This window comes from Saliphagus infecundisoli (assembly GCF_020177375.1).
GTDB lineage: Archaea > Halobacteriota > Halobacteria > Halobacteriales > Natrialbaceae > Saliphagus > Saliphagus infecundisoli.
On record NZ_JAIWHV010000002.1, the window covers coordinates 441,276 to 493,671 of the forward strand.

Annotated in this window: 54 protein-coding genes and 2 pseudogenes (1 of these 56 running past the window's edge); 29 read left to right on the forward strand and 27 right to left on the reverse strand. The window is 68.6% G+C overall.

The window, feature by feature from the left end:
• From LCF40_RS06975 to LCF40_RS06985, 3 genes are all read left to right on the forward strand, one after another.
• Window positions 1-566, forward strand: partial view of an electron transfer flavoprotein subunit beta/FixA family protein gene (locus LCF40_RS06975; RefSeq protein WP_224827886.1) — the 3' portion only. It extends 232 nt beyond the left edge of the window; only the last 566 of its 798 coding nucleotides appear in the window; the start codon falls outside the window, past its left edge; its stop codon occupies window positions 564-566.
• Window positions 563-1,525 (forward strand): electron transfer flavoprotein subunit alpha/FixB family protein, encoded by a 963-nt coding sequence (locus LCF40_RS06980; RefSeq protein WP_224827887.1) that lies wholly within the window; start codon window positions 563-565, stop codon window positions 1,523-1,525. The genes LCF40_RS06975 and LCF40_RS06980 overlap by 4 nt, the downstream gene beginning before the upstream one ends.
• Before the next feature lie 74 nt (window positions 1,526-1,599).
• Complete coding sequence (locus tag LCF40_RS06985; protein WP_114576947.1) at window positions 1,600-2,724, forward strand: site-2 protease family protein; 1,125 nt, start codon at window positions 1,600-1,602, stop codon at window positions 2,722-2,724.
• Here LCF40_RS06985 and thiL read toward each other — a convergent pair.
• A complete protein-coding gene (thiL, locus tag LCF40_RS06990) occupies window positions 2,721-3,596 on the reverse strand; it encodes a thiamine-phosphate kinase (RefSeq protein WP_224827888.1) in 876 nt (291 codons plus the stop codon). The genes LCF40_RS06985 and thiL overlap by 4 nt on opposite strands.
• A 95-nt stretch (window positions 3,597-3,691) precedes the next feature.
• Between thiL and LCF40_RS06995 the strand changes: the two genes are divergently transcribed.
• Genes LCF40_RS06995 through LCF40_RS07005 form a run of 3 tightly spaced genes read left to right on the forward strand, consistent with a single transcriptional unit; the run spans window position 3,692 to window position 5,143 of the window.
• A complete protein-coding gene (locus LCF40_RS06995) occupies window positions 3,692-4,147 on the forward strand; it encodes a 30S ribosomal protein S19e (RefSeq protein ID WP_114576949.1) in 456 nt (151 codons plus the stop codon).
• Window positions 4,148-4,200: 53 nt separating this feature from the next.
• Window positions 4,201-4,557, forward strand: a complete 357-nt coding sequence (locus LCF40_RS07000; RefSeq protein ID WP_114576950.1) for a DNA-binding protein — start codon at window positions 4,201-4,203, stop codon at window positions 4,555-4,557.
• A 1-nt stretch (window position 4,558) separates the two neighbouring features.
• A complete protein-coding gene (locus tag LCF40_RS07005) occupies window positions 4,559-5,143 on the forward strand; it encodes a DUF7411 family protein (protein WP_224827889.1) in 585 nt (194 codons plus the stop codon).
• Window positions 5,144-5,230: 87 nt separating this feature from the next.
• Here the strand turns inward: LCF40_RS07005 and LCF40_RS07010 are convergent.
• Window positions 5,231-5,509 (reverse strand): annotated as a pseudogene (locus LCF40_RS07010) (PadR family transcriptional regulator); the annotation flags it as partial.
• Between the two features lie 209 nt (window positions 5,510-5,718).
• Here LCF40_RS07010 and hisS point away from each other — a divergent pair.
• From hisS to LCF40_RS07025, 3 genes are all read left to right on the forward strand, one after another.
• On the forward strand, window positions 5,719-7,017 hold the full coding sequence (gene hisS, locus LCF40_RS07015; protein WP_224827890.1) for a histidine--tRNA ligase: 1,299 nt from the start codon (window positions 5,719-5,721) through the stop codon (window positions 7,015-7,017).
• Window positions 7,018-7,056: 39 nt separating this feature from the next.
• Entirely contained in the window at window positions 7,057-7,701 is a 645-nt protein-coding gene (locus LCF40_RS07020; protein WP_224827891.1) for a helix-turn-helix domain-containing protein, read from the forward strand.
• A 107-nt stretch (window positions 7,702-7,808) separates the two neighbouring features.
• Window positions 7,809-8,123 carry a HalOD1 output domain-containing protein gene (locus LCF40_RS07025; RefSeq protein ID WP_114576954.1) on the forward strand — a complete coding sequence of 105 codons (315 nt, stop codon included), beginning with the start codon at window positions 7,809-7,811 and terminating at the stop codon, window positions 8,121-8,123.
• Here LCF40_RS07025 and thpR read toward each other — a convergent pair.
• Window positions 8,120-8,677: an RNA 2',3'-cyclic phosphodiesterase gene (gene thpR / locus LCF40_RS07030; protein ID WP_224827892.1), complete on the reverse strand. Its 558-nt coding sequence runs from the start codon at window positions 8,675-8,677 to the stop codon at window positions 8,120-8,122. The two genes, LCF40_RS07025 and thpR, sit on opposite strands and share 4 nt — an antisense overlap.
• 84 nt (window positions 8,678-8,761) lie before the next feature.
• On the opposite strand from thpR, the gene LCF40_RS07035 reads away from it, so the two are divergent.
• The 3 genes from LCF40_RS07035 (at window position 8,762) to LCF40_RS07045 (ending at window position 10,744) form a co-directional block, all read left to right on the forward strand.
• Complete coding sequence (locus LCF40_RS07035; protein ID WP_114576956.1) at window positions 8,762-9,523, forward strand: tetratricopeptide repeat protein; 762 nt, start codon at window positions 8,762-8,764, stop codon at window positions 9,521-9,523.
• On the forward strand, window positions 9,523-9,813 hold the full coding sequence (locus LCF40_RS07040; protein WP_114576957.1) for a DUF424 domain-containing protein: 291 nt from the start codon (window positions 9,523-9,525) through the stop codon (window positions 9,811-9,813). The genes LCF40_RS07035 and LCF40_RS07040 overlap by 1 nt, the downstream gene beginning before the upstream one ends.
• A 289-nt stretch (window positions 9,814-10,102) precedes the next feature.
• Window positions 10,103-10,744: a helix-turn-helix domain-containing protein gene (locus LCF40_RS07045; protein WP_224827893.1), complete on the forward strand. Its 642-nt coding sequence runs from the start codon at window positions 10,103-10,105 to the stop codon at window positions 10,742-10,744.
• A 163-nt stretch (window positions 10,745-10,907) separates the two neighbouring features.
• Here the strand turns inward: LCF40_RS07045 and LCF40_RS07050 are convergent, their stop codons facing one another.
• Window positions 10,908-11,177: a hypothetical protein gene (locus LCF40_RS07050; protein WP_114576959.1), complete on the reverse strand. Its 270-nt coding sequence runs from the start codon at window positions 11,175-11,177 to the stop codon at window positions 10,908-10,910.
• A gap of 95 nt (window positions 11,178-11,272) precedes the next feature.
• Here LCF40_RS07050 and LCF40_RS07055 point away from each other — a divergent pair, with 95 nt between their 5' ends.
• Window positions 11,273-13,198, forward strand: a complete 1,926-nt coding sequence (locus LCF40_RS07055) for a bacterio-opsin activator domain-containing protein (RefSeq protein ID WP_224827894.1) — start codon at window positions 11,273-11,275, stop codon at window positions 13,196-13,198.
• A gap of 9 nt (window positions 13,199-13,207) precedes the next feature.
• On the opposite strand, the gene LCF40_RS07060 is transcribed toward LCF40_RS07055, so the two are convergent.
• The 4 genes from LCF40_RS07060 to LCF40_RS07075 all read right to left on the reverse strand — a co-directional run bounded on the left by LCF40_RS07060 (window position 13,208) and on the right by LCF40_RS07075 (window position 17,824).
• Window positions 13,208-13,792 (reverse strand): HdeD family acid-resistance protein, encoded by a 585-nt coding sequence (locus LCF40_RS07060; protein WP_318247891.1) that lies wholly within the window; start codon window positions 13,790-13,792, stop codon window positions 13,208-13,210.
• Window positions 13,793-13,887: 95 nt separating this feature from the next.
• A complete protein-coding gene (gene arcS, locus LCF40_RS07065; RefSeq protein WP_224827895.1) occupies window positions 13,888-15,645 on the reverse strand; it encodes an archaeosine synthase subunit alpha in 1,758 nt (585 codons plus the stop codon).
• Between the two features lie 43 nt (window positions 15,646-15,688).
• Entirely contained in the window at window positions 15,689-17,155 is a 1,467-nt protein-coding gene (gene tgtA / locus LCF40_RS07070; RefSeq protein ID WP_224827896.1) for a tRNA guanosine(15) transglycosylase TgtA, read from the reverse strand.
• A 123-nt stretch (window positions 17,156-17,278) separates the two neighbouring features.
• Complete coding sequence (locus tag LCF40_RS07075) at window positions 17,279-17,824, reverse strand: NUDIX hydrolase (protein ID WP_114576962.1); 546 nt, start codon at window positions 17,822-17,824, stop codon at window positions 17,279-17,281.
• 117 nt (window positions 17,825-17,941) lie between these two features.
• On the opposite strand from LCF40_RS07075, the gene LCF40_RS07080 reads away from it, so the two are divergent.
• Window positions 17,942-18,214 carry a PadR family transcriptional regulator gene (locus tag LCF40_RS07080; RefSeq protein WP_114576963.1) on the forward strand — a complete coding sequence of 91 codons (273 nt, stop codon included), beginning with the start codon at window positions 17,942-17,944 and terminating at the stop codon, window positions 18,212-18,214.
• 84 nt (window positions 18,215-18,298) lie between these two features.
• On the opposite strand, the gene LCF40_RS07085 is transcribed toward LCF40_RS07080, so the two are convergent.
• The 3 genes and pseudogenes from LCF40_RS07085 to LCF40_RS07095 all read right to left on the reverse strand — a co-directional run bounded on the left by LCF40_RS07085 (window position 18,299) and on the right by LCF40_RS07095 (window position 21,150).
• Window positions 18,299-18,496 carry a DUF7511 domain-containing protein gene (locus LCF40_RS07085; RefSeq protein ID WP_114576964.1) on the reverse strand — a complete coding sequence of 66 codons (198 nt, stop codon included), beginning with the start codon at window positions 18,494-18,496 and terminating at the stop codon, window positions 18,299-18,301.
• Between the two features lie 515 nt (window positions 18,497-19,011).
• Window positions 19,012-19,851 (reverse strand): annotated as a pseudogene (locus LCF40_RS07090) (DUF4397 domain-containing protein); the annotation flags it as partial.
• Window positions 19,852-19,980: 129 nt separating this feature from the next.
• Window positions 19,981-21,150, reverse strand: coding sequence for an MFS transporter (locus LCF40_RS07095; protein ID WP_114577065.1), 1,170 nt, complete (start codon window positions 21,148-21,150; stop codon window positions 19,981-19,983).
• A gap of 141 nt (window positions 21,151-21,291) precedes the next feature.
• Between LCF40_RS07095 and LCF40_RS07100 the strand changes: the two genes are divergently transcribed.
• The gene (locus tag LCF40_RS07100) at window positions 21,292-21,783 is read left to right on the forward strand and encodes a DoxX family protein (RefSeq protein ID WP_114576965.1); all 492 of its coding nucleotides are present in this window, start codon (window positions 21,292-21,294) and stop codon (window positions 21,781-21,783) included.
• Window positions 21,784-22,663: 880 nt separating this feature from the next.
• Here the strand turns inward: LCF40_RS07100 and LCF40_RS07105 are convergent.
• From LCF40_RS07105 to LCF40_RS07115, 3 genes are all read right to left on the reverse strand, one after another.
• On the reverse strand, window positions 22,664-23,092 hold the full coding sequence (locus LCF40_RS07105) for a hypothetical protein (protein ID WP_224827897.1): 429 nt from the start codon (window positions 23,090-23,092) through the stop codon (window positions 22,664-22,666).
• A 163-nt stretch (window positions 23,093-23,255) separates the two neighbouring features.
• Window positions 23,256-24,953, reverse strand: coding sequence for a Coenzyme F420 hydrogenase/dehydrogenase, beta subunit C-terminal domain (locus tag LCF40_RS07110; protein WP_224827898.1), 1,698 nt, complete (start codon window positions 24,951-24,953; stop codon window positions 23,256-23,258).
• Entirely contained in the window at window positions 24,943-26,643 is a 1,701-nt protein-coding gene (locus tag LCF40_RS07115; protein WP_224827899.1) for a nitrite/sulfite reductase, read from the reverse strand. The genes LCF40_RS07110 and LCF40_RS07115 overlap by 11 nt, the downstream gene beginning before the upstream one ends.
• Before the next feature lie 394 nt (window positions 26,644-27,037).
• On the opposite strand from LCF40_RS07115, the gene leuS reads away from it, so the two are divergent.
• Together leuS and LCF40_RS07125 are read left to right on the forward strand one after the other, a co-directional pair.
• A complete protein-coding gene (leuS, locus tag LCF40_RS07120; protein ID WP_224827900.1) occupies window positions 27,038-29,737 on the forward strand; it encodes a leucine--tRNA ligase in 2,700 nt (899 codons plus the stop codon).
• A gap of 85 nt (window positions 29,738-29,822) precedes the next feature.
• Window positions 29,823-30,806, forward strand: a complete 984-nt coding sequence (locus tag LCF40_RS07125) for a formyltetrahydrofolate deformylase (protein WP_114576970.1) — start codon at window positions 29,823-29,825, stop codon at window positions 30,804-30,806.
• A gap of 7 nt (window positions 30,807-30,813) precedes the next feature.
• On the opposite strand, the gene LCF40_RS07130 is transcribed toward LCF40_RS07125, so the two are convergent.
• Window positions 30,814-32,013 carry a site-2 protease family protein gene (locus LCF40_RS07130; RefSeq protein WP_114576971.1) on the reverse strand — a complete coding sequence of 400 codons (1,200 nt, stop codon included), beginning with the start codon at window positions 32,011-32,013 and terminating at the stop codon, window positions 30,814-30,816.
• Window positions 32,014-32,100: 87 nt separating this feature from the next.
• On the opposite strand from LCF40_RS07130, the gene LCF40_RS07135 reads away from it, so the two are divergent.
• The 4 genes from LCF40_RS07135 (at window position 32,101) to LCF40_RS07150 (ending at window position 34,938) form a co-directional block, all read left to right on the forward strand.
• Window positions 32,101-32,415 (forward strand): DUF7312 domain-containing protein, encoded by a 315-nt coding sequence (locus LCF40_RS07135; RefSeq protein WP_114576972.1) that lies wholly within the window; start codon window positions 32,101-32,103, stop codon window positions 32,413-32,415.
• Window positions 32,416-32,464: 49 nt separating this feature from the next.
• Window positions 32,465-33,031 carry an NfeD family protein gene (locus tag LCF40_RS07140; RefSeq protein ID WP_224827901.1) on the forward strand — a complete coding sequence of 189 codons (567 nt, stop codon included), beginning with the start codon at window positions 32,465-32,467 and terminating at the stop codon, window positions 33,029-33,031.
• Between the two features lie 60 nt (window positions 33,032-33,091).
• Entirely contained in the window at window positions 33,092-34,231 is a 1,140-nt protein-coding gene (locus LCF40_RS07145) for an SPFH domain-containing protein (RefSeq protein ID WP_114576974.1), read from the forward strand.
• An 80-nt stretch (window positions 34,232-34,311) separates the two neighbouring features.
• The gene (locus tag LCF40_RS07150; protein ID WP_114576975.1) at window positions 34,312-34,938 is read left to right on the forward strand and encodes a winged helix-turn-helix transcriptional regulator; all 627 of its coding nucleotides are present in this window, start codon (window positions 34,312-34,314) and stop codon (window positions 34,936-34,938) included.
• Here the strand turns inward: LCF40_RS07150 and LCF40_RS07155 are convergent.
• On the reverse strand, window positions 34,935-35,168 hold the full coding sequence (locus LCF40_RS07155; RefSeq protein WP_198667877.1) for a DUF7123 family protein: 234 nt from the start codon (window positions 35,166-35,168) through the stop codon (window positions 34,935-34,937). The two genes, LCF40_RS07150 and LCF40_RS07155, sit on opposite strands and share 4 nt — an antisense overlap.
• 241 nt (window positions 35,169-35,409) lie before the next feature.
• Between LCF40_RS07155 and LCF40_RS07160 the strand changes: the two genes are divergently transcribed.
• The gene (locus LCF40_RS07160; protein WP_224827902.1) at window positions 35,410-37,230 is read left to right on the forward strand and encodes a flippase-like domain-containing protein; all 1,821 of its coding nucleotides are present in this window, start codon (window positions 35,410-35,412) and stop codon (window positions 37,228-37,230) included.
• Here the strand turns inward: LCF40_RS07160 and LCF40_RS07165 are convergent.
• Window positions 37,215-37,760, reverse strand: a complete 546-nt coding sequence (locus LCF40_RS07165) for a DUF84 family protein (RefSeq protein ID WP_224827903.1) — start codon at window positions 37,758-37,760, stop codon at window positions 37,215-37,217. The genes LCF40_RS07160 and LCF40_RS07165 overlap by 16 nt on opposite strands.
• 164 nt (window positions 37,761-37,924) lie before the next feature.
• On the opposite strand from LCF40_RS07165, the gene LCF40_RS07170 reads away from it, so the two are divergent.
• Genes LCF40_RS07170 through LCF40_RS07180 form a run of 3 tightly spaced genes read left to right on the forward strand, consistent with a single transcriptional unit; the run spans window position 37,925 to window position 40,083 of the window.
• Window positions 37,925-38,902, forward strand: coding sequence for a transcription initiation factor IIB (locus LCF40_RS07170; RefSeq protein ID WP_114576978.1), 978 nt, complete (start codon window positions 37,925-37,927; stop codon window positions 38,900-38,902).
• Between the two features lie 41 nt (window positions 38,903-38,943).
• Window positions 38,944-39,636 (forward strand): type I 3-dehydroquinate dehydratase, encoded by a 693-nt coding sequence (locus LCF40_RS07175; protein WP_224827904.1) that lies wholly within the window; start codon window positions 38,944-38,946, stop codon window positions 39,634-39,636.
• Between the two features lie 24 nt (window positions 39,637-39,660).
• Entirely contained in the window at window positions 39,661-40,083 is a 423-nt protein-coding gene (locus LCF40_RS07180; RefSeq protein ID WP_114576980.1) for a DUF7575 domain-containing protein, read from the forward strand.
• Here LCF40_RS07180 and LCF40_RS07185 read toward each other — a convergent pair whose 3' ends face one another.
• From LCF40_RS07185 to trpC, 7 genes are all read right to left on the reverse strand, one after another.
• A complete protein-coding gene (locus LCF40_RS07185) occupies window positions 40,084-41,259 on the reverse strand; it encodes a 3-dehydroquinate synthase II (protein ID WP_224827905.1) in 1,176 nt (391 codons plus the stop codon).
• A 52-nt stretch (window positions 41,260-41,311) separates the two neighbouring features.
• Window positions 41,312-41,506: a DUF7511 domain-containing protein gene (locus LCF40_RS07190; protein WP_224827906.1), complete on the reverse strand. Its 195-nt coding sequence runs from the start codon at window positions 41,504-41,506 to the stop codon at window positions 41,312-41,314.
• Window positions 41,507-41,615: 109 nt separating this feature from the next.
• Window positions 41,616-42,173 (reverse strand): SprT family zinc-dependent metalloprotease, encoded by a 558-nt coding sequence (locus LCF40_RS07195; RefSeq protein WP_224827907.1) that lies wholly within the window; start codon window positions 42,171-42,173, stop codon window positions 41,616-41,618.
• 9 nt (window positions 42,174-42,182) lie between these two features.
• Window positions 42,183-42,974 (reverse strand): 2-amino-3,7-dideoxy-D-threo-hept-6-ulosonate synthase, encoded by a 792-nt coding sequence (locus LCF40_RS07200; protein ID WP_380682881.1) that lies wholly within the window; start codon window positions 42,972-42,974, stop codon window positions 42,183-42,185.
• A 38-nt stretch (window positions 42,975-43,012) separates the two neighbouring features.
• Entirely contained in the window at window positions 43,013-43,834 is an 822-nt protein-coding gene (gene trpA / locus LCF40_RS07205; protein WP_224827908.1) for a tryptophan synthase subunit alpha, read from the reverse strand.
• A complete protein-coding gene (gene trpB / locus LCF40_RS07210) occupies window positions 43,831-45,138 on the reverse strand; it encodes a tryptophan synthase subunit beta (RefSeq protein ID WP_114576986.1) in 1,308 nt (435 codons plus the stop codon). Before trpB ends, trpA begins: the two co-directional genes overlap by 4 nt.
• Window positions 45,135-45,920 (reverse strand): indole-3-glycerol phosphate synthase, encoded by a 786-nt coding sequence (gene trpC, locus LCF40_RS07215; RefSeq protein ID WP_114576987.1) that lies wholly within the window; start codon window positions 45,918-45,920, stop codon window positions 45,135-45,137. Before trpC ends, trpB begins: the two co-directional genes overlap by 4 nt.
• A gap of 83 nt (window positions 45,921-46,003) precedes the next feature.
• Here trpC and LCF40_RS07220 point away from each other — a divergent pair, with 83 nt between their 5' ends.
• A complete protein-coding gene (locus LCF40_RS07220) occupies window positions 46,004-46,459 on the forward strand; it encodes an MGMT family protein (protein WP_224827909.1) in 456 nt (151 codons plus the stop codon).
• Window positions 46,460-46,538: 79 nt separating this feature from the next.
• A complete protein-coding gene (locus LCF40_RS07225) occupies window positions 46,539-46,964 on the forward strand; it encodes an NUDIX hydrolase (protein ID WP_114576989.1) in 426 nt (141 codons plus the stop codon).
• Here the strand turns inward: LCF40_RS07225 and LCF40_RS07230 are convergent.
• The 3 genes from LCF40_RS07230 to lonB are packed head-to-tail and all read right to left on the reverse strand — an operon-like array spanning window position 46,952 to window position 50,437.
• The gene (locus LCF40_RS07230) at window positions 46,952-47,293 is read right to left on the reverse strand and encodes a hypothetical protein (protein ID WP_224827910.1); all 342 of its coding nucleotides are present in this window, start codon (window positions 47,291-47,293) and stop codon (window positions 46,952-46,954) included. The two genes, LCF40_RS07225 and LCF40_RS07230, sit on opposite strands and share 13 nt — an antisense overlap.
• Window positions 47,294-47,317: 24 nt before the next feature.
• Window positions 47,318-48,181: a CPBP family intramembrane glutamic endopeptidase gene (locus LCF40_RS07235; RefSeq protein WP_114576991.1), complete on the reverse strand. Its 864-nt coding sequence runs from the start codon at window positions 48,179-48,181 to the stop codon at window positions 47,318-47,320.
• Window positions 48,182-50,437 carry an ATP-dependent protease LonB gene (gene lonB, locus LCF40_RS07240; RefSeq protein ID WP_224827911.1) on the reverse strand — a complete coding sequence of 752 codons (2,256 nt, stop codon included), beginning with the start codon at window positions 50,435-50,437 and terminating at the stop codon, window positions 48,182-48,184.
• A gap of 164 nt (window positions 50,438-50,601) precedes the next feature.
• Between lonB and LCF40_RS07245 the strand changes: the two genes are divergently transcribed.
• Both LCF40_RS07245 and LCF40_RS07250 read left to right on the forward strand, forming a co-directional pair.
• The gene (locus LCF40_RS07245) at window positions 50,602-51,123 is read left to right on the forward strand and encodes a nicotinamide-nucleotide adenylyltransferase (RefSeq protein WP_114576993.1); all 522 of its coding nucleotides are present in this window, start codon (window positions 50,602-50,604) and stop codon (window positions 51,121-51,123) included.
• Between the two features lie 202 nt (window positions 51,124-51,325).
• Window positions 51,326-52,117: an SAM hydrolase/SAM-dependent halogenase family protein gene (locus tag LCF40_RS07250; protein ID WP_224827912.1), complete on the forward strand. Its 792-nt coding sequence runs from the start codon at window positions 51,326-51,328 to the stop codon at window positions 52,115-52,117.
• Window positions 52,118-52,396 lie beyond the last annotated feature (279 nt).

The window sequence follows — 52,396 nt, forward strand, 5'->3', positions numbered from 1 at the left end:
CCGACCGCGCGATACGGGTCTGGGACGACGACTGCGCGGCGGCCGACCTGCTCGACGTCGGCGCGAAGACCGCCCTCCTCGCGGGCGTCGTCGCCCGCGAGGAGCCCGACCTCGTCCTCACGGGGGTCCAGTCGGGCGACGCCGGCTTCATGGCCACCGGCGTCTCGCTGGCCGCCGACGTCGGCTGCCAGTGGGCCGCCGTCGTCAACGACCTCGAGCTCTCTCCCGAAGAGGGAACGGCCGACGTCCGCCGCGAACTGGAAGGCGGCGTTGAGGAACTCACGACGGTGGAGCTGCCGGCCGTGCTCACGATCCAGACCGGGATCAACGAGCCTCGATACGCGAGCCTTCGGGGGATCCGCTCGGCCCAGAGCAAGGAGCTAGAGCACGTGACCCCCGGCGAACTCGGGATCGAGCCGGCGACGATCGAGGGGGCGCTCCGGCTGATCGGGATGGCCGAGCCCGACGTCGAGTCCGAGGCGACGGTTCTCGAGGGGAGCGCCGAGGAGAGCGCCGCCGAACTCGCCGCCGTCCTCCGCGAGCGGGGCGTGGGGGTGGAGGGATGAGCGCCCCGAGCCCGGACGTCCTGGCGATCGCCGAACACCGCCGCGGGGACCTGCGGGACGTAAGCGACCAGCTGGTGACCGCCGGTAGCGAACTCGCGGGGGCGACCGGCGGCGACCTCCACGTCGCCGTCGTCAGCGGCGACGTCGAGGCGTTCGGCCGGAAGGCAAACCGCGAGGGCGTCGACGTCGTCCACACCGTCGCCGACGGCGAGGAGTTCAACCACGACGTCTACGTCCAGGCCGTCGAGGCCCTCGTCGAGGAAGTCGACCCGCGATACCTGCTCGCGCCCAACAGCGTCAACGGACTCGACTACGTCCCCGCGGTCGCCCGGCGGCTGGCCCTCCCGCTCGTCACGGACGTCGTCGATATCGAGGCCGAGCCGCTGGTGGCGACCCGCGAGATGTACGGCGGGAAAGTCGAAACCGAAATCGAGGTCGCGGACGACCGGGCCGTCCTGACGATCCGGGCCGGCGAGTGGCCCGCCACGACCGACACCGGCGACGCGAGCGTCGAACCGTTCGAACTCGAGATCGACGAGTCGCGGGTCGGCTCCTCGGTCAACGGCTTCGAGGAGGTCGGAGGTGGCGACGTCGACATCACCGAAGCCGACGTGCTGGTCAGCGTGGGTCGGGGGATCGACGACGAGGAGAACTTGGAGCTGATCCACGATCTGGCCGACGCACTCGGTGCGACTGTCTCGGCCTCCCGGCCGATCGTCGACGCCGGCTGGCTCGAGAAGGGGCGCCAGGTCGGCCAGTCCGGCAAGGTCGTGACCCCCGACGTCTACATCGCCGTCGGCATCTCGGGGGCCGTCCAGCACGTCGCCGGAATGAAAGGCTCCGAGACGATCGTCGCGATCAACACCGATCCGTCGGCGCCGATCATGGACATCGCCGACTACGCGATCCACGACGACCTGTTCGAGGTCGTCCCCGCGCTGATCGAGGAGTTCGAGTAGCCCCGGAGTTCCGAGGGTCCCGGTCGACGCCATCGGACAGTCGATTTATACGTGGCAAGCGCCAATCGCCCACGATGGCCGATGCGGACGTCCCCGACGCTGGCCTCCCTCCCGAGACGATCGACCCGCTGTTTGCGGTCTACGAGACCCGGGCCGAGGGCGACACCTTGGTCTACTACGGCGACCCCCAGGTTCCCCCTGAGCCGCTGATGCGTCGGCTCTGGCCCCAGTTCCGCGAGGCGGGCTACGAGGCGCGGTTGACGACCCGCCACGGCGAGTACGTCATCGTCGCCGAGCCGGCGAGTTCGGGGATCGAGGGGATCCCGTGGACGAACGTCGTCCTCTTCCTCGCGACGGTGGTCTCGACGCTGCTCGTGGGATCACAGTGGTACTACGTCGATCCGATCGCGAACCCCGCCGAAGCGGCGCTAACGGCCTGGCCGTTCACCGTCGCGATCATGGGCGTCCTGGGGGTCCACGAGATGGGTCACTACGTGATGAGCCGCTATCACGACGTGGACGCCTCCCTGCCCTACTTCCTCCCGGTGCCGACGCTGATCGGGACGATGGGCGCGGTGATCCGGATCAAGAGCCGGATGCCCGACCGGAAGGCGCTGTTCGACATCGGCGTCGCCGGCCCGCTCGCCGGCCTGGTCGCCACCGTGATCGTGACGGTGATCGGGCTTCACCTCGATCCGGTGACCGCCCCCCCGGGATTGGCAAGCGACCCGAACGCGATCGCGATCCAGCTGGGCTACCCGCCGCTGCTTGAGCTGCTCGCGGCCGCGGTCGACCGGCCCCTGTACGGCGGCGATCCCGCGACGGGCGTCAACCCCGTCGTCGTCGGCGGCTGGGTCGGGATGCTCGTCACCTTCCTCAACCTGATTCCGGTCGGCCAGTTAGACGGCGGCCACATCCTGCGGGCGGTCGCCGGCGAGTACCAGGAGACGATCGCGGGGCTGGTTCCCCTGGCGCTGTTCGGCCTCGCGGGCTACCTCTACTACGTCGAGAACTACAGCGGCAACTCGGTGTTCGTCTGGGTGTTCTGGGGACTGTTCGCGCTCGTGCTCGCCCGCGTCGGACCGGCCCACCCGGTCGACGACCAGCGGCTGGGCCCCGGCCGGATCGCCCTCGGGCTCCTCACGTTCGCCCTCGGGGCGCTCTGTTTCATGCCGGTACCCGTCGAGATCGTCGGCTAATGGGTGTACCCCTCGTCGGCGAGTGTCTCGCCGTCCATCACCACTCCCTCCTCGCGGACCGTCCCGATCCTCGCGATCGCGACCTCGGTGGCCGCCTCGAGCTCCCGGAGACGGTCCTCGGGAACCGCGAAGACGAGCTCGAAGTCCTCGCCGAACGTCGTCGCCGGCTCGAGCGCCTCCTTTCGACCCCCGGCGACCTCCGCCAGCGCCCCGGCGACCGGGATCGCCCCGGAGTCGACCGCGAAGCCGCAGTCGCCGGCCTCGGCGAGCTGGTGGAGCGACCGGGCGAGCCCGTCGCTTACGTCCATCATCGCGGTCGCGTGGGGGGCGAGCGCCCGGCCGGCCGCCACTCGAGGCGTGAAGCGGAAGAGCTCGTTCGCTCTCTCGGTCTCCCCTCGGCCGAACAGCTCGAGGGCGGCGGCGCTCCGTCCGAGTTCGCCGGTGACACAGACGGCGTCGCCGGGGCGGGCGCCCGCACGGCGGACCGATCCAGTCTCGGGGACGCGGCCGATGGCGGTCGTCGCGGTCGTGAACTCGGTGTGTGAATCGAGGTCGCCGCCGACGTACTCCGCGCCGACCGCCTCGCAGACGTCGCTCGCGCCGCCGACGAACGCCCGGAGCTCCCCCTCCTCGAACTCGCTGTCGGCGTAGACCGCGACCGCCGCGACGGCCTCCGCTCCCATCGCGCCGATATCGGACAGCGAAGCGCCGACGGCCCGCCAGCCCGCGGTGTATCTGGTGGTCCCGTCGGGGAAGTCGGTCGTCTCGTGGAGCATGTCGGTCGTCACGACCAGCCCGTCGACGACCGCGGCGTCGTCGCCCGCGGGATCGAGTTCGCCCGCGAGCATCGCGAGTGCGGCGCGTTCGTCCATGGCGGGCGTTTCGGGCCGGAGGCGAAAAGCGGTGTGGAACCGCAGACGAGGCGACAACGACGTCCTTAAATGCCGCGACGGGAAAGAAAACCCCAATGGCTACGATGTACGACGTCCCGGCCGAGGACCTCATCGAGGCCCTCGCCGAGGACTTCGCGGACCGACTCGAGGAACCCGACTGGGCGCAGTTCGCAAAGACCGGCGCCGGCCGCGAGCTCCCCCCCGAACAGCCCGACTTCTGGGCGACCCGGGCGGCGAGCCTGCTCCGGAAGGTCGCCGACCGCGAGCCGATCGGCGTCGAACGGCTCTCGACGGAGTACGGCAACGCCAAACGCGGCTCGAACCGCTACCAGGTCGCGCCCGCCAAACGCGCCGACGGTTCCCGGAGCCTGATCCGGACGATCCTCCAGCAACTAGAGGAGGAGGGCTTGGTCGAGATCGGCGAGGGCGAGGGCCGGCGGGTCACCGCTGAGGGCCGCAGCCTCCTCGACGACACCGCGGGCGAGGTCCTGGAGGAACTCGACCGTCCGGAACTCGAGCGCTACGCGTAGGCCGGTCGCCGGTAGCCGTAATCATTTTCTCTCCGGCGGCGCAACCCCGACGTATGAGCGAGAACTCCGACGACGAACTCGAGCAACTCCGCGAGGAACGACTCGAAGAGCTCCAGGACCAAGCCGGCGGCGAGGGCGGCGAGGAGGCCGCAGCTCAGCGCGAGGCCGCCCAGCAGCAAGCCGAGGCCCAGAAGAAGGCCCTGTTGCGCCAGTATCTCTCCGACGACGCCAGAAAGCGGCTCAACACGGTCAAGATGAGCAAGCCCGACTTCGGCGAGAAGGTCGAACAGCAGGTCGTCGCCTTAGCCCAGAGCGGGCGGATCCAGGGCAAGATCGACGACGAGAAGATGCGCCAGATCCTGAACGAACTGAAACCCGAGGAGAAGAGCTTCGACATCCGCCGGCGGTAGGATGCGGCTGGGCCTGCTCTACAGCGGCGGCAAGGACTCGACGCTGGCGGCGTTGCTCCTCGCGGAGTTCTACGACGTCACGCTCGCGACCGCCCACTTCGGGGTGACCGACGACTGGAAACACGCGCGGGCGACCGCCCGCGAGCTCGACTTCCCCTTCGAGCGGATCGAACTCGACTGCGACGTCGCCCGCGAGGCCGCAGACCGGATCCGCGAGGACGGTTTCCCCAGACACGGCATCGAGCACGTCCACCGCCACGCCCTGGAAGCCGTGGCGCGGGAGGGGTTCGACGCCGTCGCTGACGGAACCCGCCGGGACGACCGCGTGCCGACGGTCTCGCGGGCCCAGGCCCAGAGCTTGGAGGACCGCCACGACGTCGACTACATCGCGCCGCTGTCGGGCTTCGGCCGGAGCGCCGTCGACGACCTCGTCGACGCCCAGCTGGACGTCACCGTCGGCCCGAGTGCGAAAATCACGCGTGCGGATTACGAGGCGGAGCTCCGGGCGCTGGTCGCCGACGACGGCGGAGCGATCGAGGAGTACTTCCCCGACCACGAACAGACCCACGTCACCGGCGTCCGGTAGCTACTCCTCGTCGGCGTCGCTCGTCGCCTCCCCCTCCTCGCTGCTTCCGTCCGCACTCTCGCTTTCGGCTTCAAGGTCGTCCTCTCCGAGCAGGTCGCTGACGTACTGGGCCTCCCACTCCCGGCGGGCCTCGATCTCGCGGCGACCCCGGCGGGTCACCGAGTAGACGTTCGTCCGGCGGTCCGCCTCCCCCTTTTCGAGAAGCCCCTTGTCGACCAGGGTGTCGAGGTTGGGGTAGAGCCGTCCGTGATGGATCTCCTTTTCGTAGTAGTCCTCGAGTTCGTCCTTGATCGCGAGCCCGTGGGGCTCGGTGAGTCCGGCGGCCACGTACAACAGGTCGCGCTGGAACCCGGTCAGGTCGTACATGGGACCATCTACGACAATGAGCACGTTAAAGATACTGGATCAACGCACTCGGAACGCCGATTTTCGCCCGTTCATATTCGAAATCGTAGATAGCTGAGTATCTGATTGATCGGGCGGGGATCGCGCGACCGTGGGGCGATGGCGTCGGGGACGAACCCGCCGAGGGGGCGAACGGAAGCCAGAAGTGACCCGTGACCGAACGGGCGGGCATGTACGACCGGATCAAGGGCTTTCGGGACGTCTACCCCGGCGAGATGGCCGCCCGCCGGGAGGCGATCGAGGTCCTGGAAGGGACGGCCGGACGTTACGGGTTCCGGGAGATCGCCACGCCCGCCCTCGAACGCGCCGAGCTATGGACCGACAAGAGCGGCGACGAGATCGTCGAGGAGCTGTACTCCTTCGAGGACCAGGGCGGCCGCCACGTCGCTTTGACCCCCGAGCTGACGCCGACGGTCGCCCGGATGGTCGTCGCCAAACAGCAGGAGCTCTCGAAGCCGATCAAGTGGTATTCGACCCGGCCGTTCTGGCGCTACGAGCAGGTTCAGCAGGGCCGCCAGCGCGAGTTCTACCAGACTAACGTCGACGTCTTCGGCTCCGCGGAACCCGCGGCCGACGCCGAGATCCTCGCCTGGGCGGCCGACGCCCTCACCGGGCTCGGCCTGACGGGCGAGGACTTCGAGTTCCGGGTCTCCCACCGCGACGTCCTGGGCGGAGTTCTCGAGGCCTACGAGGCGGACGTCGACGTCGAGGACGCGATCCGCGCGGTCGACAAGAGCGACGCGCTCGCGGAGGCCGAGTACCACGACCTGCTGGTCGAGGCCGGCCTCACCTACGACCAGGCCGCCGAGTTCGCCGACCTGATCGCGGGCGGCGATCTAGAGGAGGTCGCCGAGTTCGCCGACGCCGAGCGCGTCGATGCCGCGGTCGAGAACCTTCGGAACGTCCTCGCGGCGGCCGAGGACTTCGGCGCCCGCGAGTACTGTACGATCTCGCTCGAGACCGCTCGCGGCCTGGACTACTACACCGGTGTCGTCTTCGAGTGTTTCGATTCGGCGGGCGAGGTCTCCCGATCGATCTTCGGCGGCGGGCGCTACGACGACCTGATCGAGTCCTACGGCGGCCAGCCCACCCCCGCGGTCGGCGTCGCGCCCGGCCACGCGACGCTGTCCCTGCTCTGTCAGCGCGCGGGCGTCTGGCCCGAGGAGGCAGTCGAGACCGACTACTACGTCCTGCAGGTCGGGGATACCCGACCCACCGCCGCCCGGATCGCCCGCGAGCTGCGAGAGCGGGGCCACGTCGTCGAGGGCGACGTCGCCGGGCGCTCGTTCGGTGCCCAACTCGAGTACGCCGACTCGATCAACGCCGAGACGGTCGTCATCGTCGGCGAGCAGGACCTCGCCAACGACGAGGTCACGGTAAAGGAGATGGAATCGGGGGATCAGCTCCAGGTTCCCGTCGAGGGGTTCCCCGGCGACCACGAGCGCCCGACGCTCGCCGACCTCGAGTGAGGGCCCCGGATACTTCTTCGCGCCGGACGTAGGCCCCCCATGGCGACGATCGTCGACGTCCGGCTGCCCGTCGAGGGGTTTCCCCTCGGAATGGCGATCCCGGAGGATCCGGGGCTCGGAATCGAGCTCGAGCGGATCGTGCCGACCACCGAGGGGGTGCTCCCCTTCTTCTGGGTCCGGAACTGTTCGTCGTTCGAGCGCTTCGAGCGGGCGGTGCTCGCGACCCCCGCGGTCCGGGGCGTTGAGGTCGTCTCGCGGGTCGAGGGCGACCGGCTCTATCGGGCCCGGTGGGACGACCGGGTCGAGGGGATCGTCACGGGGTTGGTCGAGACGGGCGCGACGATCGTCGAGGCGGTCGGCGGCGAGGAGGGGTGGCGATTCGAGCTCCGGTTTCCCGAGCGCGAGCGGGTACGGGCGTTCCAGCGGTACTGCCGGGAGCGGAAGCTTCCGATCGAGGTGCGCCGGGTGTCGACAATCCGGGAGCGGGCCGCCGGCTCGGGCTACCAGCTCACCGACGCCCAGCTCGAGACGGTTCGTCTCGCCTACGATCGGGGCTACTTCGAGGAGCCCCGCGGCGTGACCCAGAGCGAGCTGGCGACGGCGTTCGGCGTCAGCCAGCGCGCGATCTCCCGGCGGCTCCGCCGGGGGCTCTCCCGGCTGGTCGCGAACACGATCGCGAAGTAGGGGTTCTACATAGACCCGCCAGAATCACTCCCGGGGCCGACGTCTCCATCGTTGATGACGACGATCCTCTGCCGGCTCCGGCCGGCCGGACGAGAGAGGGGACGCTGATGGGGGGAGCCGACGGGGTCCGTCGCGACGAGCGGCCGACCGTGAGCCACGAGATCGGCGAGGGTTCGGTGACCGTCGCCGTCGCCGAGGCGCTCGCTGCGGCCACCGGCCGCGACTCGACCGAACTCGACTCGCTGTACGACGCGGTCGATACGAGCGCGCTCGACGCCGTCTTCGCGACGCGGTCGGCGGGGACCACCCGCTCGGGGACGGTCTCGTTTCCGGTCGGCGAGTGGCGCGTGACCGTCGCGGCCCGCGAGGGCGACGGCCGCGTCGTCGTCTCCCCTCGCGGCGAGGGGAACGCCGCCCGCTAACCGAGGGCGAACGACGCGACCGTCTCGTAGACCGGTCCCTCGCGTTCGAGCCGGCTCTCGGTGAGCCTGACCGCCTCGACGCGGCTCTCCCCGACGGTGGGATCGCGCTCGCGGACGACCTCCTGGACCAGTTCCTTCCCGCCGGCGTGGTCCATCCGCGCGAGCGTGACGTGGGGGGTAAACTCGTGGGGTTCGGGTTCGAACCCCATCGCCGTCGTCCGATCCTCGATCGTCTCGTGGAGCCGCTGTAGCTCGTCGCCGCCCGCACTCACGCCGAGCCAGACGACGGTAATGTACTCCATCTCGGGGAAGACGCCGAGCCCCTCGAAGCGCGCATCGAAGGGGCCGATTTCGGATTCGTCGACGGCGGCCGCGAGTTCCGCCTCGAGTTCGGGCAGGCACGCTGCCTCGACGTCGCCGAGGAACTTCAGCGTGAGATGGGCCTGTTCGGGGTCGGTGAAGCTCAGCCCGGAGGCGTCCTCGAACTCCGCCTGGAGGTCCGCGACGGCGCTCGCGAGGCCGTCGGGCAGATCGACGCTGACGAACAGCCGCATGGAAGAGGAGTCGCCTCGAACGGTCTTGAACCTACGGCCGCCGGGGTCGCAGACCTTAACAGTCCGCCGACCCAAATCCGGGTAATGACCGACCGAACGGACGACAGAAACCCCTTCTCGGAGGACGACGTCGAGAGCAGCTACGAGGAGTTCGACCTCGATCCGCCGGAACTCGACGTCGACCCGACGAAGGTCGATCCCGTGGACTCGCGGGTCGTTACCGACCTGCTCGACCGCCGGAACGTCGGCAGCGAGGAGGTAGACGCGGGGGAACTGCTCGAGGTCGGCCTGAACTACATGCGGATCAACCGCTTCGAGCAGGCCACCGAGGCGTTCGAGCGTGCCGCGAACTTCGCCGACGACGACCTGCTCGAACAGGAGGCCTGGGTGAACAAGGGCGTCGCCCACGCCGAGTTAGAGGAGTTCGACGAGGCGATCGGCGCTCACCGGGAAGCGCTCTCGATCGACGACTCGAGCGAACACGCCGCGAGCGCCGAGACGAACCTCGCCTACGCCCTCTGGGAGTTCGGCGAGACCGCCCAGGCCCTAGAGCACGCAGAACGCGCCGTCGAGATCGACGAGCGGTTCCCCCAGGCGTGGTACAATCGTGCCTTCTTCCTCTCCGAGCGGGGGCTCTCCGAGGAGGCGCTTCACTGCATCGACAACGCGATCCGGCTAGGCAACCGCGACGCCCGCGTGCTCGAGACGAAAGCCCACATCCTGGAGGACTTGGGCGAGTACGACGAGGCCGAAGAAATCGCCGACGAGGCGAACGAACTCCGCGAGCGCGCCGAGGAACGGATGATGGACGAACGCGAGGAGGGCGACGACCGGCTGGTCGAGTGATGATCGTCAGCGAACGCGAGACCGAGAAGGGGCTCCTGGTCACGATCTGTGACGACGACGTGTTGGGAGAGACGTTCGACTCGGGGGAGATCTCGCTTACGGTCACCGAGGAGTTCTACGGCGGATCCACGGTAGACGAGGAGTCGGCCGCCGACTCGCTGGCGCGGGCCTCGATCGCGAACATCGTCGGCGAGGCCGCCGTCGCACTGGCCGTCGAGGAGGGGTTCATCGACGAGGCAAACGTCCTTGAGGTCGGCCGAACCCGTCACGCCCAGCTCCTCTGGATGTAGTCGGCGCGGTTCGGAGCGAACGAAGTGAGCGAGAACCGCGCTGTTGCGAACGGAGAGGAACGACCCGTGAGCGCACGGACCTCGGTCGCTCTCCGCCCACCGTTTCGGCCGGCGGGCACGATTCTATATCGCGCCATACGATTTACCGGCGCTCGGATGCCGTCGGCTTCCGGCCGCAGTCGCGATGGCGCTCGGCCGTCCGAAACGGCGGAAAACGGGCGACTGCGACGTCGGGACCAAACCCTTTAGGAGGCAAGTTGAATCCCGCTACCCTCCGAGGAGCGAATTCATGACGACGACCGAACTCCGGCTGTCCGGCGACGGAATCGCCTGTGGCGGGGCGTTCGAGCAGTGGCCAGACCTCGAGTGCGAGCTGGAGCCCGTCGTCGCTGGCGGCATCGGGCTTCTGGTTACGGCTGGCGACCGTAGCACAATCGAGGCGGCCCTCGGCGCGGACCCGACCGTCCCGGACCTCGAGTGGATCGCGGCGGGCGAGGGGTGGGCGCTCTACGAGGTCGGGTTCGCGGGCGCGTTCGCGACGCTGTTCGAGGCCGTCGCCGACCGCCGGGGGACGGTCCTCGAGGCCGCGGGCAGGAGCGGCGCCTGGACCGTCAGTCTCCGGCTCCTCCGCCGGGAGGACGCCCGCGAGATCTACGCGGGGCTGGTGGAGGCCGGCATCGAGGTCGAGGTCCTCCGGCTCTCGGAGCCGACCGCGGCGGGCGTGCCCTCGGGGTTGACCGCCGAGCAGTACGAGGCCCTCGCCGCCGGGATCGAGGGCGGATACTTCGAGATCCCTCGCCGGGTCTCGCTCGCGGAGCTCGCCGACGAACTCGGGATCTCCCACCAGGCGCTCTCCGAGCGGTTCCGGCGGGCCTACCGCACGCTGGTCAGCTCCGAGCTCGGGGACGGCGCCGCGGCCACGATGGCCTGATTCGGCCGATTCAGCATCCGTGCGGGCGCTTGCGGCGGGGTTCGACGGAGACGCGTCTCTCCGCCGAGAACGGGGTGATAAACTTCATATCGCGATATCTAATTCGAGGTCGCTCGCCGATCGTGTCCGTATCGGAGGCTCACGCGACCGGATCGATCGGTCCTCACTCGCCACGAAAACGGTCCAGCAGGCTCGAACGCCCGGGATCGTCGTCCTCGTCCTCGTTTCCGCCGAGCGGATGGCGGAGCCAGCCGCCGATCCGGCGGAGGAGATAGGAGGGAAAGAACATCGCGACGAACCCGAGGCCCACCATCGCCCCGCCGAGGGCGAACTGGCCGCTCCGGGCGAACTCGACGCCGACGATGAACATCGGACCGGCGATCGAGAGCCCGGCGGCGATCTCGATCATCCCGAGGAGTCCGGGGCCTCTCATCGCCGGAGGGAGGGCACCGGCCGGTTTAGATCGTCCGGTTTCGTCGGCACGAGCGCTACGTTTACGCCGTTCGGCCGCGTCCATCGAGAGAACGAATGGGGGTGGACGCAGACGAACGCGACCGCCGGAAGGCCGTCGCGGGGATCGCGATGGGGGCGCTCGAGGGCGACGGCCGTCGGCTGGCGGTCGACGCGGTCGCGGCCGTCGGCGACGTGTTGGCGGCGCCTGCGGCGCTGTTCGAGCGCGGTCCGGACGGGCCCGAACGCCTCGCGGGGGAGTTCGACGACTCTTCGCTTGCCGAGCGGGCGCTGACCGGCGAGGGAAGGGTCGTCGCGAGCGAGGCCGGGGTCGGCGCGGTCGTCGGTCCCGCTGGCGACCCCCGGGGCGTCCTCTGTGTCGGGAGTCGGGAGCTCTCGGAGGCGGATATCGGCTTCCTTGAGGACGTCGTGACGGTTCTGGAGCGGGCCTGGGCCGGCGGGAAGTTCCGGCAGTTCGCCGAACGGCTGGAGGAGGTCGTCTGGATGAGCTCCGTCGAAATCGACGAGATACACTACGTCAACCCGGCCTACGAGGAGGTCTGGGGGCGTAGCCGCGAGAGCCTCTACGAGGAACCGATGTCGTTTCTGGAGGGGATCCATTCGGAGGACCGCGACCGGATCCGGGAGACCATCCCCCAGCGCGCCCGCGACGAGTACGAGGAGGTCTACCGGGTCGTCCGTCCCGACGACTCGATCCGGTGGGTCAGGGATCGGGCGTACCCGATCCGCGAGGGCGGGGAGGTCCGCCGGGTCGTCGGCATCGCGGAGGACGTCACGGAGCGCCGCGAGCGCCGGCGCCGTCTCGAGCGGGCCAACCGACTCAACCGGCTCTGCCAGGAGATCACCCACCTCGTGATCACGACGCCGGACCGCCAGACCCTCGAGCAGCGGGTCTGTGACCGGCTCGCGGAGCCCTACCGGTTCGTCTGGATCGGCGGACTCGCGCCCGGCGGGACGCGGGTGATCTCGCGGGTCTGGGCGGGCGTCGAGGAGGGATATCTGGATGCGGTCCGGATCACGGCCGACGAGGCCGAGACCGCCGCCGGCCCGACGGGGCGGGCGGTCGAAACTCAGGAAGTCCAGGTCGTCACCGACATCACCACCGATCCGGACTTCGAGCCCTGGCGCGAGGCGGCCGTCGCGCGGGGCTACCGGGCCAGCATCGCGGTGCCCATCGCCCACGACGGCCTGCTCTACGGGCTCCTCAACGTCTATGCGGCCTGCCCGGACGCCTTCTCCGGCGACGAGACCCGGGTCCTCTCGCGGCTGGGCGAAGTCATCGGCCACGCGATCGCGGCCATCGAGCGCAAGGCCGCGCTCGCGGGCGACACCGTCGTCGAACTCGAGTTCCGCGCCGAGGGCTTTCCCGAGGCGCTCGTCGCCTGCTCGCGGGAGTCGGGGGGGATCCTGCGGTTCGAGCACCTCTCCCGGCACGACGACCGCCTGATCGCCTACGGGACCGCGACCGGAGTCCCCGAGGAGCGCCTGTGTGGGGCCGTCGAGCGCGAGGAAGACCTCGTCTCCGTTCGGGTCATAGAGCGCGAGGAGGGGAGCTACGGGTTCGAACTCGAGGCCGACGGAGCGGTCCCGCTCGTCGAGACGCTGGCGGGCTACGGCGGCCGCCTGTCCTCGGCGACGATCGCCGACGGCGACTGCCGGTTCGTCGTCGAACTCCCCGAGGGGGCCGACACCCGCCGACTCATCGACGCCCTCGAGTCGGGCTACGAGACGAGCTACGTCGCGAAACGGACGACGAGCCGGGAGGCGCCCGCGTTTCCGGGCACCGCCCTCCTCGATCGCCGGCTCACCGAGCGACAGCGCGAAGTGCTGGAGACGGCAACGTACGCGGGCTACTTCGAGTGGCCGCGGGCGACGACCGGCGAGGAGGTCGCCGAACGCCTGAGGATCGCCCCCGCGACGTTCGCCCAGCACCTCCGGGCGGCGGAACGAAAGCTGTTCGAGGCGACGTTCGATCGGGAGTAAAGAAGGGAGTTACATCGGCGTCGCGGCCGTCGACCCGGCGGTCCGTCCGCCGTAGGCGACCAGCAGCATCGAGATCCCGGTCGCGAGCAGGCTCGCGCCGACGAAGACGCCGAGCACCCAGCCCGCGTCCGCGGGGAAGCCGGCCCACAGCGCCAGCCCGAGGATCAGCGAGAGCGCGCCGCTTGCGGCGATCCAGCCCCGACCCGCTCCGGCCATCCGGGCGGCGACGACCAGTTCGGCGACGCCGTCGACCACCAGGTACGCGATCAACAACAGCGTCAGCGACGCGACCCCCACGACCGGGTTCGCGAGGACGAGCAGCCCCGCAATCAGGGAGACGGCCGAGAGCGCGACCTGCCAGAGCCGCCCCCGCCAGCTTCCGGCGGTAACCGCGTGGGCCGCGTTGACGACCCCACTGACGACCAGGAGCGCGCCGATCGCGTAGGCGATCGAGATCCCGGCGAGAAAGGGCGCGATGATCGCCAGGACGCCGATCGCCCCGAGGACGATCCCCGCGATCGCGAGCGGGCGCCGGGCGGGCATCGATTCGGTTCGTTCCTCCGATACGTACTGCTCGTCGGTGTATTCTGCCATGGGTGTCACCGGCTACCAGTACGCCGGCGACGACGATAATACCGATACACGATTTGACAGTAACTCCGGGCGGGCGACCGGTCCGCGTTCCGAACTCACTGCTCCTCGACGTGGCGGACCTCACAGGCCACGCCCCGCGTGCTCCCTTCCATCTCCCGGCCGAACATCTCCGCGCGCCCGACCGCGAACGCCCGCGGTCCCTCGATGACGACCTCGTCGCCGACGCGGATTCCCTCGTCGGCGCTGACGACTCCCGGCGCGAGCACGCTTCCGTGGGGCGTAAACGAGTCGATCTCGACGCGTTTGGTCGGGACCGAACTCTCGACCCACCGCCGGGCGCCCTCCAGGGTAAACGAGAGGGTGCCGTAGCGGGGCACCATCGTCGCGAGTTGCGTGTCGTCGCCGTCGCGGACCTGCAGTTTCGGATAGCGTCCCGTGGTCCGGAGGTCGGGAAAGAGGTCGTCGCCCGCGCCGTCCCCGAGGAGGTAGTCGGCGATCGCACGGACGGTGTTGTGCTCGCGCTCGCGTTTCGAGTACTTCAGTTCGCCCGCGAGGGCCTCGGCGAGGTTCTCCAACGAACTCTCGTCCGTGGGGTGGGCGCCCTCCGGGACGGTGTACGTGACGTCGAGGGCGAGATCGCTCTCGACGCGCTCGACGATCTCCCGATATCCCTCGGTCGGCACGTGGGCGACGATTTCGGGATACTCGTTTCGCTCGAGATAGCGCCGGAGCACGCGGGCGACGAACGCCGTCTCCTCTTCGGTCCACCGGCCCGTCACGACCGTGTCGTACTGTTGGGCGGGGTAGGTCGTCTCGAGTTCCTGGGGAACCACACCCATGGGCGAGGTCATCGAGACGAGGTGGGCCCGCCAACCGATCGCGTCGTGAAAGCGGCCGTGGCTCTTGGACTCGCTGTAGGGTTTCCGGGCCGAACAGGGGACGAGCACGAGCGGATTCTCGAACCGATTGCGATAGCGCGTCGTCACCCGGTCGGCGTACCGGCGGATCTCTGGTCGCCGGATGGTGTCGCCCGTCGCGGCGGTCATCTCGGCCTCCCGGAGGATCGGCGCGCGCTCCTCGATATACCCCCACCGGTCGTCGAGCTCTCTCATGGTCGCCGTGAGCCACTGGTCGTGGCGGGCCTGGCCCTCGACGTAGTCCCGGAGCCGTCCCTCGCGGATCCGCTGGCGGACGACGGCCAGTTCCGCACGGAGGGCGTTCTCGTTGTGTTCGGCGCAGTCGGCGCGGGTGAACTCCTCGACGGGCGTCCGGCAGGCTGGACACGCACACGGCAGTTCCTCGAGATCGGACAGTCGGCGGTCGCCCTCGGTCGTGAGGTATCGGCCTCGAGTGCCCTCGGCGGTCGCGCGGGCGGCGTCCACCGCGTCCACGCCGGCGTAGACGAGCGTCGCGACGTTTCTGGGCGTGGCGACTCCCGAGAGGACCAGGAGGGTGTCGGGCTGGAGCGCCTCCCGGACGGAGACGATCCCGGAGACGAAGGAGGCGCCGTGGCCGACGATCGACTGGCCATCCGAGAGGAGGTAGGCGTCGACCGCGTGGGCCTCCGGCGACGCACTCGAGATCACCGCGGCGCTGGGATACTCGACGTCGGGATACTCGACGGAAAACGACTCGCGGACCTCCTCGGGGGTCCCGCCGGGGAGTCCGCGGTGGGGGAGCACCGTCAGCTCCCCCTCGCTGCCCTCGGGTACCTCGCGTTCGTCGGCCCACAGCGAGCCGGCGTCGGCGAGGCGGTCGCCGACGGTAGCGGGGGTCGCAAGCGGGGGATCGAGGCGGAGTTCGCCGAGGCGGGCGGGCCCGTCCCGGGCGTGGACCTCGAAGTAGTCGGTCATACCTCTATGGACGCGAGCGGGCGAAAGAGGCTGTCGGTCTCCGTTACTTCGTGTCGATCGTCTCGACCCGATCGGGCAGCGCCGCGAGGATGCCGGGGGGCCACCCCTCGTGGGCGACCGCTAGCTCGCTGTCGGGGTTCGCCTCGGCGAGCCGGGCGACCCCCCGGAGGGCCGCGACGCGAATCGCCCGGTCGGGCCGTTCGGGCGGGTCGGTATTCAGGGGATAGCTCTGGACCAGCGCGGGCGGGACCGGGCCGAACGGCGGGCGGAGCGTCCAGACCTCGTCGTACTCCCCGCCGGAGACGTCGCCCTCAGCGAGCAGCAGGGAGTCCGGTACGGAAAGGCGTTCGAGCCGGCGGTGGTGCCGCAGGACTTCGGGCCGGGCGGCGCTCTCCGCGGAGACGTAGAAGAAGGTCCCTTTCGAGACTGGGTCCGACCGTTCGTACTGGTCGGCGTGCTCCAGAAGTGCGCGGTAGCCCGAGAGCATCGCCGGGTGCGAGCGCGCGCGGGCCTCGACGAGTTCCAAGAGATTCCCCTCCCGGATCGCCTCCCTGATCCGGCGGATCTCGGCGAAGCTCACGTGAAGATTGTGGGCGGCGAGTGCCTTCTCGCGGGGCTTGTCCGGGAGCGCGCGGAGTTCGTCGGGGGTGTGTTCGAGACAGACCGGACACGAACAGGGGAGGTAGTCGATGTCCGCCAGGTGGCGGGTGCCCCGGACGGTGAGGTAGCGGTCGTCGCGGGCGTAGATGGCGTAGGCCGCCGAATCGAAGAGATCACAGCCCGCGGCCGCGGCGAGGGCGAACATCATCGGATGGCCGGCGCCGAAGAGGTGGACCGGCGCGTCGGCTCCGAGGCCCCGTTTGGCGGCCGCGACGACGTCGACCGTCTCGGCGTAGCGGTAGTCGTTGAGGAGGGGGACGACCGCGCCGATCGGGAAGACGTCGAGGTCAGTGCCGTCGGCGTGGCGAGCGGCGTCCTCCCGGAGGTCGAGGTGAGTCGAGCCCTGAACCGGCGCGCTCACGAGGGTGTCGCCGACGTCAACCCCTTCTGCGACCGTGAGGCGTTCCTGGGTGGTCTCGAGGTCCGCCGCGGCACGTTCGCGGGGGGCGTCGGGCGGCGTCGGGAGATCGACGGGGGTCGCGATGTCCGAACCGATCCCGGCCTGGAAGGAGAGGATCTCCTCGGTGGTCACGGAGATCTCGCCGTACTCGGCCAGCTGGAACGAGCCGGAGTCGGTCATGATCGCACCCGGAAAGTCGAGCATTCCGTGCAGGCCCTCCGAAAGCGCCTGCTCGCGGAGGTCCGGAGTGTCGTGGATGATGTAGGCGTTCGTGATGAGGGCCTCGGCGCCGAACTCCTCGGCGAGCCGACGCGGTGCGATCGTGTCGATGTTGGGGTTGATGACCGGCAGCAGGGCGGGGGTCTCGACGGTGACCCCTGCACGCGGCACGCGGAGTTCGCCGATCCGCCCGCCGGCGTCGGTCTCTCGGAGTTCGAAACGATCGCGCATCTGGTGGCCGTTCGCCCGCGGGGCGGTAAACCGTTCCGTTCTTTCATCCGGGCCGCCCTCGATCACTCCGGGAGAACCGCAGACGGATCGCGGTTCCCCGGCGGACGGGTACGGCGGCCCGGATCACTCCCCGAACAGCCGGTAGTACGTCACCGCGAGTATCGCTCGCCCGTCCCGGAGGTCGCCCGATTCGATCTCCGAGAGCAGGTCCTCGAGGGACGTCTCGGCGACGCGGATGGTTTCGTCGTCGTCCAACTGCTGGGCGGCGGTCGGCCGACAGCCGGAGGCGACGAAGAAGTGGATCACGCTGTCCGCGATGCCGTTTGCAGGCTCGGCGGTGAGCAGGTGCTCGAGGTCCTCGGCCTCGTGGCCGGTCTCCTCGCGGAGTTCCCGGCGGGCCGCGGCCTCGAGGGAGTCGTCGTCGGGTTCGGTGCTGCCGACGGGGAGGCCCCGGTTGACCCGGGAGACGGCCTGGCGCCACTCCTCGATGCAGACGACCCGGTCGTCGGGCGTAAGGGGGAGGATACAGACGCTTTCGGGCTCCGAAAGGTAGTCGAACTCGGTCTCGGTCCCGTCGGGGAGGGCCACCCGCTCGTTGCGGATCTCGAAGCCGTCACAGCTATAGGCGGTCCGCCGTGCGACTGTCTCCCACGCCAGTTCGGAGTCCATGGGCGGAGGTCGGGCGGCCGCCACAAAAAGGCGAGCTACCGTCGCTACGCGGTTCCTGATTCGGTGTACCAGCCGTGTAACGAAGGTCGGGGCGGACGACTCCCCGTTTTCGAGACCATGGACGAACTCACCGGCTTCCAGCGCGACCTGCTGTACGTCATCGCGGGCACGGACGAGCCGTCCGGTCGGGAGATCATGGCGGACATCGACGACTACGTCGAGGAGGTCACCCACGGCCGGCTCTATCCGAACCTCGATGCCTTGGTCGAGTGCGGCCTCGTCGAAAAGGGCGAACGCGACCGACGGACGAACTACTACGCGCTCACCGACCGGGGCGAACGCGCCTTGGAGGAACGCCGGGAATGGACCGAACGCTATGTCGAGGTCTGAAGCGGACTGACCCCCTGTTTCCCGGTGTGATCGCCTCGCCGTTGGCCGGTTCCGGAAACGGCGTACAGCGGTCCGTCCGAGTTGCTATCGGGCATCGTCCAGATCGACGAACGCCTCGAGGTCGGCGGTGAGCCAGGCCGTTCGCGTCGCCCTCTCCTTCGGCGAGAGCGTACGTCGATCGGGCCGGTGCTCGTAGCGGACGACGACGGCCTCGAGAGGGACCGTCGTCGTTCGGTCCCTCGCGCCGGGGCGACCGTCGGAGCCGTCCGTGGTCCCGTTCATGCGTGTTCTCCGGTTCGGGGAGGGTCACCCGGAGATAAAACCGCTGCTAGTTCCTCTATAGAGGGCTCCGGATCGTTCTCGTCGGACGGGGTTCGCACTCGAGCGCTCTTCGGTAGAAGCGGAGTTCGCCCCGGCCGGGGCGCTCAGCAGCCGCAGTCGTCGTCCGTCTCGTTGCCGTACTCGGAGTCGTTGTCGTCGCCGAAGCCATCCGTCTCGTTGTCGTCGTCAGTGTCGTTGAGACCGTCGTCGCTTTCGTTGTCGTCGCCGAAGCCGTTCGTCTCGTTGTCGTCGTCGCCGAACCCGTCGTCATCGTCGGTGTCGTTGAGATCGTCGTCAGTGTCGTCGAGGTCCGTCTCGTTGTCGTCGGGGTCGTTGAGGCCGTCGTCGGTTTCGTTCTCACCCATCTCCTCGTCGGTGTCGTTGGGATCGTCCTCTACGGACTCCTCTCCGTCGTCGGCTGGCATCTCGCCGGCCGGTTCCCCGTTCGGCCCATCGACCGCGAGCCTGACCGCGAACGGGGGCTCGGCGCCGAGGTAGCCCGTCGCGAACGCGGTGTAGGCCGTTCCCGTCTCGAGGGTGACCTCGACGCTCGCAACGGCATCGTCGGCTCCCGCGTCGTCGGCCCCGTCGGTCTCGTTGGTGTCGGTCTCGTTGCCGACCGTTTCGTTGCTGTCCGTCTCGTTCCACCCGGTCTCGTTGGCGTCGTCGGTCTCCGTCGTCATCCCCGCCGACTCCCCATCGCCAGCGGCCGGGCGGACGTCCAGAGAGTACGTCGCCGCCGGGAGCGCGACGTAGTTCGTCATCTCGCCGAAGGCGACGTTCTCGAACAGCGCCAGGGGGCTGTCGCTGCCGACGACGTCGACCGCAGGGGCGTCCGGCGAGGCGTGGACCAGCCGGATCAGCGCCGAGCCGGCGTCAGTCAGGACCATCGCCCGGAACGTGCCGGCTCCGAGTTCGCCGACCGCAGCGATCGTATAGAACGCCCGGCTGACGGGGACCTCCTCGTCGAAGACGACGGTTTCGGGGTCACCAGCGGCCGTAATCTTCACCTGGTAGCTGCCGGGTGCGATCTCGAGGTACGGGGAGATGGTGTCGTAGGCGACGTCCGCGAGCACCTGCTCGTCGTCGACGTAGACGTCGACGTTCGGCGCGTCCGGCGAGAAGTGTGCGACCCGGACCGCCGCGGTCGGGGCCGACTCTTCGCCGGCGTCGTCCGTTCCGTTCGTGTCGTCGGTCTCGTTGGCGTCGTCGCGCTCGTCGTCCGCGTGGTCGCCGATCCCGAGGACGGGACCGGCCGCCGCCAGAGCGCCGATACCACCGATCGCCGCGAGCGTGGATCGTCGTGTCGTCGTCATGGTTGCGGGTGAAGCGGGGACGGGACGGGGGAAATACGGTGCAGTCGGTTTCGCCGATCGTCGCGGCGTTTCCCCGATGAAACGGGCGTAGGATCGGCCTGCACGCGCGAAACCGGAGCCTACACCGCGCTACTCGAGTCCGACGGTCCAGTTCGCGACCAACAGCAGGCAGACGACGCCCAGGAGCGCGGTCGGGAAGCCGAAGGCGACGGCCCAGCCGAAGGCGTCGGCCAGCGAGCCGACGACGACCGACCCCGAGGCGGCGACGATCATGTAGGCCGTCCGGATCAGCCCGAAGCCCGCCCCCTGCTCGTCGGCCGAGAGGAGGTCCATGAACCGGGGGAAGACGGCGGCGGCCCACCCCATCCCCACCGCGAGCGAGAGGAGGCCGGCGACGATGGTCCAGAGGCCGGGCGCGAGGACGAGCGCGCCCAGCCCGGCGATTCCGGCGACCATACAGCCCGCGGTCGTCGCGTCCCGTCCGACGCGGTCGGCCAGCATGCCCACACCGATCTGCAACACCCCCTGGGCGAGGAAGTAGACGGCGAACAGCGTCCCAGCGAACGTCGCCGAGTAGTCGTGGTAGGCGACGAAGAAGGTCGGGAGAAAGGAGGCGAGCGCCTGCCAGGTGAAGTCACAGATGACCGCGATGATCCCCGTGAAGACGATCGAGCGCCGGGTGAGCAGCTCCCGGATCGTCCCCGGCTCGAGCCGGGCGCGCATCGGCTCGTCGGGCCGGCGGGGCTCGGTCGGGCGCACCCGCCAGGCGAAGAGCGCGAAGACCGGGACGGCGACGAGCCCCGCGAGCCCGACGGCGACCCGCCAGCCGGCGGCGACGGCGACCCAGGCGACGACGACCGGGGTCACGACCCCCGCGAGCGGCGCCCCGCCGTTGTGGATCCCGATCGCGGTCCCGATCCCGTCGTATGTCCGGGTCAGCAAGGAGGTCGCGACGCTGTAGTGCAGTCCCGCGAGCCCGCCCAGCAGTATCGTCCCGACCACGAACGTGGGCAGGCCCGGCGAGAGCGCGATCACGACGGCCGCGATCCCCGTTCCGCCGATCGAGGCGAGGATGACGGGGCGCTCGCCGATCCGGTCGGCAAGCACGCCGCTGGGAAACTGCGCGAGCGCGTAGGCGACCCACATTCCGGACAGCGCCGCACCCAGGACCCCGTTCGAGACCGAGAAGTCGGCGGCGATCTCGGGAACGACCGGGCTGATCGCCAGCCGGCCGGCCATCGTCACGAACAGCGCGGCCGTACACAGCGCGAGAACGGTCTCCCGGTAGCGCCAGCGCACGCTCTCGCTCGACGCCCGACGGCCCTCGCCCTTCGGAAGCCGGCCGCTCTTTCCGGAATCGCTCAAACCGAGGGAGGGAATACCACTCGACCCACTCCGGATCCCGAAGACATACCCCGTTCGAGGGCCGATTTCCGAGCGATGAGTCGACTATCGAAATCGCTCGAGCGACGCGCGAACGAGTTCCGATCGGGCTCGGAGCCCGATCCCGAAGTCGAACCGGAACCACGAGAGGACGCCGCCGAAGGGGCCGTCGAGACGGCGCCGCTGTTCCGCCTCGGCCGGCTCCTGTTCGGGGGCGTCCTCGCGTACAACGCCATCGACAACCTCCGCAATCTGGAGGGTCGGATCGCCTATGCCGAGGCGAAAGGCGCGCCCCGTCCCGATATCTCGGTCCCCGCGATCAGCGGCGGACTCCTCGCCGGTAGCGTCGGGATCGCCCTCTGGCGGCTCCCGTCCGCTGCTGCCGCCGGCGTCGTCGGCTTCCTTGCCGGCGTCACCCCCGTGATGCACGACTTCTGGAACGAGGAGGACGAAGAGGGCTACCAGCAGGAGCTGATCCAGTTCCTGAAGAACACGGCGTTGCTGGGCGCGGCGCTCGCGCTGCTCGGCCTCGGCCGGAAATCGGACTGACGCTCACGTTCGCGTTCGACCGGTTTTTCGTGGTTTCGTCCCGACAGCGACGCCTGCGGTCGATGGAATAGCTTGCTCAGTTGAGGCTGTAGGACAAGCACGGCACCCGCGAACGAACGGAGTGAGCGAGCGGGCCGACGACCGACCCAACGGGGAGGGAAGAGTGCTTTTGATCAACCTTTTGCCGAGCGACCGAGCACCGCGAGGGAGCGCAGCGCAAAAGGTTGGCCCCTGAAGTGAGCCAATGTATTTCTTTAGTATGGTCGCTTTGTGATTGGATCTCGTGCTTAGTACGGAAACTCGGATAACAAGTTCGTTGAAGTCATCGTTGTTCCCATAGGTGGATTGACTTGGATATCCCTATTTCGACAAGATACGATATTCAACTGGGGCGGTAGCGCGGAGTCCCCGTCCTCAAGGTGCGACCGACGGGAGCGAGTAGGGCGGGGAGGAGCGCGTTCGTATAGCTGGGCACATACACCGAAAACGCAAGACTTAGGCCGCCATAATCCGTGTTACCACATAGCCACCGACGGGCTACAGACAGCCCCGCAAGGGGTGCCCGGCCACGTTTCGGTGCGGCCAAGGACGGGTTATCTCGGCGGTGGCGGGCACCGGTCACCGTGCCCAGCGGACCGGACTCGTCCGGTCCGTGAAGGACGGACCAACGACGGTGAACGTGATGCCACGAGCCTCTCCGTTCCCCGCTTTGGGGATAGAACCCGAGGTCACGTCCAATTACATTGCCGCTGCCGGCCGACCGCACCGGCACACAAGGGCGAAGGACGCCACAAAGCCTCCAACGTCCGCCATGCAAGCCCCACCCTCAGCGAGCGTCCGAAGGACGCGAGTAGGGTGGGGTCGGTGACTATCCTCGCTTTCACTCAGTCCACTTCCGGTTTGGTTTCCAGCCGGATACTTCACCTGCCGATATGATGTGTGCGGTCATGTACAGAAGAGTAGCCAGGAGTCCGCCGGTTCCAATGCCATGAAGGAGGGAGTTCGGGACTGCCTCTATCCGGTATGTGATCGCGACTCCGATAGCAAACAGAATAATGGCAGTTGCTCGCCCAGCAGCGCCGATCTCTCTGAACCACTGTCCGATTCGGGTGCCTAACGCCGTCGTGGATGCCGGGCCGAGCGCGACGGCAAACGTAAGAAATCCGATACCTACCCCAGGGATCGACATCGTCGACGGGGAGAGAAGATTTAGGGTAGTTGTAATAGCGATGAGAAGGCCGATAATGACCTCCGTCCACGTCGGCGGCCTCTCCGGGATCCCGGACAGCACCCAGCCCGTCCAGTTCATGTTCTACTATTTGAATTATCTTTGGAAAAGTGTTTGGAAACTCACGCTATCTGGCTTCTCACCGCCGCTCACAACGGGCGAGAAGCCGATTGATGGATCCGTACCTGTACGAGGGAGAACTCGACTGGTGCCACGGCGTGAGTGGACTCCGATCGACGAGCGCTCAGTGCCCCGTATCGTGGGGATTGAGCGCGGTCCCGTAGTTCTCGGCGTGGTCGGTGTAGTCGATGAACCGCGGCGCGTCGGGGTCGAACGGCCGCTGCAGGCTCTCGAAGGCCTTCTTCTTGTCCCAGCTCTGGAGGCCGCCGATCGCGCCGCGGTCCTCCAGGTCGTGGTAGTCCAGGTTCGGCTCGGTGAGCTCCCAGGCGTTCATTCCTTGCTCGGTTCGGACGATCACGCTCGAGTACTCGTCCGAGGAGCCGACGGAGCCAACGGTGATGTCGGCGGCGTAGCCCGTGAAGTCCGCACACTCGTCACAGCCCTTGAGGGCGGCGTCGTGGAAGTTCTCGATGTCCTCCTCTACGATCATCTCGCCGTCGTGGCCGTAGACCATCATCTTCCCGTGGAGGACGTCCATCTTGCCGATCTCGTCGGGAGAGATGCCGCGTTGCTCCTCTAACATCTCGCCCATCAGGCTGTGGTAGTTGAAGTTCTTCGTACACATCAGCGCGATCGTATAATCGACGGCACGAACGCCCTCGTTCTGTTTCTGGTAGTCCCACTCGAAGTCCTGGAGCGCGCGGATCCCCTCGATCTCACAGGGGGTGCCCACGAGCGCGAGGCTCATCTCGTCCCAGGACTTGTCGGGGAGCTTGTGCTCCCACTTCGAGAGGTCGAGGTTGCCAAGCGCCATCGTCTGGTTGTAGATGGTGCCGGCGTTCTCGATCAGGTCCTCGTGGCTCGTCGCGAGGTAGCTCTCGGCCTTCCAGGCCTCCTCGTCGCTCTCGGTCGCGATCAGGGCGCCGTCGATCTCGCCCTTCTCGAGCAGCGTCGAGAGCACGCCGGTGACGACGCCGCCGTCCTGAGCCCCGTCGGTCCAGTCGTCCTCGACCTTCGCTGAGAACTCCGTGATCGGATCGCCCGCGCCCTTGACGTTGTCGTCGCCGCCGGTGATCTTCCACTGGCGCTCGTACCGGAGTCCGCCACGGGGACAGAAGTCCCAACAGAGCGAACAGCCGGTACACATTTTCACTAACTCGGGCAGGTCGTCGTCGCCGATCCCGATCGAGTCGGAGGGACAGGCTGCGACGCAGGTCCCACACTGGATACACCGGCCCTCGTCGATGACGGCCTCGTCGAGTTCCATGAACCAGGTCTTCTCGTCGGGCGTCTCGATGTCGTTCATCTGCGACCGGATCGAGTAGTCGGGGGTGTCGAGGGAGACGCCCTCGGGAACGCCGATGCGGGGCGTCGGGTCCGTCCCCTCGATGTCCTGACTCGTCCCCTCGGCGGCGGGTTCGGTGAATTTGAGGTCACCCAGCGAGCCGTTCTCGTCGACGTTGGCGACGCCGCCGCCGTCCGTGACGGGCTGCTTCTGCTCGGTTTGGGCTCCACAGGTGCAGGTCTGGGGCGAGCAGCTCTCGCTCTCGTCGTCAGCGTGATCGTGTCCGTGATCGTGGCCACCGTGACCGCCCTGCTGGGCGTCGAACGCCTTCGACGGCGCGTCGGCGCCCTGGTGGTCGTGGCTGCGCGCACTCTGGGTCGGCGGTACGCTCACGTTCTCGTCGTCCTCTCCGACGTCAGGAACGCCGGGGAACGCTCGCTCTTCCGAGGACTCGCTGCGCTCGTCCTCGCGGCTCGCGGCTCCGCCGCTCGCTTCCTTCGAGGGCTCACTGCGTTCGCCCTCGCTATCAGTCCCCATGGGCAACACCTCGCGTAACGGGGGCGTCTGCCTGGCGCATCACGTCCCGGAGCCGGTCGTTGTCCACTCGCCGACACCACTCGTAGAAGCGTTCGCCCTCGGTCCGCTCGTCGGCATACGCCTCGAAGAGCTGCTCGATTGCCGGGATGACGGCACCGGCGGGGACGGCGGTCTCGACCCAGTCGAGGAACTCGTTGTCCGCGCCGAGCGCGCCGCCCAGCCCGAAGTCCATTCCCTCGACGATGTTGTCGCCCTCGGCATTGGGGCTGTGTTCGTCTTCCAGCTTGACCGTCTCCCCTCGGAAGCCGATGTCGGCGATCTGTGGCTGGGCACAGGAGGCCGAACAGCCCGACATGTGGGTCCGGACGACGTCGATCTCGTCGGGGACGTCGATGCGCTCGTCGAGTTCGCGGGCCCAGCGCTTGGTCCGCTTTTTGGTCTCGATGATCGCGTAGTTACAGAACTCGTTGCCCGTACAGCCGACGGCACCTCTCGAAAACGGGCCGGGGTCGGGCTGGTACTCCCGGGCGAACGGCTCCGCCAGGAGGTCCTCGACGTTCTCCTCGGGGATGTGCGTGATGAGGAAGTTCTGATCCGTCGCGAGCCGGACCGATGCCTCGTCGGTGCCGTACTTCTTTGCGGCGCGGGCGGCCTCGGCGAACTCGTCGCCGCCCATCCGGCCGGCGATCACGTTGAAGCCGACGTACTGCAGCCCCTCCTCTTTCTGGTCGTGGACGCCGACGTGGTCGCCCCGGTAGCCCGTCGTCAGCCCCTCGCCCGCGGTCGGGAGATCGACGGTACAGCGGTCGCGGACGGCCTCCTCGAACTTCTCGGGGCCGACCTGCTCGACGAGGTAGCGCATTCGACAGACGCCGCGGTTGTGCCGGTCGCCGAGTTCCTTGAACGTCTGGGCGACCGCACGACAGAACTCCACCGTGTCCTCGGGTGGGATGAAGACGTCGACGTTCGAGGCCATTCGTGGACCGTCGGACAGCCCGCCGCCGAGGCGGGCGTGGAAGCCGTAGTACTGCTGGCCGTCGATCTCCTTGCGAGCGGGGACCAGCCCGACGTCGTTGATCTGGGACTGGGCGCAGTCGTGGGTACAGCCCGTGATCGTCATCTTGAACTTGCGGGGGAGGTTGGCGTACTCCCGATTCTCGGTGAAGAACTCCGAGACGGCGTCGATGACGGGCTGGGCGTCGAAACACTCGTGGTCGTCGAGGCCGGCGGCGGGACAGCCGAGCACGTTTCTCGCCGAATCGCCACAGCCCTGGATCGTCGTCAGCCCGACCTCCTCGTATCGCTCCCACATCTCGGGGACGTCCTCGACCTCGATCCAGTGTTTCTGGATGTCCTGGCGGGTCGTGATGTCGAGGTAGGCGTCGCCCCAGAGTTCGTTCTGTTCGGCGCCGCCGTGTTCCTCGGGCGCGGTAGCGAGGTCGTCGGTGACCTCGCCGATGACCTCGGCCTGTTCGGGCGTGAGGTATCCACCGGGGACCTTCGTGCGGACCATGAAGAAGTCGTCCTGTTTCTGGGTGTACATCCCGGCCCACTTCAGGCGCTCCCACTCGCCGCCGCCGGCCTCCTCCTCGATCTCGGCGAACGAGAGGCCCTCGTCGGCGTACCCCTGGAGGTCCTCGATGACGTCGAGGGGATGTTTCTCCTGTTTGTGTTGCTCGACCGTGTTCACGCGAACCACCCTGTTCGCGTGGGCTCGAAAGCGCCCGCTCTTCCGGCGTTCATGGATTGTCTCCCCCCTCGGCGGGGATGGCCGTTTCGGAATCGATCGACTGGGCGGTCGGTAGATCCATCTTAGAGGTGTAGTACGCTCCACGACCTATACGGGCGCGCAAAGGGGCGAACACTGACGTGACTGGGATACACCGGCAATCGGTGCCGGTATCGTCGCCCCGTCCGGTCCCGGGCCCTTCGAGAGGCGACGGATCGGGCAGGATCCCCGCGAACGGGCTCCCTCGTCCGGAGACGACGGGGCAATACTTGCCCGTAGTCGGGCACGGCGGTCCGTGGGTCGCGGGCTCACCCCTTCGAAAGGTATAGGGGTCTCATCCGACCAGGACTAGGCAATGAGCGCCGACGGCTACGACCACGAGACGGTCGAGCGACGCTGGCAGGAGGCGTGGGCCGACGCCGACGTCTACCGGACGCCCGACGACGCGACGGACCCCGCCTACGTCCTCGGGATGTACCCCTACCCCTCCGGCGAACTCCACATGGGCCACGTCCGCAACTACACCATCACCGACGCCTACGCCCGCTACCTCCGGATGTCCGGCGAGGAGGTGCTCCACCCGATGGGGTGGGACGCCTTCGGATTACCCGCCGAAAACGCCGCGAAAGAACGCGACACGAACCCCCGCGAGTGGACCGAGGAGTGCATCGCTCGCATGAAAGGTCAGATGGAGTCGATGGGCTTTGGCTACGACTGGGAGCGGGAGATCACGACCTGCGAACCCGACTACTTCCGGTGGAACCAGTGGCTGTTCTCGCGCTTTCACGAGGAGGGGCTGGTCTCCCGGCGGGACGCCGAGGTCAACTGGTGTCCGAGCTGTGAAACCGTCCTCGCCGACGAGCAGGTCGAACTCGAGGACGGGGTCGAGATCTGCTGGCGGTGTGATACGCCCGTCACCCAGCGGGAACTCTCCCAGTGGTTCCTCGAGATCACCCGGTACGCCGACGAACTCCTGGACGCCATCGACGGCCTCGAGGGGTGGCCCGACCCGGTTCGGGGGATGCAGCGAAACTGGATCGGCCGCCAGTACGGCACCCGCCTGCCGTTCGAGATCGGCGAGGCGCCCGGCGCCTCGGACGAGGATGATACGGGGAGCACGGAGTACGGCACCGTCGAGGCGTTTACGACCCGCGCGGACACCGTCTTCGGCGCGACGTTCTTCGCGCTGGCGCCCGACCACCCGATCAGCGAGACGGTCGCCGAGGACGACCCCGAGGTTCGCCGGTTCGTCGAGGAGGAGGCCGACCCCGAAGGGGACGAACCCAACGGCGTCCGGACTGATCTGACGGCGACGAACCCCGTCACCGGCGAGGAGCTTCCGGTGTTCGTCGCCGACTTCGTCCTCTCGGACGTCGGGACGGGCGCCCTGATGGGCGTCCCGGGCCACGACGACCGCGACCACGCCTTCGCCGAGAAGAGGGACGTTCCCATCGAGCCCGTGGTGGCTCCCGTACCCGACGACTGGAACCCCGATTCGGGAACCGTGCCCGACGCGCCCGACGTGAGCGAGTCCGCGTTCACCGACGACGGCGTGCTGGTGAACTCCGAGGAGTACATCGGCCTCGAGAGCGAGGCGGCCCGCGAACGGATCACCGCCGACACCGAGGGCGCCGAGGAGGCGACCCAGTACCGGCTCCGGGACTGGGGGATCTCCCGCCAGCGCTACTGGGGGACGCCGATTCCGGTCGTCCACTGCGAGTCGTGCGGTCCCGTGATGGTTCCCGACGAGGACCTGCCCGTCGAGTTGCCCGAGTTCGTCAACACCACCGGGAATCCCCTCGACGCGGCCGAGGAGTGGAAGGAAACGACCTGTCCCGACTGCGGGGCGGAGGCCGAACGGGAGACCGACACGATGGACACGTTCGTCGACTCTTCGTGGTATTTCCTCAGGTACGTCTCGCCCGACATAGAGAGCGCCCCCTTCGACGTCGAACGGGCCAACGACTGGATGCCCGTCGATCAGTACGTCGGCGGGATCGAACACGCTGTGATGCATCTGCTGTACTCGCGCTTTTTCACGAAGGTGCTCGCCGACCACGAGGGTCTCGAACATCGGGAGCCCTTCACGGACTATCTCGCCCAGGGGATGGTGCTGCTCGACGGGTCGAAGATGTCGAAGTCGAAGGGAAACGTCGTCTCTCCCCAGGAGATCGTTGCGGAGTACGGCGCCGACACCGCCCGGCTGTTCATGATGCAGGCCGCCCAGCCGGAGCGCGACTTCGACTGGAGCGAGGAGGGCGTCCGCTCGACGCACGCCTTCCTGAATCGGTTGCGCGGGATGGTCGAGTCGTTCGTGGAGGACGACCCCGACGGGGACGACGACGCGGTCGCAAGCTACGTCGAAAGCGAGATAGCGGCGACGGTCGCCATCGCCACCGAGGAGTACGAGGAACTGACGTTCAACCGGGCGACCCGGGAGGCCCAGGACCTGGTTCGAACGCTGCGCCAGTACGCCGACTACACCGAACCCCACGCGGAGACCTACGAGCGCGGGCTCGCCGCCGTCGTCCGGCTGCTCGCGCCCGTCGCCCCCCATCTGACCGAGGAGCTCCACGACGAACTCGGCGGGGAGGGATTCGTCGCCGAGGCCGACTGGCCCGACAGCGACGCCGACCGCGAGCACGCAGAGCACCGGCGTCGCCTCGTCGAGAACACCCGCGGGGACGTCCGCGACATAATCGAGGTCGCCGGCATCGACGACCCCGAACGGATCGAACTCGCGGTCGCGCCCGACTGGACGTACCGTGCCCTCGAGGTCGCCCTCGAGTCGGAGTCGCCGAACCTGATCGGCGACCTGATGGGAGTCGAGGAGATCCGCGAACACGGCGACGCGGCCGCCGACTACGGCCAGGACCTCCAGGCGGGACGCGAGGCCTTAGAGCCGACGCTCGCACGAGAGGAGGAACGCGCAGCCCTCGAGTCGGCGGCCTGGCTGATCGAACGCGAGTTCGACGCGCCCGTCCGTGTCGTCGACGCCGACCCCGACGCCGGTGACGCCGAACCCGGTCGGCCGGCGATCGAGATCGTCGAGTGAGTCGCGAACGAGGACCTGAACCCTTTTATCTGCCCGTCGTCTCCCCGCTGGTAATGGTTCGAACGACCCGCGGGAGGTGGGAGCGATGACGACCGACGTGACCGAGATCACGGTCATCGGGGACGACGACACGGGACTGATCGCCCGAGTGACGAGCCTCCTCTTCGAGCGCGGGATCAACATCGAGGACCTGGATCAGGCGGTCAGGGAGGGCGTCTTCCGGATGTACCTCGCGGTCGACACCTCCGACATGGTCTGTACGGAGGACACGCTCCGGGCCGACCTCCAGGAACTCGGCGACGACCTCGGACTCGACGTCCAGGTCCGCTTTCCGGCCGACCGCGAGAGCCAGCAGATCGCCGTCCTCGCGACCAAGGAGAGCCACTGTCTTGAGGCGCTGTTCGAGGCGTGGGCCAACGGCGACCTCGGGGCGGACATCGGCGTCGTCATCGCCAACCACGACGACCTCCGGCCCCTCGCCGAACACTACGACGTCCCCTTCCACGACATCGGGTCCGAGAGCGGCGCCCAGAACGAGGAGCGCCTCCTCTCGCTGCTCGCCGAGTACGACGCCGACCTGATCGTGCTGGCGCGCTACATGCGGATCCTCAGCCCGAACGTCGTCTTCCGGTACGAGGACCGCATCATCAACGTCCACCCCTCCTTGCTGCCGGCGTTCCCCGGCGCCGAGGCCTACCGCCAGGCCGTCGAAGAGGGGGTCCGGGTCGCAGGGGTCACCGCCCACTACGTCACCACGGATCTTGATCAGGGGCCGATCATCACCCAGCGGGCGTTCGACGTCCCTGACGACGCCGACCTGGGCGAGATGAAACGCCGCGGCCAGCCCCTCGAGGCCGATGCCCTGCTCGAGGCGGTCCGGCTCCACCTGAACGGCGACGTCTCGGTCCACCGCGGTCGGACGACGGTCCGGGAGGGTGAAGGAGAGTACCAGCTCGGCCTGCACGAAGAGCACCGCGAACTCGTTCCCGACCGGCCGGTCGACGGGCTCGCAAGCGCGGTCGGCTCGTCCGACGACGGCGATACCCCGAAGGACGCGGCCGGCGACTGACCCGGTGTCAGTCGGCGGGCTGGCGTCCGGCGGCGCCGGCCGCGCCGCTCTGCTGTATGACGTTGAACGCGGTCATGAGGTCGGTCCGGGAGATCAAGCCGACGAGGTCGGGATCCCGGGCCGCCTCGTCGTCGACGACGAGCAGCCGGCCGATCCCTTCCCCCTGGATGCGTTCGATCGCGGTCATCGCGCCCGCGTCGGCGGTGATCGTCTTCAGGTCGGTCGACATCACCTCCTCGACGGTGTAGGCGTCGCGTTCGACCTCCCGCACCTCGCGGGCGTCGTCGAGCGTGACGAGGCCGACCAGGCGGTCGTTCTCTATGACCGGGTAGCCGGTGTGGCGCTCGCGGAACATCCGCGAGACGAGTTCGGCGACGGTCGTCTCCGGGGTGACGGTGTGGAGGTCGGAGGCGGGGGTCATGATGTCGGCGACGGTGACGCCCTCGAAGGCGGCTTTCATCGTCACCTGCTGGGACTCGCTTGCGGCGCCGATGTAGACGAACAGCGCGACGCCGATCAGAATCACGTTCCAGGCCAGCAGGCCGAACAGCCCCATCAGGACGGCGAACGTCTTCCCGACGCTGGCGGCCTGCTGGGTCGCGCGTGCGTACGGCCGAGACCGGGCCAGCAGCGCCCGGAGGATCCGGCCGCCGTCCATCGGGAACGCGGGCACCATGTTGAAGATCGCGAGCGCAATGTTGAGGACGGCGAGGTAGCCGAGCACGAACCGGATGCCGTCTACGGCTCCCGAGGAGAGGGTCCCCTCGAGGACGCCGGGGGTCGCGAGGAAGGCGACGTAGGAGACGGCGCCGACGAGGACGCTGACGATCGGACCGGCGATGGCAATGGCGAACTCCTGGCGCCAGTCCTCGGGCATCTCCGACAGCGAGGCGATCCCGCCGAACAGCCAGAGCGTGATCGACTCGATCGGGAATCCGTAGCGTTGGGCGGTAAGCGAGTGACCGAGTTCGTGTGCGACGACGCCGACGAAGAGGCCGACGGCGGCGACGAGCCCCAACACCCAGGGCATCGTCCCGGCGGTCAGCGGTTCGACGGCGATCTCGGCGCCCCAGAGCTCGTTGAGAATCTCGGCGGTCGGCTCGATCTGGACGCCGATGAGGTAGGCAAACAGCGGAAGGACGAGCAGGAACGTCAGGTCGAGCTTGATCGGAATGCCAAACAGCGACCCGATCCGGAACCCCTTCATGCGGAGGGATACCGGGGGAACGCCCTTAAACGCGCCGCCGCCCCGGCCGTCGGCGGGCTTTTGATCCTCGAGGCCGTACGCGGCCCCATGAGCGAGGACCCGGCAGGCGAGCAGTCGGGCGGTGGCGAGGACGGCGAGTTCGCCGCCACCTCCGACGCCGGCCCGGAGGAGTCCGACGAGGACGAAGAGTGGGAGTTCTCGCTGGCGGACATAGAGGAGCGGGCGGCGGGAAACGACGACGACCGCGGGGACGGCGAGGGGGGGCCGCGCGCGCCCGAACCGAACTCCGCGTCGGTCGTCCGGGGGAGCCCGTCGGCCGAGAACGCCGCGTTCGTCCTCCTGGGCGCGCTCGTGATGGTCGGCGTCCTCGTCCGCCTCGTCGCTGCCGGGTTCGGGATCTGAGATCGAGGGGCGGTAAACCTTTAATCGTGCCGAGACCTTAGTCGCCGTCATGGTCGAATTCCTCGTCGAGAACCTGCCCCTCGCCCTTCTCGGGGCGGGGCTCGTCCTCATGGTCCTCGAGGCGGTCTCCCCCGGCGCGCACCTGATCGTGGTCGGCGTCGCGCTGGTCGGGGCGGGCCTGATCGGCGTGCTCTTCCCCCCGATCGCGGGGCCGCTCGTGATGGCCGCGCTCACCCTGCTGTTCGGCGCGGCCGCGACCTGGATCTACCGCGAGTTCGACTTCTACGGCGGAAAAGGCACCGCCCAGACCAGCGACTCGGACTCGCTTTCGGGACGGACTGGCTACGTCACCGAGCGAGTCACGAACCGAAGCGGCGAGGTCAAACTTGAGGAGGGCGGTTTTAGCCCCCACTACAGCGCGCGGACGGCCGACGAGCCGATCCCCGAGGGCGAGGAGGTGATCGTCCTCGATCCGGGCGGAGGGAACGTCCTCACCGTCGCCCCCCTCGGCGGACTCGGGGACGACGAGATCGACCGGGCGCTCGCCCGCGAGGCCGCGAGCCGGGAGAGCGAGCGGGGGACCGACCGTGCCACCGAAACCGAGAGGTCGGGCTGAGGCCGGACCTGTCACTCTCCCAAGGGAACGCTTTTTACGCTACAGCTACAAGTCGCTCGTATGGCATTCGAACCAATCGTCCTCCAGGCCGAGGTCGGGCTGGCGATCGGCGCGCTCGTACTGGTCGTCGTGCTCGCCGCCCTGCTGAGCGCGATCGAGATCGTCAACGCCTACGAGAAGCGAGCGCTGACCGTCTTCGGGGAGTACCGAAAGCTGCTCGAGCCCGGGATCAACGTGATCCCGCCGTTCGTCTCGAACACCTACAAGTTCGACATGCGGACACAGACGCTCGACGTTCCCCGTCAGGAAGCGATCACGCGGGACAACTCGCCGGTCACCGCCGACGCCGTCGTCTACATCAAGGTGATGGACGCCAAGAAGGCGTTCCTCGAGGTCGACGACTACAAACGCGCGGTCTCGAACCTCGCACAGACGACGCTGCGGGCGGTGCTGGGCGACATGGAACTCGACGACACCCTCTCGAAGCGCGAGGAGATCAACACCCGCATTCGCACGGAACTCGACGAGCCGACCGACGAGTGGGGCATTCGGGTCGAGAGCGTCGAAGTGAGGGAAGTGAACCCCTCCCAGGACGTCCAGCGCGCGATGGAGCAACAGACCTCCGCCGAGCGCAAACGGCGTGCGATGATCCTCGAGGCACAGGGCGAACGCCGCAGTGCCGTCGAGAAAGCGGAGGGTGACAAGCAGTCCGAAATCATCCGCGCCCAGGGTGAAAAACAGAGCCAGATTTTAGAGGCCCAGGGGGATGCGATCTCGACGGTCCTCCGTGCGCGCTCGGCCGAATCGATGGGCGAGCGCGCGATCATCGACCAGGGGATGGAGACGCTCTCGGAGATCGGCCAGTCCGAGTCGACGACATTCGTCCTGCCCCAGGAGCTGTCCTCGATGGTCGGGCGCTACGGCAAACACCTCACGGGCAGCGACGTCAGCGAGGGCGACGGAAGTCTGGAGAGCCTCGAGTTCGACGAGGAGACCCGCGAGCTGATCGGGCTCGACGACATCGCCGAGATCATCGGCGAGATCGACGAGGAAGCCGAGATGGACCTAGAGGAACTCGAACAACAGGCCCAGGCGATCAAGGAGGGGAAGGGAGCGGGGGACATCTCGAACTCCGACGACGTGATCGCGGACATGGGCCAGGAGTTCGAGGAGGCTCCCGAGCCCGAACCCGACGAGTAGCCACGATCCCCGCGGCGTTCGCGGGGCGGCCCGAGCGAAACGCGTTTTACGCCGGGGCACGTTCGGAAGGGTAAGACAGCATGGCGGGCCAGGGAACCGACGGCGTCGACGAACGCAAACGGGCGACGCTCCGCAGGTTCGCCGCCGTCGGGGCGGCCTCGCCGCTGGCACGCCTCTCGGAGTCCGACGAGGGGTCCGAGACGGGCGGCAGCGAGGCCCGCGACGCGATCGCCGGCTACCTCTCGACGACCCCCGGCGCCCACTTCTCGAAGATCAGGGACGACCTCAAACTCGGCACCGGCGAGACCCAACACCACCTCCGCCGGCTCGAGGAGGAGGGCGTCGTCGAGCGGTTCCGGGACGGCGACTACAAGCGCTTCGTCGCCGCCGGTCGGTTCGACGCCTTCGAGAAGCAGGCGCTCGGCTACCTCCGGCGGGAAACGCCCCGGGGAATGCTGATCGAACTACTGGCCCGCCCGGAGGCGACCGCGAGCGAACTCGCGACCAGTCTGGGGGTGTCGGCGCCGACGGTCAGCAAGTACGCCGGCGAGCTAGAGGAGGCGGGGCTGCTCTCGCGGGCCGACGGCTACGCGGTCGAGCGCCCCGAAACGATCCTCCTGCTCCTCGTGGCCCACGCCGACTCCTTCGGGGACCGTGCGCGGACGCTCGCGGCCGAGGCCGACGGACTGGTGCGTTACGACGGCTAGACGCTCACTTTCCAGGTGGTGCTCGAGGAGTAGCCCCACTTCTCGACGTCCACTCCATAGTTGCCCTCCTGGAGGGCGGTGATGTTCGAGCCGACCTCCTTGGGGGTCATGTCGAGTTCGTTGCCGATGAGCCTGGACTTGAAGTAGGTCTTGGTCGCCGCGTTCTCCCGGAGGTATCGGAGGATCCGTCGCTGTTTGCTCGTGAGGTCGGGTGCCAGCGTCGTGGCCATATCGGGTAGTCGGTCGAATCGGCCTTAGGGGGTTTGGTACGTCAGGTTAACCCGGTGCCCGATAGCGGTTTTCCCGTCAGTAACCTCCGTATTCCGGCGTGGGGTGGCGCCCCAGGGGGGTGTTGGTACGGGCAGTTAACCGCCGCGTTCGCGAACCGACGTCGGCTCTCAACGTTCAGGATCCCCTGACAGTGCGGTTTCCGGCAGAACGTTCTTGGCCGTCGGTCACCCAGTGGAACCGATGAGCCGCCCGGCCTCCGTGAGCGTCGTCCTCCCCGCCCACGACGAGGCAGGGCGACTCCAAGAGACCGTCGGTGCCACTCTCGAGGCCCTCGCTTCCTTCCTGCCGGCGGGGAGCTTCGAGGTGATCGTCGCCGAGGACGGCTGTACGGACCGGACCCCCGAGATCGCCCGCGAACTCGCCGCCGGCGACGACCGGGTCCGTCACGTCCACAGCGGGGAGCGCCTGGGCCGCGGGCGGGCCCTGGAACGTTCGTTCCGGGCGGCCGACGGGGAGACGCTGGTCTACTTCGATTGCGATCTCGCGACCGACCTCTCGCACCTGGAGGAGCTCGTCGAGTCGGTCCGGTCGGGTGAGGTAGACGTCGCGACGGGCTCGCGCCGGCTCTCGGGGCGGCGGGCCGACCGGCCCGCGAAGCGGCGCCTGCCGAGTGCCGTCTACAACGGGCTGGTCCGACTCGCGCTCGGGTCGGAGCTGCGGGACCACCAGTGTGGGTTCAAGGCGTTCGACCGCGCGGTCCTGGAGGACGTGCTCCCGGCGGTCGAGGACGGCCACTGGTTCTGGGACACCGAGGTGCTGGTGGCCGCCCAGGGCGCGGGCTACCGCGTCCGGGAGTTTCCCGTCGAGTGGACCCCCAGGGGAGACACCGACGTCGACCTCCTCCGGGACGGCTTCGGGATGGGGGGGCAACTGGCCCGGACCTGGTGGCAGCGGGCGGTCGAACCCCGCATCGGCCGACGGAGCCGCCTGCTCGCGGGCTCGCTGTTGGTCGTCCTCGCGGTCGCCGTCCTGGCGGCTTCCTTCGACCTCGCGGTCATCGAGACGATGGCCGGCGCCGACCCGGCCGTTCTCGGAGCCGCGACGGTCCTCTATGCCTGCTCGTGGCCGGTCCGGGGGGTTCGCTACCGCGATATCCTCGCGCGCCTCGGACACCGCGAGGGGGTCGGATTCCTCACGGCCGCGATCTTCGTGAGCCAGACCGGGAACCTCGTCGCTCCGGCGCGGGCGGGTGACGCGGTCCGGGCGTACGTCCTGAAGGCCAGGCGGGCGGTTCCGTATCCGACGGGCTTCGCCTCGCTGGCGGTCGAGCGGGTGTTCGACCTCCTGACCGTCCTGGCACTCGCCGCCGTCGTCCTCGCGGGCTTTTTCCTGACGGGCGCGACGGAGGGGCTCCGGGCGGCAGTCGACGGCGCCGGCGTGGGCGACGGCCTCGCCCGCAGCGGCCGGGTCGCGGTCGCCGTCGCGGCCGTCGTCGCCGCGGCCACCCTCGCCGCACTGGTCGGGATCGTCGCCACGGCCCGCTCGGAGCGGTCGATCCTTCGCGAGGGAGTCGCCCGGCTGGGTGACGACGCCTACGCGGTCCGGATCGGTGACCTCCTGGCGGGCTTCGCCGGCGACGTCCAGACGGTGGCGACCGACCGGCGGGCGTTCGCCGTCGTCGGCGCCTCGAGCCTCGCCATCTGGATCGTCGATGCCGTCGTCGCCGCGGCCGTCCTCCAGGCGCTCGGGGCCGGACTCCCGCTCCCGGCCGTGCTCTCGGTCTGCGTGCTGGCCGTCAGCGTCGGCAACCTCGCCAAGGTGTTGCCGCTAACGCCGGGTGGGATCGGGCTCTACGAGGGCGCCTTCACCGTACTGGTCGTCGCGCTCGGGCCGGTCTCGCCCGCGGTCGCGCTCGCGGCCGCGGTCGTCGATCACGCCATCAAGAACCTGGTGACCGTCGTCGGCGGGCTGGGCGCGACGGTCGTTCTCGACGTCTCGCTTTCGGCCGCCGTCGAGGAGAGCGGGGACGTCGCGCCCGGGGACGGCTACGGCTCGGACTGACCCCCGTCGGAAAACGGCGCGAACGCACAGGACACCGCGGCGGCGAGGGCCGCCTCCCGAGTCAGGAGGCCCCCGGTGAGAACGCCGACGGCGCCCTCGCTCTCGGCGACGCCCTCCCGGCCCAGTCGGTCGTCCATCACGGGCCCGAGTTCCTCGCCGGCCTCGAGACGGTCGGCGACGGGATCGGGGAGCCGGAGGCTCGGGCCGCTCGCCCGGCCCGTCCGCTCGCCGTCGACTATCGCCGCCCACATGATCAGGTGGAGGCCGGGTGTCCCCTCGAGGCGGGCCACGCCGCCCTCGAGCCCGGCACCGTAGTCGGCGTCGATCCCCTCGGCCCGTGCGGCGGCGAGCGCCCGTTCGGCGCGGGTCTCGGCGCCCGCGACGGTCGCCGCGACCGAGCGGGGCTGTTCGCTCACTCCCGACTCGACGTCGTGGGTCGAGGTCGAGGGCTCGAGCCTCGAGAGACCGGTGTGGACGGCCGCCTCCTTGACGGGGTTGGTGCTGCCGACGGCGACGCGGGGCGCGTCCATGGTGTCGTATATCAATGGAACGCTACTGGTTGGAATTATCGGTTGCTACCGCTGTCTCGCCCCTCCGAGGTGAAGTGATCCGAAAGGGCTATATGTGGCCTCTCTGAACCGGGTAGACACTGAACCCGTCCGGACTTCTGTGGCGTTCGGCCGGCCCCTTCGTCATGACTAACGCATCATCGACCACCCGAGTACGGCGTACCGAACGAGAGGAGGAGACGGAGACCGAAACCGAGGACAACGACCTCCGGTGTCCGGAGTGTTCCGGCCAGCTCGTCACCGACGACGAACACGGCGAGACCGTCTGTGCCGACTGCGGGCTCGTCGTCGACGAGAACTCCGTCGATCGCGGCCCCGAGTGGCGCGCATTCGACGCCAGCGAGAAAAACGAGAAATCTCGAGTCGGCGCCCCGACGACGAACACGATGCACGACAAGGGGCTGTCGACGAACATCGACTGGCGCAACAAGGACGCCTACGGCAACTCTCTGGGGAGCCGCCAGCGCGAGAAGATGCAGCGCCTCCGCAAGTGGAACGAGCGCTTCCGGACCCGCGACAGCAAGGAGCGAAACCTGAAACAGGCGCTCGGAGAGATCGACCGGATGGCGAGCGCCGTCGGCCTCCCGACGAACGTCCGCGAGACCGCGAGCGTCGTCTACCGGCGCGCGCTGGACGAGGACCTCCTCCCCGGGCGCTCGATCGAGGGCGTCTCCACCGCCTGCGTCTACGCCGCCGCCCGCCAGGCCGGCGTTCCCCGGAGCTTGGACGAGATCGCCGACGTCTCGCGGGTCGAGAAAAACGAGATCGCCCGCACCTACCGCTACGTCGTCCGCGAACTCGGCCTCGAGGTCCAGCCCGCAGACCCCGAGAGCTACGTCCCCCGCTTCGCGTCGGGACTCGACCTCTCGGACGAGGCCGAACACCGCGCGCGCTCCCTGCTCCAGAACGCGAAAGAACAGGGCGTCCACTCCGGAAAGTCGCCCGTCGGGCTGGCGGCCGCCGCGGTGTACGCCGCGGCCCTCCTCACGAACGAGAAGACGACCCAGGCCGCCGTCAGCGAGGTCGCCGACATCTCCGAGGTGACGATCCGGAACCGGTATCACGAACTGCTGGAGGCCGAGGAGTCGATCGGCGTCGCCTGAGCGGACACGACCTTTTTGCCCGACGGCTGCGTGGCCGACGCATGGACCCCACGTTCGACGAGTTCGTTCTCGCGGCCGCGACCGCCGATCTGAGCGAGGAGCCCGCCGCGCGCGCCGACGCCGACTGCCTCGAGTTCCGGATGGACCTCGCCGAGGACTCCCTCGACGCGCTCTCGGCCTACGACGGCGACCTCCCCCTCATCGCGACCAACCGCGCGGCGTGGGAGGGCGGCGAGGCCGACGACGAGAACCGTCTGGAGGACCTCGCGGAGGCGGCTCGAACCGAGGCCGTCGAGGCGATCGACGTCGAACTCGCCTCCGTTCTCGAGGGAGAAGCCAACGGCGTTCTCGAGGCCGCCAGCGCGAACGACGTTCGAGCGATCGTCTCCGCCCACGACTTCGAGGGGACGCCCTCGCGCCCGGAGCTCGTCCGAACGCTGACCGAGGCGGGCAAACACGGCGACGTCGCGAAGCTGGCGGTCACGGCGGAGTCACGAGCCGACACACTCACACTGCTGTCGGCGACCGAGCAGCTGAGTCGCCAGGGCGACCGGGTCGCGACGATGGCGATGGGCGAGGTCGGCAGACACACCCGGGCGGTGGCGCCCGTCTACGGCTCGCGGATCGGCTACGCGCCCGTCGATCCGGCCCGGGCGACCGCGCCGGGCCAGTACGACCTGGCGACGCTGCGGGAACTCGTCGGCGCTCTGGGAGAGAGAAAACGGGAGAATTAACCCGGATCGGTGAGGAACGAGATCATGGTCACGATCTGGATCCGCGCGATCGTCGCCGCCGGGCTCTCCCTTCTGTTCCCCGGCGCCGGCCACGTCCTGCTTCGGGACTGGATCCGCGCCCTGCTTTTCGCCGGCCTGTTTACGACCGCGGTCGCGCTCTTGCTCCCCGTCGATCCGCTAGCCGCGGCCGGCTCGATCTCGGAGGTCGAGGCGATCCTGCTGGCCGAGCCCCGGACGACGCAGTTCGTCCTCGGGTTCATGCTCGTCTTCGCGGCCGCGGACGCCGGCTTCCGCGCGCTGGGGTTCCCGCCGGGCTCGCGGTCGGCCACCACCGACGGGCCGGCCTGTCCGAGCTGTGGGCGCGAACTCGACACCGACCTCGAGTTCTGTCACTGGTGTACGACCCGCATCGAGTGGGAGGAGCCAGAACCCGCCAACACCGACTAACTATTTCTCGATGATGCTCTCCTCGACCTCCTCGCCGAAGTGGCGGGCGGTCTCCTCGTGGTAGAAGCGGAGTTCGTCGCCAGCGGCGAGGTCAGTGACGGCTTTCCGGCCCTCGCGGGTGGCGACCTTGATCGTCTCGGCGTTCTGGAGGAGGGTCTCGATCCGGTCACCGTCGTCGGCCTCGATGGCGACCCGGAACATCGGCCGCTGCTCGATCTTGACCCGGCCGACGACCGCCTCGCGGGTGTTGCCCTCCGTGTCTACGACACAGACCTCGTCGCCGCTTCCCAGTTCCGAGAGGTACTTCGTGCCGCCGTCGGGCGTGCGGACGTAGGCGTGGACCGCGCCCGCGTTGACCCGGAACGGCCGGGAGGCGACGTAGGGCGACTGAGCGGTCTCGGCGTGGACGAAGACCAGGCCCCGCGACATCGAGCCGACGAGCATCCCCTCGTCGTCCTCGAGCAGGGAGCCGGTGTCGACACAGACCCGGTCGGCGCTGCCGATCTGCTCGATCTCGATGACCTCCCCCCACGTGAGGTCGAGGGATTCGCGGCCGGCGTCATCGCGGACCTCGACGGTCCGGCGGATCTCGTCGGGGTCCGAGCTGTCGAGGAGGACGCTGTCGGCGCCGATCTCCAGGGTCTCGAAGGCCGTGCGGGCCTCCTCGGCACTCGTGACGCCCGCGATCAAGTCGGTCTCCTCGCCGATCCGGGCGATCAGGTTCTCAAGGGGGATGATCGTCCAGTCCTCGCCGACGACGATGGTGTGGTCGGCCGCGTCGGCGGCGGCCTCGGCGAAGGACTCGTACTCCGATCCCAGAATACGGACGTAGGCGCCGGTCGTGAGCCCGTCGTCCCGGCGGAGCGTCGAGAGATCGGCCGATCCCGAGAAGTCCGCGGGGAGATCGACCGTCCCGTCGCCCTCCCCGTTCTTGCCGACGACGTAGGCGTCGGGGTGGACGGGGTCGTCGCTCTCTGCGTCGTCGATCAGCGAGACGTCGCCGTCGGTCCGAAAGGCGGCGATGGATATCTCGCCGAGTTCGCGGACCCGTTCGACGTCCTCGCTCTCGACCAGCACCCAGTCGGCGCCGGCCTCGAGGGCGGCCGTGATCCGTGCGCGACGCTCCTCCCAGTCGCCGACGGTGTCGTCGGCCTTGATCCAGACGTCTCCGGTCATGGTCGAGGGTCCGTCGGAACGGGCTTGAACGTGGCGAAACCCGCAGCGTTCGCTACCGGCAGTTCGTCAGCGGGACGTGGGAGGTCTCGTCGGCGGTGATCCAGCGGGTGAGGATCGCCTCCTCGGGACACGCCCGCGGGAAGATCGTACACTCGGACCGATCGTCCTCGACGACGATCGCGTGCTCGAGCTGGGCGGTTCCGGGGTCGACCGGTTCGGAACTACTGTAATCCGTGCGTTCGGACATCTGTATTTCCTCTCGGTGGATGAATGGCTCGTGTATACGTATATAGCTTTCCGATCGTGCATCTATTGGCGGATACGGCCCGGGGAACGGAGACAGAGGTAGGGTTTGCCTACCAGTCGTCGCCGAGGGCGGCCCTCGCGGCGCCGTAGCCGCCCGCGGTCGTCCACGTCCGGCCGCTCTCGACGTGTTCGACCCGATAGCCACCCCCGCAGTCCCCGCATCGATACTGGTCGGGCGCCTTCACGGGGTTCGACGCCCGGTGGCGCTTTCCCTCCCAACCACAGTCGGAACAGACGAGGCGGTATCTGGGCTCCGAAAACGGCTCGCAGTGGCGGGGCGCATCGACGGCCGCCGCCCGTTCTCGGAACCGAGAGCCGTGGCCCGACTCGCCGTGGGTCTGGAACTCCCAGGCGTGGACGAGTTCGTGGCGGACGATCGCCTCGAACTCGCCGGAGTCGTACGAGCGATAGGCCCGCCGCGAGAGGACGACGGTCGCAACCTCCCGTTCGTGGTCGTACCGACAGACCCCCGCACGCCGCTTCGCCCGCGCCGACACCGCCCAGTCGACGCTCGCGAGATCGACCCCGATCTCGTCTGCGACCTCGCGGGCGTGGACCCGCGCCTGGGCGACGATCGCCTCCTCGACGGTCGGAGTGGCGTCGCTCACGGAGCCGGGTCAGGCTTCGAGGGCGAGTCCCGCGCTCTGCAGGGCCTCCTCGGCGGTCCGGTCGTCGTGGACGACGCCGGCGACCGCGCGGGCGATCGATTCGGGCTCCTCGTGCTGGAAGACCGACCGGCCCATCGAGACGCCCGCGGCGCCCGCGTCCATCGCTCCCCGGACCATCTCCACCGTCTCCCGGTCCGTGCCCCGCGAGCCGCCGGCGATCACGACCGGCTTGGCGGTCGCCTCGACGACGCGCTCGAAGCTGTCGCCGTCGCCGCTGTAACCCGTCTTGACGAGGTCGGCGCCGAGTTCCTCGGCGAGGCGGACGGCGTGGGCCAGTGCCTCGGGGTCGTCGCCCTCGACGCCGGGGCCCCGGGCGTAGGCCATCGCGAGCACGGGGATGCCGAAGCGGGCCGCCTCGCCAGTGAGGTCGGCGAGCTGGGAGAGCTGGTCGGGTTCGTGGTCCGAGCCGACGTTGATGTGAAAGGAGACGGCGTCGGCCCCCGCCCGGATGGCCTCCTCGACGGTTCCCGTGAGCCGCTTGTCGTTCTCGTCGGGACCGATCGTCGTCGAGGCGTTCAGGTGGACGACGTACCCTTTTCCGTTCTTGTTGGGGTGGACCCGCGGGGCGATCCCCTTCTGGGTGAGGACGGCGTCGGCGCCCCCCCGCGTGACCGCGTCGATCGTCCCCTCGATGTCGACCAGCCCCTCGACCGCGCCGAGTGTGATCCCGTGGTCCATCGGAACGACGACGTAGCGTCCGTCCGTCCCGATCCGCTCGAGACGCGCCTCGGTTCCCGTCATACCGGAAGTCATGTTGTGAGTGTGTAGCAAACGTTCGGTTATGGCTGTTCTGGTTCGGGCACGCCGCGTTCGGCGCCCGCCTTCAACTCTCGTGCCTTCGACTCGAGGGCCGCCACGGGATCTTCGCTCTCGGCGATCAGATCCACGAGCGCGCTGCCGACGATGACGCCGTCGGCACCCGCCGAAACGATCTCGGCGGCGTGGTCGCCCTCGCTGACGCCGAAGCCGACCGCCTTCGGGATCGGGTACTCGTCAAGGCGCGCGAGACTGTCGTGGGTCGCCCCCGAGACGTCCGCACGCGCGCCGGTCGTCCCAAGCCGGGCCTGGACGTAGGCGAAGCCCGCCGTCCGCTCCATGATCGAGTCGAGGCGCTCGTCGTCGGTCGTCGGCGCGACGATGAAGACCAGGTCGAGCCCGTGGGCCTCGCACGCTTTTCGAAGGGGCCCGCTCTCCTCTGCGGGCAGGTCGGGGACGATGATTCCCGCGAGGCCGGCCTCCGCCGCACGGGAAACGAACGGCTCCGGATCCGCATCGGGGCCGTGTTGGAGGATCATGTTGTAGTACGTCATCACCAGCAGCGGTGCCTCCGTCTCGAGACCTGCCACGAGATCGAAGAACGCTCCAGGAGTGGTTCCGGCCTCCAGCGAGCGGTTGATCGCGGCCTGGATCGTCGGCCCCTCCGCGATCGGCTCCGAGAACGGCAGTCCGAGTTCGATCAGGTCCGCCCCGCCCCGATCTAGGGCCTCGACGTATTCGCGGGTTTCCTCCAGCGAGGGATCGCCCGCAGTGATGTAAGCGATCAGCGCCGGGTGGTTCTCCCGGATCGTCCGTTCGATCTCTGAGTCCGTGCCGGCGTTCATTGGCCGAACACCTCCACGTCGGGCGCGGCCTCGATGTCGCGTTTCTCGGTCTCCTCGAGGACGGTCTCCAGGTCCTTGTCGCCCCGTCCCGAGACGGTGACGACGACGAGATCCCCGAGATCCGCCTCGACGTCGTACTCCCCCGCGTCGGGTCCCGCGACTCGCTCCAGGTAGCCAAGCGCGTGGGCCGACTCGAGGGCGGGGATGATCCCTTCGAGTCTCGAGAGCCGATGGAACGCCTCGAGGGCGGCGTCGTCGCCGACGCTCGCGGGCGTCACCCGGCCCTCAGCGACGAGGTGGGAGAGCTCGGGACCGACGCCGGCGTAGTCGAGGCCGGCGCTGACGCTGTGGGACTCCATGATCTGGCCGTCGGTACTCTGGAGGAGTTTCGTCATCGCGCCGTGGAGGACGCCGTCGGTCCCCGTCGAAAGGGTCGCGGAGTTCGGGGCCAGCCCCTCCTCCTCGTCGATCTCGAGGCTCGAGCCGCCGGCCTCGACCGCGTAGAGGGAGACTCCGTCTCGCGGGCGTTGCCCGCTCGAATCCTTCGCGGAGCGTTGCTCGACGCTGTCGGGGACGAACGCGTGGAACGACCCCATCGTGTTCGAGCCGCCGCCCGCACACGCGAGCACGCTATCGGGCAGCCGGCCCGCCTTCTCCCGGATCTGGTCTCTGGCCTCCCGGCCGATCACCGACTGAAAGTCCCGGACCATCGTCGGAAACGGGTGGGGCCCCACGACGCTCCCGATCACGTAGTGGGTGTTCTCGACGGTCGTCGCCCAGTCGCGCATCGTGGCGTTGATCGCCTCTTTCAGGGTACCCCGACCGGCCTCGACGGGGGTCACCTCGGCGCCGTTCATCCGCATCCGGTAGACGTTGGGCCGCTGGCGGTTGACGTCGGTCCGGCCCATGTAGATCTCACAGGGCATGTCGAGGTGGGCAGCCGCCATCGCCGTCGCGGTGCCGTGCTGGCCGGCACCGGTCTCGGCGATGATCCGCTCCTTTCCCATGTACTTCGCGAGGAGGACCTGCCCGAGCGCGTTGTTCAGCTTGTGGGCGCCCCCGTGGAGCAGGTCCTCGCGTTTGAGGTAGATCTCCCTGTCGTAGCGCTCGCTCAGTCTGTCCGCGCGCTGGAGGGGGGTCGGTCGGCCGCCGAAGTCGGCCATCCGCTCGCGGAACTCGTGCATGAACCCCTCCTCGTTGTTGCGGACGTACCGCTCGTAGGCATCCTCGAGTTCGGCGAGCGCGGGCATCAGCGCCTCGGGGACGTACTGGCCGCCGTACTCGCCGAAGGTCGCCTCGCTCATGCGGTCCCTCCGGTCCCGGTCTCGCTGGCAGTCGGCGTCGTCAGCTCCCGGGTGCGGTCCTCGACGTCGCCGGCCATGATCGCGCTCCCGATCAGGAGGCCGTCGGCGCCGGCCGCGCGCATCCGGGCGACGTCGGCGCGAGAGGAGATCCCGCTCTCGGCGATCAGGGTGACGTCCTCGGGCGCGTGGGGCGCCACGGTCTCGAACGTCTCCAGGTCCACGTCGAGTCCCGCCAGGTCGCGGTTGTTCACGCCGACGAGTTCGGCCCCCGCACCGATAGCCGTCTCGAGTTCGTCCTCGCTGTGGACCTCGACCAGCGGCTCGAACCCCCGGTCGCGGGCGGCTTCGACCATTCCCTCGACGTCCTCGAGAAAGCGCGCGATCAGGAGGACGAGGTCGGCCTCGACGACGTCGAGGTGCGATTCCTCGAGAAGGAAGTCCTTCCGGAGCACGGGGACGGAAACGGCCGCCCGGACCCGCTCGAGCGCGTCGGGCGACCCCCCGAAGTGTGTGGGTTCGGTCAGCACCGACAGCGCCGCCGCGCCGCCCTCGACCATCGCCTCGGCGAGTTCGACGGGGTCCTCCCGGCGCTCCCCGTCGGTCGTCGGGCTGGTCGGCTTCACTTCCGCGATCACCGGGACGCGACCCTCGGCGGCGGCCTCCGCGAGTGCCGCCGGCAGCGACCGCCGCTCCGCGACGGCCACGCGGTCGCCGCCCGGCCTGTCCCGGGCGGTCTCGAGGATCGAGCGCACCGGGGGTGCGAGCTCCGTTTCTTGCTCCATTGTTGTACATCGACGTACTCATATGTACAAAAGCCTTGCGCCATCGGCGGCGTTTTGAAGTCGGTCCGGGCCGACCGTCGGGTATGGACGAGGCGATCACCGGAATCTACGCGCGCGAGTCGCCCGCCATCGACCGAGTCGTCCAACTGGGCGCCGCGAGCGGCCGGGTGATCTCCGTTTCCTTTCCCGAGGAGGTCCCTGCCGACGCCGCCGAGGATCATCCGGTCCTCGAGCGACTCCTCGCCGCCCTCGATGGCGAGGAGGACGACTTCGGGGACGTCACCGTCGCGCTCACGGTTCCGACGCCCCATCGGGGGGTGTTGGAGGAGGTCCGGACGATCCCCTACGGCCGCGAGCGCGACGTCGCCTCGATCGCGCGGTCGGTCCCGGATCTCGACGACGAGGACGGCGAGACGGTTCGGGCGGCCCTGCGGGAGAACCCGCTTCCGATCCTGATTCCCGACCATCGGGTCCCAGACGGGCCGAGCGCGGCGCCGGCCGCCGTCGAGGCCCGCCTGCGGTCCCTAGAGGGGATCTGATTGATATTCATTCTTTAAGGACGGGCGGTATTCCTTCCCTGAAAGCTTTTTATCTACCCCCGTGGTTATATGCGGGAGGATGGCCGCCCAGATCACGCACGTCCAGAAGGCCTGTGCCTACGTGACCCGCGGGGAGGGAGAGCTCCTCGTGTTCCGTGGCCCGGAACACGACGGACTCCAGATCCCCAAGGGAACGATCGAGGCCGGCGAGGACCCCCGGAGCGCGCTGTTCCGGGAGGTCCTAGAGGAGAGCGGGCTCTCGGCGCTCGGGAAGACCCGCCACCTCGCGAGCGACGTCTGGACCCGCCGGAACTCGCCGCCGAAACGCTACGTCCGCCACTTCTTTCACGCGACCGTCCACGAGCCCAGAGACCGGTGGACCCACGTCGTCACCGGCGAGGGCGAGGAACGCGGCACCGAGTACGACTTCACCTGGCTCGACCTCTCCTCGACCGCCGGCCGCGAGTTCGCGCTCGAACTCGACGACTACGTTCACCTCCTGTAGCGGGTCGCGTAGACGTAGAGCCCGATCCCCGCGAAGACGCCGACCGTCGAGAGGAGTTCGAAGGCGGGATCGCCCGTCGCGATCCAGACGAACTGGGCGACCCCGCCGCTTGCGAACGAGGCCCCCGCGGCCCCGATCGGGTCGGTCGGCCCCTGGGCGAGCAAGGCGACGCCGATCGCGACCGCGATGACCCCGAACAGCGCGTAGGCGGTCAGTCGTGCGATCGGGTCGTTCGCGACGACGGCGTAGCCAAGCAGGAGGAAGTAGGCGACGACCCCGCCGAGGAGCCACCGGCGGGCACGGTCAGATCCGTCGAGCGAGGCCGACATACCCGAACGTGGGGCCGGGCGGGCTTAAGCGGTTTCGGCCCCGCCCGGCTCGAGCCCGATCCCCTCGTGGACGACGAACTCGAGGGCGTTGACGAGGTAGTGGGCGACGACGACCGCGAGCAGGCTCCCCGTCGCGATGAAAAGCGCCGCGAGGGCAAAGCCCAGCAGTCCGGTGACGACGATCCCCGCGGTGCCCTGGATTCCGTGGCCCAGCGCAAAGGCGATCGAGGAGCCGATGGCGAGAGGCCACGGCGAGAGCCCGTAGCCCGCCGAGACGGCCCCGATCAGCGCCGCCCGGAAGAGCAGTTCCTCGAAAATCGCGATCAGCGGGAGCACGCCGACCAGGAGGACGAGCCACCCGCCCGCCGAGTCGGGCGCGAGCAACTCCCGGAGCCCCTCGTCGTGGTCGATTCCCGCCCGCCGCGCGCCGGCCGCGCCGGCCTCGTTGGCGGCGTAGAGGACCATCCCCGCGACGGTGCCGTAGAGGACTCCCTCCGTGACGTACGCTCGAGAGAGGTCGAGTCCCAGGGCCTCGGGCGGGATCGCGGCGTAGAGAGCCGCACCGACCAGCAGGGCCGCGAACAGCCCCTGTGAGAGCGCGACGTTCGCGAGCAGGGTGCCGGTGGACATCGAGTCGGCGAGCGTGTCTCCCGGGTTGGGCTCCTCTTCGTGGCCCACGACCGGCGCCCGCCCGTCGTCGACCCCCCGCTCCTCGACGGCGGGCTCGAGCGGCGGCGTAGCCACGCCGGCTCCCTCGGCCCTATCGGCTCGAGAGCCGGCGTCTCGCTCGGTGGGCTCGATGAGGGCACTCTCGGTCGCACGGGAGAGCGCGAGAAGAAGAACGGTGACGACGCCCGTCAGGCCGACGAACGTCGCCCACTGGGTCATCTACTGGGGGCTCGGGTTCGAGCCGCCGGCCCCGACCGTCTGGTGTTCGAGCGCGGAGCCGGTGATCTGTTTGAGGCGATCGACCAGCGAGTCCTTCTGTGGCTCGCCCATCAGGGCGACCTCGAGGACCTCGCTGATGTTCGAGCACGGAACGATCTCGATCATCTCCTCGTACTCGTCCTCGATCATCACGTCCTGTTCGTTGGCCGCCGGGATGATGACCGTCTTGCAGCCGGCCTTCGCGGCCGCCTCGATCTTGTGGGTCACCCCGCCGACGGGAAGCACGTCGCCGCGCACGGAGAGCGAGCCGGTCATGGCGACGGTCTGGTCGATCGGGATGTCCTCCAAGGCGCTGATGACGGCGGTCGCCACGGTAATGGAGGCCGAATCGCCGTCGACGCCCTGCTGGCCGGCCTGGACGAACTGGATGTGGACGTCCTTCTCCGAGAGGTTGACGTCGGAGAACTTCTTGATGATCGCCGAGACGTTCTGGACCGACTCCTCGGCCATCTCCTTCAACTGGCCGGTCGCGATCACCTGGCCCTGGCCCTGGGCGGGGACGATCTCGGCCATGACGGGGAGCATGATGCCGCTGTCCTCGCCCATGACCGCGAGGCCGTTGACCCGGCCCTCGACGCCGCCCTCGTTGACCTGCAGTTCGTAGTCCTTCCGGCGCTCGATGTAGTCGTCGGCGAGCTGTTGTTCGATCGAGCGCGACCGTTTCTTCGCCTGGAGGACGTGCTCGCGGGTGGTGAGCTCGGCGTCCTCGGCGCGGGCGATGTCGCCCGCGACCCGGACGAGTCCGCCCAGCGTCCGGAAGTGAAGCGTTAAGTGATTCTTCCGGCCCGACCGGCGCTTGGCCTCGAGGATCAGCTCCTCGACGGCCTCGTCGGTGAAGTGGGGGAGCCGGCCGTCGCGTTCGACCTCCTGGGCGACGAAGCGGGCGTACTTCCGGCGCATCTCGGGGGAGTCCTCGATGGTGTCCTCCATGTACACCTCGTAGCCGTAGCCCTTGATCCGGTTGCGAAGCGCCGGATGCATGTTCTCCATCGCGTCCAAGTTGCCGGCCGCGATCATGATGAAGTCACAGGGGACGGGCTCTGTCTGGACCATCGCGCCCGAGGACCGTTCGGACTGGCCCGTAATGGAGAACTCGCCCTCCTGGATCGCGGTCATCAGCTTCTGCTGGGTCCGGATGTCCAAGGTGTTGATCTCGTCGACGAACAACACGCCCTTGTTGGACTTGTGGATCGAGCCGGGTTCCACGCGGTCGTGGCTCGGGGTCTCCATTCCGCCCGACTGGAACGGGTCGTGGCGGACGTCGCCCAGCAGCGCGCCGGCGTGGGCGCCGGTAGCGTCCTCGAAGGGGGCCTGGCGCTTGTCGCCGTTGTCGACGATCATGTTCGGCACCATCGCGTCGGTTCCCCGGGAGGTGTACCGGAAGATGAGCCAGATGATCCCCGCGGCGAGGATCCCCAGGAGGATGTTGCGCATGATCAGCGCGTAGCCGATGATGATCGCGATGATGATCCACATCAGGATCGAGCGCATCTGGTTTCGCTTCCGGGCTTCCTCCTTGTGCGCGTCGATGATCTGGTCGCCCTTTCCGGCGGGCACCGTCCGAACTTTCGGCTCGTTGCCGTCGTCCGGGTTGTGATAGACCAGGACGTCCTGGAGATCCTCCTGGGGGAGCAGCTGGCTCATCGCCTTCGCCAGCATCGACTTCCCGGTCCCCGGCGAGCCGATCATCATCACGTGGCGGCGCTGTTTGGCGGCCTTGATGATGATGTCGCGGGCCTCGTCCTGGCCGATGACCTGATCGACCAGCCGGTCGGGGACCTCGATGTCGGCCGTCGAGGTGATCTTGAGCCCGCCGAGCAGACCCTCCTCTTCCTCTTCGTCGATCTCGACGCCGGGATCGACATCGACCGAGCTTCCCAGGTCCTCGACGGTCTCGACGTCCTCGGCGCCGTCGAATCCGCCGGTCTCGCCGGTCTCATCGGCCTCGTCGGCGTCGGTACTCCCGTCTTCGGTCGTCTCCGCAGAGGGGTCCGGATCGACGCGCTCGTCGACGGGGCCGTCCGTCAGCGGATCGACCGGCTCCGGCGCGTCCTCGGACGGACCGGGGGACTCCTCGTCGGCCCGCTCGCGGTCGGCGTCGGAACCCTCGGCCGACCCGTCGTCCGTGCCGGCGGGTGCCGACGGCTCCGGCGGGTCGTCCTCGGGGGCCTCCTCGCGGTTCGTATCGTTGCTCATAGAACGTGGTTCGGTACCCGTTTCGAGGGGACTGTGACTGATATACTTTCTCCCTTCCGAAACGGTCCTCCGGCCTCCTCGGGGTCCAAAACGACTGATTTCGGGACTTCCGGTCGAACGGACGTCTCGCCATGCTTAAGAGTACGAGCCCCGATAGCCGGGTCATGACGCGGGGGTTTCTCATCGGCCGGTTCCAGCCCTTCCACAACGGCCACCTGAGCATGGTCGAACGGATCGCGGAGGACGTCGACGAACTCGTCGTCGGCATCGGGAGCGCGGGCGACTCCCACACGAGGCGAAACCCCTTCACCGCCGGCGAACGCGTGATGATGATCTCGAAGGCGCTCATCGACGTCGACCTCGTCACCTACGTCGTCCCCATCGAGGACTTAGAACGGAACTCGGTGTGGGTGAGCCACGTCCGGAGCATGAGCCCCGACTTCGAGATCGCCTACTCGAACAACCCGCTGGTGATCCAGCTCTTTCGAGAAGCCGGCGTCGAGGTCCGCCAGTCGCCGATGTTCAACCGCGACACCTTCGAGGGGACCCAGATCAGAGAACGGATGGTCGCCGACGACGACTGGGAGTCGCTGGTCCCCGACGCCGTCGTCTCCGTCGTCTCCGAGATCGACGGGTTAGAACGGATGGAGATGATAAACCGGACGGACGCCAACGGCGACGGGTAACCGGTTTTGCGTTCGGGCCGTCGGTGCTCCCGGCGAGCCGTCCTCGGCGGCCGGTCGAGAACTCGAAACCCCACCAGCAGCCCGGCCATGATCCCCACCAGCAGGACGGAACCCGTCGAGAAAACGCGGTCGTTCCGGCCGCGGCAATCGGGTCGACGGGGCGACCGGGTCGATTTTGCCGTCCGGGAGTCAACAGACGGCCATGATCACGCTCGCTTCGGATTTCGGCTCGCCGTACCCGGCGGCGATGAAGGGGGTACTCCTCGCGGAAACAGACCCGCAACCGCGGTTGGTCGACGTGGCCCACGACTTTCCCCGCGGAGACGTTCGGACCGCGGCGTTCTGGCTCCGGGAAGTGCTGCCCTACTTCCCACCAGCGGCCCACCTCGCGGTCGTCGACCCTGGCGTCGGCACCGACCGGGCGGCGCTCGCCGTCCGGGCGGGCGACCACGCACTCGTGGGACCGGACAACGGCCTGCTCCTGCCGGCCGCCCGCCGGCTCGGGGAGGTCGAACCGTTCGTCGTGGACGAGTCGATCTCCGGGCGGGTCGGCCATCCGGCAGGCGGCTCGGCGAGCACGACCTTCCACGGACGGGACGTCTTCGCGCCCGCCGCGGCGGCGGTCCACGAGGCCGGCATCGAGGAGATGGAGACCCTCTCCGCCCTCGAGCCCGCCGACGACGTCACCGACTGCCGGTTCCCGGAGGCGACCCTCGAGGACGGCCGGGCGACCGGCGAGGTACTCGTCGTCGACGGCTTCGGGAACGTCGTCACGAACGTTCCCGGGAGCGCCTTGGCGGGCGTCGAGCGGGTCGAGGCCGCGGGGAAACGCGTTCCGGCAGTCGAGACGTTCGCGGCGGTCCCGGAAAGCGAGGGGCTGGCGACCGTCGGCAGCCACGGCTACGTCGAACTCGACGTCAACGACGGCCGCGGCGAGACGTTCTTCGGGCTCTCGGCGGGCGACGACGTGGCTCTGGAGTTCGACTTCCACTGATCCGTTCGGGTTCCCGACGGAGTGCTGGCTTCCGGTTACACGCTTAGGACGCCATAGAATCGTTCCTACAGAATCGTTTTCGACCTGTCTGAACCGAATCTCGTGCTCAGTGTAGGGGCCTCACACAACGTGCTGTACGGCTTGATATTATTGTAGTTGGATAGCGTGATCAGAACTCACCGGCTAGTGATGTCTCTGATCCTGATCTGAGTTCTCCACCGAGGATAGACTGGAGCTGTTCAGGTGGATCGAGTCCTCGCCGTTTCCACGTGGCTATCA

Coding starts and splice junctions, on each gene's coding strand:
- LCF40_RS07105 (WP_224827897.1), bottom strand. CDS start 23,092: ATGAACTGGACGGGCTGGGTGCTGTCCGGGATCCCGGAGAGGCCGCCG.
- arcS (WP_224827895.1), bottom strand. CDS start 15,645: ATGACCGACTACTTCGAGGTCCACGCCCGGGACGGGCCCGCCCGCCTC.
- leuS (WP_224827900.1), top strand. CDS start 27,038: ATGAGCGCCGACGGCTACGACCACGAGACGGTCGAGCGACGCTGGCAG.
- LCF40_RS07150 (WP_114576975.1), top strand. CDS start 34,312: ATGGCGGGCCAGGGAACCGACGGCGTCGACGAACGCAAACGGGCGACG.
- LCF40_RS07060 (WP_318247891.1), bottom strand. CDS start 13,792: ATGGCAGAATACACCGACGAGCAGTACGTATCGGAGGAACGAACCGAA.
- LCF40_RS07250 (WP_224827912.1), top strand. CDS start 51,326: ATGATCACGCTCGCTTCGGATTTCGGCTCGCCGTACCCGGCGGCGATG.
- hisS (WP_224827890.1), top strand. CDS start 5,719: ATGTACGACCGGATCAAGGGCTTTCGGGACGTCTACCCCGGCGAGATG.
- LCF40_RS07130 (WP_114576971.1), bottom strand. CDS start 32,013: ATGAAGGGGTTCCGGATCGGGTCGCTGTTTGGCATTCCGATCAAGCTC.
- LCF40_RS07110 (WP_224827898.1), bottom strand. CDS start 24,953: ATGGGGACTGATAGCGAGGGCGAACGCAGTGAGCCCTCGAAGGAAGCG.
- trpC (WP_114576987.1), bottom strand. CDS start 45,920: ATGGAGCAAGAAACGGAGCTCGCACCCCCGGTGCGCTCGATCCTCGAG.
- LCF40_RS07155 (WP_198667877.1), bottom strand. CDS start 35,168: ATGGCCACGACGCTGGCACCCGACCTCACGAGCAAACAGCGACGGATC.
- LCF40_RS07040 (WP_114576957.1), top strand. CDS start 9,523: ATGATCGTCAGCGAACGCGAGACCGAGAAGGGGCTCCTGGTCACGATC.
- LCF40_RS07135 (WP_114576972.1), top strand. CDS start 32,101: ATGAGCGAGGACCCGGCAGGCGAGCAGTCGGGCGGTGGCGAGGACGGC.
- LCF40_RS07035 (WP_114576956.1), top strand. CDS start 8,762: ATGACCGACCGAACGGACGACAGAAACCCCTTCTCGGAGGACGACGTC.
- LCF40_RS07190 (WP_224827906.1), bottom strand. CDS start 41,506: ATGTCCGAACGCACGGATTACAGTAGTTCCGAACCGGTCGACCCCGGA.
- LCF40_RS07145 (WP_114576974.1), top strand. CDS start 33,092: ATGGCATTCGAACCAATCGTCCTCCAGGCCGAGGTCGGGCTGGCGATC.
- LCF40_RS07245 (WP_114576993.1), top strand. CDS start 50,602: ATGACGCGGGGGTTTCTCATCGGCCGGTTCCAGCCCTTCCACAACGGC.
- LCF40_RS07025 (WP_114576954.1), top strand. CDS start 7,809: ATGGGGGGAGCCGACGGGGTCCGTCGCGACGAGCGGCCGACCGTGAGC.
- LCF40_RS06995 (WP_114576949.1), top strand. CDS start 3,692: ATGGCTACGATGTACGACGTCCCGGCCGAGGACCTCATCGAGGCCCTC.
- trpA (WP_224827908.1), bottom strand. CDS start 43,834: ATGAACGCCGGCACGGACTCAGAGATCGAACGGACGATCCGGGAGAAC.
- thiL (WP_224827888.1), bottom strand. CDS start 3,596: ATGGACGAACGCGCCGCACTCGCGATGCTCGCGGGCGAACTCGATCCC.
- trpB (WP_114576986.1), bottom strand. CDS start 45,138: ATGAGCGAGGCGACCTTCGGCGAGTACGGCGGCCAGTACGTCCCCGAG.
- LCF40_RS07160 (WP_224827902.1), top strand. CDS start 35,410: ATGAGCCGCCCGGCCTCCGTGAGCGTCGTCCTCCCCGCCCACGACGAG.
- LCF40_RS07175 (WP_224827904.1), top strand. CDS start 38,944: ATGGACCCCACGTTCGACGAGTTCGTTCTCGCGGCCGCGACCGCCGAT.
- LCF40_RS06980 (WP_224827887.1), top strand. CDS start 563: ATGAGCGCCCCGAGCCCGGACGTCCTGGCGATCGCCGAACACCGCCGC.
- LCF40_RS07180 (WP_114576980.1), top strand. CDS start 39,661: ATGGTCACGATCTGGATCCGCGCGATCGTCGCCGCCGGGCTCTCCCTT.
- LCF40_RS07140 (WP_224827901.1), top strand. CDS start 32,465: ATGGTCGAATTCCTCGTCGAGAACCTGCCCCTCGCCCTTCTCGGGGCG.
- LCF40_RS07100 (WP_114576965.1), top strand. CDS start 21,292: ATGAGTCGACTATCGAAATCGCTCGAGCGACGCGCGAACGAGTTCCGA.
- LCF40_RS07185 (WP_224827905.1), bottom strand. CDS start 41,259: ATGACCGGAGACGTCTGGATCAAGGCCGACGACACCGTCGGCGACTGG.
- LCF40_RS07045 (WP_224827893.1), top strand. CDS start 10,103: ATGACGACGACCGAACTCCGGCTGTCCGGCGACGGAATCGCCTGTGGC.
- LCF40_RS07230 (WP_224827910.1), bottom strand. CDS start 47,293: ATGTCGGCCTCGCTCGACGGATCTGACCGTGCCCGCCGGTGGCTCCTC.
- LCF40_RS07055 (WP_224827894.1), top strand. CDS start 11,273: ATGGGGGTGGACGCAGACGAACGCGACCGCCGGAAGGCCGTCGCGGGG.
- LCF40_RS07235 (WP_114576991.1), bottom strand. CDS start 48,181: ATGACCCAGTGGGCGACGTTCGTCGGCCTGACGGGCGTCGTCACCGTT.
- LCF40_RS07080 (WP_114576963.1), top strand. CDS start 17,942: ATGGACGAACTCACCGGCTTCCAGCGCGACCTGCTGTACGTCATCGCG.
- LCF40_RS06985 (WP_114576947.1), top strand. CDS start 1,600: ATGGCCGATGCGGACGTCCCCGACGCTGGCCTCCCTCCCGAGACGATC.
- LCF40_RS07165 (WP_224827903.1), bottom strand. CDS start 37,760: ATGGACGCGCCCCGCGTCGCCGTCGGCAGCACCAACCCCGTCAAGGAG.
- LCF40_RS07085 (WP_114576964.1), bottom strand. CDS start 18,496: ATGAACGGGACCACGGACGGCTCCGACGGTCGCCCCGGCGCGAGGGAC.
- tgtA (WP_224827896.1), bottom strand. CDS start 17,155: ATGCGCGATCGTTTCGAACTCCGAGAGACCGACGCCGGCGGGCGGATC.
- LCF40_RS07125 (WP_114576970.1), top strand. CDS start 29,823: ATGACGACCGACGTGACCGAGATCACGGTCATCGGGGACGACGACACG.
- LCF40_RS07075 (WP_114576962.1), bottom strand. CDS start 17,824: ATGGACTCCGAACTGGCGTGGGAGACAGTCGCACGGCGGACCGCCTAT.
- LCF40_RS07220 (WP_224827909.1), top strand. CDS start 46,004: ATGGACGAGGCGATCACCGGAATCTACGCGCGCGAGTCGCCCGCCATC.
- LCF40_RS07170 (WP_114576978.1), top strand. CDS start 37,925: ATGACTAACGCATCATCGACCACCCGAGTACGGCGTACCGAACGAGAG.
- LCF40_RS07000 (WP_114576950.1), top strand. CDS start 4,201: ATGAGCGAGAACTCCGACGACGAACTCGAGCAACTCCGCGAGGAACGA.
- lonB (WP_224827911.1), bottom strand. CDS start 50,437: ATGAGCAACGATACGAACCGCGAGGAGGCCCCCGAGGACGACCCGCCG.
- LCF40_RS07005 (WP_224827889.1), top strand. CDS start 4,559: ATGCGGCTGGGCCTGCTCTACAGCGGCGGCAAGGACTCGACGCTGGCG.
- LCF40_RS07050 (WP_114576959.1), bottom strand. CDS start 11,177: ATGAGAGGCCCCGGACTCCTCGGGATGATCGAGATCGCCGCCGGGCTC.
- LCF40_RS07020 (WP_224827891.1), top strand. CDS start 7,057: ATGGCGACGATCGTCGACGTCCGGCTGCCCGTCGAGGGGTTTCCCCTC.
- thpR (WP_224827892.1), bottom strand. CDS start 8,677: ATGCGGCTGTTCGTCAGCGTCGATCTGCCCGACGGCCTCGCGAGCGCC.
- LCF40_RS07225 (WP_114576989.1), top strand. CDS start 46,539: ATGGCCGCCCAGATCACGCACGTCCAGAAGGCCTGTGCCTACGTGACC.
- LCF40_RS07200 (WP_380682881.1), bottom strand. CDS start 42,974: ATGACGGGAACCGAGGCGCGTCTCGAGCGGATCGGGACGGACGGACGC.